This is a genomic window from Acidovorax bellezanensis (assembly GCF_025421555.1).
In the GTDB taxonomy this organism is placed as follows: domain Bacteria; phylum Pseudomonadota; class Gammaproteobacteria; order Burkholderiales; family Burkholderiaceae_C; genus Comamonas; species Comamonas bellezanensis.
Genome location: NZ_JAODYH010000017.1, coordinates 1 through 57,671, shown reverse-complemented (window position 1 = coordinate 57,671; position 57,671 = coordinate 1). Strand labels below are relative to the sequence as shown.

The following is a 57,671-nucleotide window of genomic DNA, read 5'->3' as shown; positions in this document are numbered from 1 at the left end:
AAATGCCAGACTTCGGTGGTCGTGCCCACCGTGGATTTGCGCCCGCCACGCGACAGCCGCTGCTCGATGGCCACCGTCGGCGGAATGCCGTAGACCGCGTCGACTTCGGGCCGCCCCGCGGGCTGGACGATGGAGCGCGCATAGGCGTTGAGCGATTCCAGGTAGCGGCGCTGGCCTTCGTTGAACAGGATGTCGAAGGCCAGCGTGGACTTGCCCGAGCCGCTGACGCCGGTCACCACATTGAACTTGCCGCGCGGAATGTCCACCGACAGCTGCTGCAGGTTGTGCTCGCGCGCATTGACGATCTGGATCACGTTCTTCGCCGCCAGCGCAGGCACGGCCCGGGCCCGGCTGGGGTAGAGCATGGGCGCGACTTCGGTCACCAGTTGGCCGCCCACGCCCATGGCCAGGTCGTACTCGCGCAAGGCCTGGGCGGTGTGCGAAGTCGGGTGCTGGCGCACGTCTTCGGGCGTGCCCTGGGCGACGATATGGCCGCCGCCTTCACCGCCTTCGGGGCCCAGGTCGATCAGCCAGTCGCTGGCGCGGATCACGTCCAGGTTGTGTTCGATGACGATCAGCGAATTGCCGGCTTCGAGCAGCTTGCGCAGCGCGCGCATCAGCTTGGCGATGTCATCGAAATGCAGGCCCGTGGTGGGCTCGTCGAACAGGAACAAGGTGCCCTTGCGCGCGATGGCCTGGCGCGACTTGGACGCGGTCTTGGCGGCCTCGGCCAGAAAGCCCGCGAGCTTGAGGCGCTGGGATTCGCCGCCGCTGAGCGTGGGCACGGGCTGGCCCAGCTTGACGTATTCCAGCCCCACTTCGACGATGGGCTGCAGCGCGCGCAGCACGTCACGGTCCTGGGCGAACAGCGCCACCGCTTCGCTCACCGTCAGCTCCAGCACATCGGCCACGCTCAATTTGCGCGGCTGCAGCTCGCCCTGGGCGTGGCGCTCGATGTGCACTTCAAGAATTTCCGGACGGTAGCGCAGGCCGTTGCAGTCGGGGCAGCGCAGGTAGACGTCGGACAGAAACTGCATTTCCACATGCTCGAAGCCCGAGCCGCCGCAGGTCGGGCAACGGCCGTCGCCGCTGTTGAAACTGAATTTGGAGGCCGTATAGCCGCGCTGGCGCGACAACGGCACCACGGCGAACAGCTCGCGAATGCTGTCCCAGGCGCCGACATAGCTGACCGGGCTGGAGCGCGCCGTCTTGCCGATCGGTGACTGGTCGACAAACACCACGTCGCTCAGCTGGTCCGCGCCCGTCAGGCGGTCGAAGGCGCCCGCGGCGTCCGTGGGCTTGCCGAAGTGGCGCAACAGCGCCGGCGCCAGCACGTCCTGGATCAGCGTGGACTTGCCCGAGCCGCTGACGCCGGTGACGGTGACCAGGCGCTGCAGCGGAAATTCGAGGTCCAGGTGCTGCAGGTTGTGCTCGCGCGCGCCTTCGAGCACCAGCCGCGGCGTGGTTTCCGTGACCATGCGCTTGAGGCCGAAACCGACCTGCTTGCGTCCGCCCAGATAGGCGCCGGTCAGCGTATCGGCATGGCGCAGTTCTTCGGACGTGCCGTCGAACACGATCTGCCCGCCGCGCGCGCCCGGGCCCGGGCCCATGTCGATCACGCGGTCGGCGGCGAACATCACGGCCGGATCATGCTCGACCACGACCAGCGTATTGCCCGCGTCGCGCAAGCGCTGCATGGCTTCGGTGATGCGCTGCATGTCGCGCGGGTGCAGGCCAATGCTGGGCTCGTCGAGCACGAACAGCGTATTGACCAGCGAAGTGCCCAGCGCCGTCGTCAGGTTGATGCGCTGCACTTCACCGCCGCTGAGCGTGCGGCTTTGCCGGTCCAGCGTCAGGTAGCCAATGCCCACGTCGGCCAGGTATTTGAGCCGGGTGTGGATTTCGGCGTGCAGCATTTTCAGCGCCTGGGCTTCGCCGTCAGAGGCCCGGGTCTGGGCCGGCGGCGCCAGCGACGCAAAAAACTGCTGCAACCGGTTGATGGACAGCTGCATCAAATCGTGCAGGCACAGGCCCGGCAGGGCTTCGAGCTGCTCGCGGCGCCAATCCACGCCTGCGGGCATGAAGCGCTTGCCAGGCGGCAGCACGGCGTCGGCGGCCGGCTTGCTGCCCAGGCGCCACAACAGGCTTTCGGTCTTGAGCCGCGCGCCCCCGCAGGTCGGGCATTCGGTATAGCTGCGGTACTTGGACAAGAGCACGCGGATGTGCATCTTGTAAGCCTTGCTTTCCAGGTACTCGAAGAAGCGCTTGATGCCGTACCAGGTCTGGTTCCATTTGCCGTTCCAGTTCGGCGAGCCGTCGAGCACCCAGGCCTTTTGCTCGGCCGTCATCTTGGCCCAGGCCGTGTCGCGCGGAATGCCTTCGGCCTCGGCGTGGCGCAGCAGATCGTCCTGGATTTCCTTCCACGCCGGCGTCTGTATGGCCTTGACCGCGCCGGTGCGCAGCGTGAGCTTGTCGTTGGGAATCACCAGCCCCCAGTCGACGCCGATCACGCGCCCGAAACCGCGGCAGGCATCGCAGGCGCCCACGGCGGAATTGAAGGAGAACAGCGACGGCATGGGCGTGGTGTAGCCCAGGCCGCTTTCGGGGCAGTGCAGGCCCAGCGCAAAGCGCCACAGCACGGGCTCGCCCTCTTCGGGCAGGCAGTAGACGGTCATGTGGCCGCTGCCGCGCTTGAGCGCCACTTCAACGGCTTCCATGGCCCGCGCGCGCTCGGTGCGGCCCAGGCGGAAACGGTCGGCGATCACGTCCAGCATCTTGACGCGCGTGGGTGCGGCGGCGGCTTTCTTGGATTTTCCCTTGGTGCCTTCCGGCGCAGCTGCCGGGGCGAGCTCGACCTCGCGCTCGGCCTGGACCTTGGTGAAGCCGCTGGCCGACAGCCACTGCTCCACCTCCTCGGCCGACGTATTCGCCGGCAACTCCACGGCAAACGTGATGGCCAGGCGCGGATCGCCGGCGGCGGCGCTGCGGCGCGCAAGCTCGGCATAAATCGATTCGGCCGTGTCGTGCTGCACGGGCAGTGCCGTGACGCGGTCATGCAGATGCGCGGCGCGCGCGAACAACAGCTTGAGGTGGTCGTTGAGCTCGGTCATCGTACCCACCGTGGAGCGCGAATTGCGCACCGGGTTGGTCTGGTCGATGGCAATCGCCGGCGGCACGCCTTCGACCTTGTCCACGGCCGGCTTGTCCATGCGGTCCAGGAACTGGCGTGCGTAAGCACTGAACGTCTCGACGTAGCGGCGCTGGCCTTCGGCATACAAGGTGTCGAACACCAGGCTGGACTTGCCTGAACCGCTGGGGCCGGTCACCACCGTCAACTCGCCGGTGCGGATATCGAGATCAACGTTCTGGAGATTGTGCTGGCGCGCGCCGCGGATGCGGATCAGTCCCTGGGACATACAGGCAGTCTTTCTGAATGGAGGCGGACCATTCTAGAACCTCGCTGCAATCGCCGTAGCCCCCCGCTGTCCATTCACGGGGCATAAAAAAACCTCCCTGCACCGAAGCGCAGGGAGGTGGAGGCTTTTCAGGCGCTGGCCCATGGCCTGGCGCCGGCCTTCAGGCCATCAGAAGTTGTGGCGCACGCCCACGGCGAAGGAGCTGAAATCATCGCCAGCCGCGCCACCGCGGTAGTTGATGTTCGAGCCGTTGTCGAGCTTGGTGTAGTAGCCGTACACCTTGGTGCGCTTGCTCAGGTTGTAGTTGTAACCCAGGGTCCACTGGTTGGCAGCCGTACCGGCCACGTTGCCCACGCCGCTGACCTTGATCTTCTCTGCACGGCCGAAGTTGGCGTGGAATTCGGAAGCACCCATGGTGTACATGGCTGCCAGACGAACGGCGTGACGCTTGGCGTCAGCAGCCGTGCTGTTCAGGTGGTCAGCCTTGACGTACTGGTAGTACGCACCCAAGGTCACAGGACCCATGGCGTAGGAGGCGCGCAGGCCCAGTTGTTGGGCATCGGTAAAGCCGCCGCCACCAAAGACGCCGGTAGCACCAGGATTCTTGGTATAGCCCAGGCCCAGACCCAGAGGACCAGCGCCATAGTTCAAGGCCACGTCGTAGCCGTTGCTGGTACCAGGCACCTTCTCGTGCATGGAAACCGCGCCTTCTGCCGTGAAGCCGCCGAAGGCGGGCAGACGGTAGGCCAGCTTGTTGGTGTCACGCATCACGTACGTGTACAGCATGTCGGCCGACGAACCGGTGTCGTGGTTGTGCATGCTGATGTAGTCAGCCGTGGCGTAGTACGACTCGGAGATGAAGTTACCCAAGCGCAGCATACCGAAGTTGCTGCTCAGGTTCACTTCGCTTTGGCGACCGAAGAAGGGGCCAGCCACGACACCGGTGTCGGAAGCAAAACCGCTTTCCAGCGCGAAACCGGCCTTGAGGCCGCCGCCCAGGTCTTCCGTGCCACGGATGCCCCAACGCGAAGCGTTGTTGAACATACCGGTGACGCTGGCGTCGCCCGACTTCTGGTGTTCCACCGTCGTGTTCACGCGGCCGTAAAGGGTGACGCTGCTTTGGGCCATGGCGGCCGAGGTGCCTGCGAGGGCCAGAGCGGTCAACAATGCGCGTTGGGTCTTGTTCATGGGTTCTCCTAAATGATTTTTCAGTCCAGCCGGTGTAGACAGGGCTGCGGCACTCCGTCTGAGTTGCTCCGCTTGTGACTACTGTAAAAATTCTAGGTGCCTCGGCGCAGAAAAGGTGACATACCCCCCAGATCTGGCCAAGTGTTGATGCTTCTTCACCACACTTTTCAGGATGCAGACCTGTTCTGCACCCTGAAAAACCCCCTGGGCCATGACCCAGGGGCTGCAAGCGGATCAGTCGCCTGCGTAGATGTCGATGTCCTTGGTTTCACGCACGAACAGCGTGCCCACCACGGCCGTCATGCCGGCGATGATGATGGGATACCAGAGGCCGCTGTACATGTTGCCGGTCTGCGCCACGATGGCAAACGACATCGTCGGCAGCAGGCCGCCGAACCAGCCATTGCCGATGTGGTACGGCAGGCTCATCGAGGTGTAGCGGATGCGCGTCGGGAACATCTCGACCAGCATGGCGGCGATGGGACCATAGACCATGGTCACCAGCAACACCAGGTAGGTGAGGATCACGACCATCAGGACCTTGTTCATCTTCTCCGGGTCGGCCTTGGCCGGATAGCCATCCGCCTTGAGCACTTCGGCCACGGCCTTCTTGAACTCCGTATCCTTGACCTTGGCTTCCGCCGGTGGCAGACCCTTGGACGAGAAGCTGGGAATGGACTTCTCGCCGATCTTGATCACCGCGGGTGTGCCAGCGGGCGCATCCACGGCGTCATAGCTGACCGACGCCGAGGCCAGCACCTGCTTGGCCACATCGCAGGAGCTGGTGAACTTGACCGTGCCCGTAGGGTTGAACTGGAACGAACATTCGGCCGGGTCGGCAATGATCACCACCTTGTTCTTGGCCTGGGCCGCTGCCAGATCCGGGTTGGCGGCTTCGGTCAGCGCCTTGAACACCGGGAAGTAGGTCAGCACGGCCAGGATGCAACCCAGCATGATGATGGGCTTGCGTCCGATCTTGTCCGACAGCGTGCCGAACACCACGAAGAATGGGGTCGCGATCAGCAGCGCGGCAGCGATCAGCAGGTTGGCCGTGATCGCATCCACCTTGAGCTGCTGCGTCAGGAAGAACAGCGTATAGAACTGACCCGTGTACCAGACCACGGCCTGGCCGGCCGTCAGGCCGAACAGCGCCAGCAGCACGATCTTGAGGTTCTTCCATTGGCCAAAGGACTCGGCCAGCGGCGCCTTCGACGTCTTGCCTTCAGCCTTCATTTTCTGGAAGGCCGGCGACTCGGACAGCGTCATGCGGATCCAGACCGACACGGCCAGCAGCAAGATGGACACCAGGAAGGGAATGCGCCAGCCCCAGTCCGCGAAGGCGGCTTCGCCCAGCATGGTGCGCACACCCAGAATCACCAGCAGCGACAGGAACAGTCCCAGCGTCGCCGTGGTCTGGATCCACGAAGTGTAGGCACCGCGGCGACCATGCGGCGCATGCTCGGCCACATAGGTTGCGGCACCGCCGTACTCCCCCCCCAGCGCCAGGCCTTGCAGCATGCGCAAAATGATCAGTATCACGGGTGCGGCCACGCCGATCGAGGCATAGGTCGGCAAGATGCCGACGATGAACGTCGACAGGCCCATGATCAGGATGGTGACCAGGAAGGTGTACTTGCGTCCGATCATGTCGCCGAGCCGACCGAACACCAGGGCGCCGAAAGGCCGCACGATGAAGCCGGCAGCAAACGCCAGCAAGGCAAAAATGAAGGCCGAGCCTTCATCCAGGCCGCTGAAGAACTGCTTGGCGATGATGGCTGCGAGCGAGCCATACAGGTAGAAGTCATACCACTCGAAAACCGTTCCGAGGGATGAGGCAAAAATCACTTTGCGCTCTTCTGGCGTCATGGGGCGTGGTGCCACCCCTTTGACACCCACGCCGGGTGAAGCGTTGATGGCCATGCGTTTGTCTCCTGTAAGTTATGGGTACCGCAAATAGCGGTCACCCCCATTCTTGGAGACGGCACTGACCCCTCTCTGACACCAAACCAACCGGAACTTGCACCAAACTGACGCAGTGCTGACATTCCCAGGTCCAACCCGTAGTTGTCTTTTTGGGATGTGGAAAATATAGCCCCCACGCTCCCCACTGCGTGTGGCTCACGCTGGGGGGGAAACCCCCCAGCTGCATTTCATCCCGGGGCGGCCCGGCGATGAAAAATCACGCCCGCAGCGCCCTTCAGTGAGCCAGGCCCGAAGGTGTCTGTGGCAACTGCTCCCAGTGCGCGGCATCAAACCACGGGTCCTGCGCCAGGTAGGCACGCAGCATGGGCAGGCCGTCCAGCCCCCAGAACAGCTTGCCGTCCACTTCCCAGGCCGGCACGCCAAACACGCCGGCCTCGACTGCGGCATCGGTGTTGCCGCGCAGCCAGGCCTTGGCCTGCTCGGCAGCCTGCTCACAGGGGCGCAATTGCTCTGCCAGCAAGGCCTTCAGGGCCTGCAGGCGCGGTGCTTCCAGCGCCCCCTGCCCGCCCTGCCATACATGGCGCAGCACGGCGCCCGCGACAAAGCGGTTGATGCTGCCGTCGTCACTGCATTGCAGCGCCAGCCGCAGCAAAGGCAGGGGGTTGAACGGGTGCTCCGCGGGCATGTCCAGGCCCACGCCCAGCGACTGGCCCAGCCAGTGCACGTGGCGATAAGTCCAGGCGCGCTTGGTCGCAATGCCGGCCGGCCCGGGGTTGCTGTTGCGCTGCAGCAGCGCGCCCAGCAGCACCGGCCGGTACTGCACCGTATAGCTCAGCCCTTCCAGCACTTCAGGCATGCGCTCGAAGGCCAGCCAGGCATAGGGCGAGACAAAATCCAGGTGGAACGTGATGTGTTTCATGCAAGACCTTGGGAATGAACAACTGCCGGCGCCCGGCCGGCCGCGGCGTCAGCCGTGCGCAGCCAGCGCCGGGTGGGGCAGCCCTGCCCGCGCGAGAAGCTCCACCCAGATGGCACGGCGCTGATCGGCATCGGCCTTGCCCCAGGCGCGCAGTTCATCGAGCGTGCGAAAACAGCCCTGGCAATGGCTGCGGTCCGCCGTCATGCGGCACACGCTGATGCAGGGCGACGTGACCACACCGTCGAAGTCCGCGGCAAAACCGCCTTCGGCCGCTACCTGCGCCGCGCGCTGCGCGAGCGCGACAGGAATGTCGATCAGGGGCTTTTCGGCCACGGCGGGGACCGCCACGACCGGAATCTCAGACAGCGTCACAGACACTCGCCTCCCGCTTGGCCAGCAAGGCCTTGGCGACGCGCGACTGCGTGGGGCGGCCGAGGAAATCGCTGATGTACTGGCCGGCATCGATCAATGCATCCAGGTCGATGCCGGTGTCTATGCCCATGCCATGCAGCAGGTAGACCACGTCTTCGGTGGCCACATTGCCGGTCGCGCCCTTGGCGTAGGGGCAGCCGCCCAGGCCCGCCACCGAAGTGTCGTACTGCCACACGCCCATGGAAAGCGCGGCCAGGGTATTGGCCAGCGCCTGCCCGTAGGTGTCGTGGAAATGGCCGGAAATATCGTCCATGGCAAAGTGGGCCAGCGTGGCCTCGATGGCACGCTGCACCTTGAGCGGCGTGCCCACGCCAATCGTGTCGGCCACGCCCACATGCTGCACGCCAATGCCTTTCATCAGCCCGGCCAGATAGCCCACGCGCTCGGGCGCGATCTCGCCTTCATACGGGCAGCCCACGGTGCAGGACATGGCGCCGCGCACGTAGATGCCCGCCGCGCGCGCGGCTTCGACCACGGGCGCAAAACGTTCAATGCTTTCGGCGATGCTGCAATTGATGTTGCGCTGGCTGAAAGCTTCGCTGGCGGCGGCGAAGACCACGATTTCATCGGGACGGCTGGCCAGCGCCGCCTCGAAGCCGCGCAGATTGGGCGTCAGCACCGAGTAGCGCACGCCAGGCTGGCGCGTGATGCCGGCCATGACTTCGCTGTTGTCGGCCATTTGCGGCACCCATTTGGGACTCACAAAGCTCGTGACTTCGATTTCGCGCAGGCCCGCATTCTGCAGGCGGTGCACCAGTTCGATCTTGACGGCGGCCGGCACGGTCTGCTTTTCGTTCTGCAGGCCGTCGCGCGGACCGACGTCCACCAGTTTGACGCGGGAGGGATAGCTCATGGTGTCCATTCCATTGTGTAAATCATTGCAAGCCGCTTCCACCGCGGCCTGCCCCCGATATCCTGTGCCACCGCCCCCTCAAGGACTGCGGCACCGCTGACTCCATTGTCACTGCGGCCGTGCCAGCGTGCTGGCCGCCGCGGCCGAAGGCCATTCCTGGCAGCCCGGCAGCAGTTGCGGCACCACGGCCGCCCAGCCCGTACCGACCGACGCTCCCACGGCCTGCAGCAGCAAGCTGCAGGACAGCATTTGCGGGCGGCCGCCGGACGGCAACGACACGCCGGCCCAGGCCAAGGCCAGACCGGCCGCCGCCGTCAACGCCGAGCGCCCCCAGCGCTGGCGCTGCAGCTGGGTCCAGGCCCACCACAGAGCGCCAGCGGTCGCCAGCGCGCCAGCCGCCATCCACGGCTGCACGCCCCAGTTCGCCAACACCTCCTGCCCCTGCGGCCACAGCGGCAACAGCGCATCCATCGACGGCCGGGCTTCGGGCACGGCCCAGAAATACACCAGGCTGGCCGCCCCCACCAGGGCCAGTACAGCCACCAGCAGCTGCCCCAGGCTGCGCCACAGAAACAGTGGCGCCAGCAGCGCCGCGCCCGCAGCCGCGGCCAGCAGCGAATGCTCGCCCAGCCACATCCAGGCCACGGGGCTGCAGGCCAGCCAACCGCCCAGCAGGGGCCGCAGTTTTCGCCACCTGCGCGACCGTGCTGGGCCTTTACCCGACTTCAACATTCCCGACTTTCCTCACGCACAGCAGCGCCACGCGCTTCCTGCGCACTCCGGACAGACACCCTCAATAGCCGCGCGAGCCTTCCACCAGACCGGTCAGGGGCTCGCCCCGGCCCAGTGCGACCAGCTTGGCCGCGATCTGCGCCAGACTGTCTTCGCGCAGCGTGCGCGCCGAGGTATGCGGCGTGAGCGTGATGCGCGGGTGCGTGCGGAACGCATGGTCCGCGGGCAAGGGCTCGGTGCGAAACACGTCCAGCGTCGCACCCGCGAGATGGCCGGAATCGATCTGGGCAATCAGGTCTTCATCGACCAGATGCGCGCCCCGCGCCACGTTGATCACGTAGCCGCCGGGCTGCAGCCGCGACAAGGTCTTGGCGTTGAGGATGTCGCGCGTGTCGGGCGTGAGCGGCAGCAGGTTGACCAGCACCCGGCTCGCGCCCAGGAAAGCATCAAATTCTTCCGCGCCGCTGTAAGTAGTGACTCCGGGCAGTTGCCGGGGCGAACGGCTCCAGCCGTTGACCGGGAACTCGAAATGCTGGAGCGCCTGGGCCACGCGCTGGCCGAGCACGCCCAGACCCATCACGCCGACCGGAAAATCGCGCCGCACGCGCGGCTTGTAGAAGGTCCATTGGCCACGGGCCATGTCGGACTCATAAACATCCAGCGCGCGGAAATGCCGGACCACGGCCTGGCAGACATATTCGGCCATTTGCACGGCCATGCCCGCATCCTCGATGCGCACCACGGGCACGCCCGGCGGCAGCCGCAGGCGCAGCAGGCCGTCGACGCCCGCGCCGAGGTTGAACATGGCCTTGAGGCCGGCCTGCTCGTCCATGAACTGCTGGGGCGGCGCCCAGACCAGCGCATAGTCGGCCTGGGGGTCGCCCGGCTGCCACACCGACAGCTCAGCGCCAGGGAGGGCAGCACGCAGACCTTCGAGCCAAGGTCCGGGGGTGGTATCGGTACAGCAAAACGTGATTTTCATAGGAGCCAAGCGTACCCCGGGTTTGCCTGCACGCGCAGTAAAAGCCCAGGGTTTTTGCGTCTATGCCAGGGCCAGGCGCAGCAGCTCGGCGCCGTCGCCTACCTGATCGCCGGGCGTGTACAGCAGTTCCTCGACCAGACCGTCGTGCGGTGCCGCGATCGTGTGCTCCATTTTCATGGCCTCCATCACGGCCAGCGCCTGGCCAGCCGTCACGCGGTCGCCGACTTTCACCGCAAACGACACCAGCTTGCCTGGCATGGGCGCCGTCAAGCGTCCGCCTTCGGCGTGGACCTCGCCGGCGTGCGCCAGCTGGTCTATGCAGATCAGCGTCTGCGCGCCGCGCGGCGTGAACACATGGAACTGCTCGCCAAACTGATGCACCTGGGCACGCGTGCGCTGGCCGGCGAACGCCAGATCCAGGCCATCGTCGGCGGCGGAAAACACCAGCGGGCCGCTCACGACGGGCGCATCGCCCTGGGCCGCCAGCGTCAGCGCCAGCGCGCCGCCGGGCAGGTAGCTCAGGCGCGCCTCCACCTGCGCACCGGCGACCAGCCAGGACCAGGGGCGCTGGGTCGTGCCGTGCGACTGCCAGCCGTCGCGTCGGCTGAACGGGTCGGCGCCCTGCTGCGCCTGCTCACGCAGCAGCGCGCTGGCCACGGCCGCGGCCACGGCCAGCGGCAGGCCGACCGGGTCCTGGTGGAACAGGACTGCCTTTTCACGCTCGATCAGCGCCGTGTCCAGCTGGGCCTGGGCAAACGAGGGCGAGCGCAGCACATGGCGCAGGAACTGCACATTGGTCGCCAGGCCCACGATCTGCGTCTGGGCCAGCGCCGCGTCGAGCCGGGCCAGCGCCTGCTCGCGGTTGTCGCCGCGCACGATCAGCTTGGCGATCATCGAGTCGTAGTACGGACTGATGGCATCGCCTTCGCGCACGCCGTCATCGATGCGCACGTCGGCCACGGTGAAGCTGCTGCAGGCCGGCTTGCGGTAGACATGCAGCTTGCCGGTGGCCGGCAGAAACTGGTTGTCGGGGTTTTCGGCGCAGATGCGCGCTTCGATCGCATGGCCGATGATGCGCAGCTCGTCCTGGCGCTTGGGCAGAGGTTCTCCGCTGGCCACGCGCAGCTGCCACTCGACCAGGTCTTCGCCGGTGATGGCTTCGGTGACCGGGTGCTCGACCTGCAGCCGGGTGTTCATCTCCATGAAGAAGAAGTCCATGGCGCCGCCGTCGCGCTGCTCGACGATGAACTCCACCGTGCCCGCACCCACGTAGTTCACGGCGCGCGCCGCGGCCACGGCGGCCGCGCCCATCTCGCTGCGCAAGGCCTCGGTCATGCCCGGAGCCGGCGCTTCTTCCAGCACTTTCTGGTGGCGCCGCTGCACCGAACAGTCGCGCTCGAACAGGTAGACATAGTTGCCCAGCGTGTCGCCAAACACCTGGATTTCGATGTGGCGCGGACGCTGCACGTATTTCTCGATCAGCACGGCGTCATCGCCAAAGCTGTTGATGGCTTCGCGCTTGCAGCTGGCCAGCGCCGCCGCGAAGTCTTCACTCTTGTCCACCGCGCGCATGCCCTTGCCGCCGCCGCCCGCGCTGGCCTTGATCAGCACCGGATAGCCAATGCGGTCGGCTTCGCGCTGCAGATGCTCAGGGGCCTGGTCGACACCGTGGTAGCCCGGCACCAGCGGCACGCCGGCTTGTTCCATCAACTGCTTGGAGCCGGCCTTGAGGCCCATGGACTTGATCGCCGAAGGGGGCGGGCCGATGAACACCAGGCCGGCCTCGGCGCAGGCCTGGGCGAAGTCCTCGTTCTCGCTCAAGAAACCGTAGCCCGGGTGCACGGCCTGGGCGCCCGTGGCCAGGGCCGCGGCCAGAATGCGCTCCCAGCGCAGATAGCTGTCCTTGGGCGCGTTGCCGCCGATGTGCACGGCCTCGTCGCAGGCCGCCACATGCTGGGCATGGGCGTCGGCATCCGAATACACGGCCACCGTGCGAACCCCCATGCGCCGGGCCGTGGCCGCGACGCGGCAGGCGATTTCGCCGCGATTGGCGATCAAAATTTTGCTGAACATGCTGTCTCCTGAATTTCGTTGTATTGCCCCAGTCGCCACCGCCGCGGCGCTGCGGACCTGTTTCTATAGGGGAGCCGCCCCGCCACCCAACCAGCCCCGGATCCTGCGCAGGGCCGCGGCCAGAAAGCGCCACAGCATCCAGGTCAGAACCCACAAGGCGATCACCACGACCACCAGCACCACCGCGAACACCGCCGGGTTGGCCAGCGCCAGCCAGAGCGCGCCCACGGCCGCGCCATCCTCGACCAGGCTTGCGCCGACATTGCTCAAGGGTTCGGGCGAGGTGTTGATCACGGCGCGCGTGGTGGTCTTGGCCACCTGGCTGCTCAAGGCCAGCGTGCCTCCCATCAAGGCGGCCAGCGTGGCCATGGTGGCGCTGTCGGCGCCGAACACGCCCGCGGCCAGCGCCGCGCCCGCCGGCACGCGGATCACGCTGTGCAGCACATCCCAGACCGAATCCACGCCGGGGATCTTGTCGGCGAAGAATTCCACGAACAGCAGGCCGCCGCTGGCGACCAGCAGCACCGGGTGTTCCAGCACATGCAGTCCGCCGGGCAGCGCCACCATGCCGCTCGCGCCCAGCAGACCCACCACGAACACCACGGCGTAGAGGCGAAACCCGCTGGCCCAGCCCAGGGCCGCGGCCAGCGCCATCAGACCGGGCAGGTCCATGCCGCCGGCCACCTGGCCGAACTTGTCCGCGGCCTGGCCCACGGCCTGCCCCACAGGCGCCAGCACCTCGCGGTCGGGGTGCAGGCCCAGGCTGTGCAGCCACTGAGCTATGCTGTTCCAGAAGTTCTGCATGGTCGCTAGGAGATGCGGGACTTCAGTCGCTTACGCCAGCCACGACGGCTTGCGCTTGGCCAGAAAGGCTTGCACGCCTTCCTTGCCTTCGGCGCTGGCGCGGATGTCGGCAATGCTCTCGACCGTCGCCGCGATCAGGTGGGCGTCGATTTCACGCTCGGCCACATCGATCACCAGCCGCTTGCAGGCGCGCACCGCGGCCGGGCCCGCGCGCAGCAGGGGCTGGAGCAGGCGATCCATGCATTCATCGAGCGCGTCGGCCGCCACCACTTCGTGCACCAGGCCGATGCGCCGGGCTTCATGCGCGTCAAAGCGCTCGCCGGTCAGGAAATAGCGGTGGGACGCGCGCGCGCCCATGGCGCGGATCACATAGGGGCTGATGGTCGCGGGAATCAGGCCGATCTTGACTTCGCTGAGGCAAAAGCCGGCCGTATCGACGGCCACCGCCATGTCGCAGGCCGCGACCAGCCCCATGCCGCCCGCATAGACATCGCCCTGCACCCGTGCCAGCGTGGGCTTGGGGCATTCGTAGATCACGCGCAGCATTTCGGCAAGCTTGCCCGCATCGACACGGTTCTCGTCGCGGCTGTAATCGGCCATGCGACGCATCCAGTTCAGATCGGCACCGGCGCAAAACGCCGGGCCTTCGGCCGCCAGCACCACGGCGTGCACATCGGCGCGCGCGCCCACCGTGTGGAAAGCCAGGGTGATGTCGGCAATCGTGGCATCGCTGAACGCGTTGCGGATCTCGGGCTGGGCCAGCGTGATGCGCGCCACGCCGGCGTCATAGGCGATGTGAAGAGAAGTCGGGGTCATGGCAGTTCCTTTGCGTTGACAGGCGATTACATGCGGAACACGCCGAAACGCGTGTCCTCGATGGGCGCATTGCGCGTGGCCGCCAGCCCCAGGGCCAGCACACGGCGCGTGTCGGCCGGATCGATCACGCCATCGTCCCACAGGCGGGCCGAGGCGTAGTAAGGGTGGCCCTGGTCTTCGTACTGCTGGCGGATCGGCGCCTTGAACGCTTCTTCCTCCTCGGCGCTCCACGCTCCGCCCCGGCCTTCGATGCCGTCGCGCTTCACGGTGGCCAGCACGCTCGCAGCCTGCTCGCCGCCCATCACCGAAATGCGCGCGTTCGGCCACATCCACAGGAAACGCGGCGAATAGGCCCGGCCGCACATGCCGTAATTGCCCGCGCCAAAGCTGCCGCCGATGATGATGGTGAACTTGGGCACGGACGCCGTGGCCACGGCCGTCACCAGCTTGGCGCCATGGCGCGCAATGCCTTCGTTCTCGTACTTGCGCCCGACCATGAAGCCGGTGATGTTCTGCAGGAACACCAGCGGGATCTTGCGCTGGCAGCACAGTTCGATGAAATGCGCGCCCTTGATGGCCGACTCGCTGAACAGAATGCCGTTGTTGGCGATGATGCCCACCTGCATGCCTTCGATGCGCGCAAAGCCGCAGACCAGGGTGCTGCCGAAGCGCGCCTTGAACTCGTCGAACTGGCTGTCATCGACGACGCGGGCGATGATTTCGCGCACATCGAAAGGCTTGCGCGTGTCCACGGGAATCACGCCGTAGAGCTCCTCGGCGGCGAAACGCGGCGCCACCGGCGGCGCGTCGGCGGCGTCGGCCGGTTTGCCGCGGTTCAGATGGGACACGGCCGTGCGTGCCAGCGCCAGCGCATGCAAGTCGTTCTGCGCCAGGTGGTCGGCCACGCCCGACAGACGCGTGTGCACGTCGCCGCCGCCCAGGTCTTCGGCACTGACCACTTCACCGGTCGCGGCCTTGACCAGCGGCGGGCCGCCCAGAAAAATCGTGCCCTGGTCCTTGACGATGATGGACTCGTCGCTCATCGCCGGCACATAGGCGCCGCCGGCCGTGCACGAGCCCATGACCACGGCGATCTGCGCAATGCCCTGGGCGCTCATGTTCGCCTGATTGAAGAAGATGCGGCCGAAGTGGTCGCGATCGGGAAAGACTTCGTCCTGGTTGGGCAGGTTGGCGCCGCCCGAGTCCACCAGGTAGATGCAGGGCAGGCGGTTCTGCGCCGCGACTTCCTGGGCACGCAAATGCTTCTTCACCGTCATCGGGTAGTAGGTCCCGCCTTTCACGGTGGCGTCATTGCAGACGATCATGCAGTCCTGGCCGCTGACCCGGCCTATGCCGGCGATCAGGCCCGCGCCCGGGGCCGCGTTGTCGTACATGTTCAGCGCTGCCAGCGGCGCCAGCTCCAGAAACGGCGTGCCCGGATCGAGCAGCATCTGCACCCGGTCGCGGGGCAGCAGCTTGCCGCGGCCCAGATGCTTGGCGCGCGCGGCCTCGCCGCCGCCGGCGAGCACCTTGTCTATCTGGCGGCGCAGGTCCTGCACCACGGTCTGCATGGCGGCCGCATTGGCCAGGAAATCCGCGGAGCGCGGGTTGAGTCGAGTGTCCAGAATGCCCATGGCTTGCCTCTTGTCTGGTTTGCCCTAGCGGCAAACATGGTTTTTATTTCCATCCAACGGTCTGCATCGAATCCGCCTGGGGACAATGCCCGGATGCACACCGTTGAAACCGTCTTGCTGGTACTGATGCTCGGAGCCCTGACCGGCATCGCTGCCAGATATGTCCGCGCCATCCCCCTGCCCCTGATCCAAATTGCCCTCGGTGCCTTGATTGCCTGGCCGCAAAAAGGCCTGCACATCGCTTTCGACCCCGAATTGTTCCTGCTGCTGTTCATCCCGCCCCTGCTGTTCTCCGACGGGGCGCGGATTCCCAAACGCGAATTCTTTGCACTCTTTCAGCCCATTTTGAAGCTGGCCCTGGTACTGGTGCTGTTCACCGTTCTCGGCCTGGGCTATCTGATTCATTGGATGATTCCAGAGATGCCCCTGACGGTGGCCTTCGCGCTTGCCGCCGTGATCTCGCCCACCGATGCCGTGGCCGTATCGGCCATCACGCGCAACCTGGGCATGCCCGAGAAAACCATGTACGTGCTCGAAGGCGAATCGCTGCTCAACGATGCATCGGGCCTGGTGGCGCTGAAGTTCGCCATTGCCGCCACGCTCACCGGCGTGTTCTCGTGGAGCGCGGTGGCCAAGGACTTCACCTGGATGGCCGTGGGCGGTCTGGGTGTGGGCGCGCTGCTGGGCTGGGGCTTCAGCTATGGACGCGACACCATCACCCGCCGCCTGGGCGACGTGGCCGCGACGCAAATGGTGCTGCTGCTGGTCCTGCTGCCGTTTGCCGCCTACATCGTGGGCGAAAAAATCGGCGTCTCGGGCATTCTGGCCGCCGTGGCCGCGGGCGTGGCCACCAACTTCGCCGACCTGGAACGCGGCAACTTCATCACCGAGCGCATGCAAAGCGCAGCCACCTGGTCCATGGTCGAAGCCGCCTTCAACGGCGCCATCTTCCTGCTGCTGGGCCTGCAATTGCCGTCCATCATCGGCAGCACGCTGCTGGCAGCGGGCCATGACTGGTGGATTCTGGTCGGCTATGTGGTCGTGATCTCGGTGGCGCTGCTGCTGATGCGCTGGATCTGGCTGATGCTGGGCGTGCAGCGCAGCCTGCGCCAGGCCCACCGCCTGGGCAAGATGGCCGAAAAGCCTTCTGCCCTGCTGACCCTGGCGACCACCGTGGCCGGCATCCGCGGCGCCGTCACGCTCGCCGGCGCGCTGTCCGTGCCCCTGCTGCTGCCCAACGGCCATGCATTTCCCAGCCGCGATCTGCTGATCTTCCTGGCCACCGGCACCATCTTGTTCACGCTGGTGCTGGCCAGCATCGCCCTGCCGCTGATCCTGCGGCGCATGCCGCCGGCCCCCGAGCCCGAAACCGTGCGCGAAGAACGCCTGGCGCGCATTGCCGCCAGCCAGGCCGCACTGGCCAGCATGGTGCTGACCGAAGAGCAGGCCCAGCAGCATGGCGCGGCCTGGCTGGCGCAGCGCCAGGAAGTCGTCGGCCACCTCACGGTCGAATACCGCAACCGCCTGAACCTGCTGGACGACGGCAGCACGCTGGCCACGTCGGTCGAGGCGCACAGCGAAACGCCCGAACTGGTGATGCAGCGCAAGCTGCGCTACATGATGGAAATCGACATGCGCATCCATTGCCTGCAGCGCGAGCGTGAAGCCCTGTACGCCGAACGCCAGGCCCACCGCATCAACGACGAATCGCTGCGCAGCCTGGTCAACGAACTGGACCTGTCCGAAGTCGCGCTGCGCAAACGGCTGGCCGTGGCCCGCCGCGCCGCCGGCCTGCCTCCGGCCGACACCGCTGCAGCGGACCAGGCCACGCATTGAGCAGCGGGACAGGGCGGGCAAGCCGGTGGCGGGTAGGGTGGGCATGCCTGCCAGCATACGGGTCAGCCCTGTGCCAATCAGGCCACAAAGGTTGCAATAATTGCCAGCACCATGTCCACACCCGTTCTTGTCCGCCCTCCCCTGCCGCTGACGGCCCATGCGGCCGACGGCCACCCGGCACTGACACCCATGGCCTTTGTGCAGGCCATTGTCCAGGCCTACACCGACCGGGGCCTGGCGCCCGACGCCGCACTGCATAAGGCACAAATCACGCCACAGTCCGTAGCCGACAGCCAGGCCCGCATCACCGCCATGCAGATGGAGGCGCTGTCGGATGCCGCCATGCGCGAACTCGATGACGAGGCCCTGGGCTGGTTCGGTCGCCGCCTGCCCTGGGGCAGCTACGGCATGCTGGCGCGCGCCTCCATCAGCAGCGCCACGCTGGGCCTGGCGCTCGCACGCTGGTGCCGCCACCATGGGCTGCTGGCCGACGACATCACGCTGCACCTGCACACCCAGGGCGACATGGCGGAACTCACCATCACCGAACAGCGGCCGCTCGGGCCCATGCGCGAGTTCTGCCTGGTTTCGGTGCTGCGCAACATCCATGGGCTGGCCAGTTGGCTGATCGATGCACGCCTGCCGCTGCTGCAGGCCCGCTTTCCTTTCGCGCCACCGGCCCACGCCGATGTCTACCCGGTGCTGTTCCCCGCCACCGATGCCGATGGCGTGGTGTTCAACGCCGCCCAGGCCTGCCTGCGCCTGGACGCCCGCTGCCTGGCCTTGCCGCTGGCGCGCGACGAGGCCGCATTGCAGCAGATGCTGCAGCGCGCCCTGCCTATCCAGGTGCGCCCCTACCGGCGCGACCGGCTGCTGGTGCAGCGCGTGCGTCGCCTGCTGATCGCCGACGCCCAATGCCTGCACACGGCCGTCACCCTGGCCGAGCAGTTGCACCTGTCGGCGCGCAGCCTGCACCGACAGCTCAAGGACGAAGGGGCTTCGCTGCAAGCCCTCAAGGATGCCGTGCGACGCGAGCGCGCCCTGGCCTTGCTGCACCGCACCAGCCAGCCCATCAAGCGCGTCGCCCTGGCCTGCGGCTTTGTGAGTGAAAAAAGCTTCATGCGGGCTTTTCGCCAATGGACGGGCGACACGCCGGCGCAATACCGCCGCCGCAGCACGGCCGGGCCCGCTTGAGCTGGCGCAATCCGCACCTATTTCGGCGGCCGGCGCAACCCCGTGCTCCCTAGACTGGGATATGCCCGACATCCCCGCCCCCTACCAGCTCCACCACTGCGTCAGTGCCCGGTCCTTTCGACCGCTGTGGATGCTCGAGGAGCTGCAACAGCCCTACCAGTTGCTGATGCTGCCCTTCCCGCCGCGCGTGCTGGCGCGTGACTACCTGGCGCTCAACCCGCTGGGCACGGTGCCGCTGCTGCGCCATGGCGCGGCCCGATTGACCGAGTCGGCCGCGATCTGCGAATACCTGGCCGCGTGCCACCCGCAAGCCGGCCTGTCCATGGCAGCGCACGAGGCCGACTTCGCGGCCTATCTCAACTGGCTGCACATGAGCGACGCCACGCTGGGCTTTCCCCAGACGCTGGTGCTGCGCTACGCCCACTTCGAGCCGCCCGAGCGGCGGCTGCCGCAGGTGGCCCAGGACTATGCGCGCTGGTTCCTCGCCCGGCTGCGGGCCGTGGAAGCCGCGGTCGAACACCAGGAGTGGCTCTGCGCCGCACGCTTCACGGCCGCCGACGTGGCCGTGGGCTATGCGCTGATGCTGGCCGCCCACCTGGAGCTCGATTCCCAGTGGGGGCCGGCCACCCAAGCCTACTGGCAGCGGCTGCAGGCCAGGCCCGCCTTTGCGCGCGCCCTGGCCGCGGAGCACAGCGCCGCGCTGGCGCAAGGCGTGCCGACCACGCCTTCGCCGCTGATCCGTCCTTGATGCGAGTGGCTCAGCCCGCGAGCAGCGCCGGCAGCTCGGCCATCGAGCGCATGACGCGCGCCACGCCTGCGTCCTGCAGCATCTGCGGCGTGGCATGCAGCACGGGCTCGGGGCAGTAGCCCCAGACCGTCGCACCGGCCGCGATACCGGCCTGAATGCCCGGCACCGAATCCTCGATCACCAGGCAGCGCTCGGGCGCCACGCCCAGCGCCGCCGCCGCGGCCAGGTACACATCCGGGAACGGCTTGGAGCGCGGCGTCTCATGCCCGCTGAACACCCGGCCGGTGAAGTACGGCGCCATGCCGACCTGGGTCAGCTGCATCTCCACCTTGAAACGGTCGGCCCCCGAAGCCACGGCGATGCGGCCTTGCAATTGGCCGTGCACGGCCTGCACGGATTCGAGCGCACCATCGATGGCCACCAGGTTCGCGCGCAACTGCACATTGCGGCGTTCGTAGAAATCCGCCATCCAGGCATCGGTCAGCGGCCGGCCGGTATGCGCCTCGATGCGCGCGGTTTCGCTGCGCACCGTCTTGCCGATGAAAGTCTCCAGGCAGTCCGCCGCCGAGATCGGCCAGCCCGATTCGTTGAGCATGGCGCACAGCACCGAATTGGTAATGGTTTCGCTGTCGACCAGCACGCCGTCACAGTCAAACAAGATCGCTTCAAATTGCATTGCGCGCGCCGGCTTCCTGGGAAACCGGCTTTCTCCATAACATCAAAAAAAGGGGGGCCCGCTCAGAACTGGTCGCCGTCCAGGTAATACCAGCGGCCGTTCTCGCGCACGAAGCGGCTGCGTTCATGCAGGCGCACGGCACGGCCGGCGACGCGGTAGCGCGCCACGAACTCGACTTCAGCGCTGTCCTCGCCCGTGGCGCGGAAGTCCTTCACGCTCAGCCCCAGCCAGCGCGCTGCGGGCTCGAAATCCAGCGTCTCGGGGCGCTGACCGGCCTGCCAGGTGGCTTGCAGATAGGCTGCATTTTCCAGCACGAAAGCGCTGTAGCGCGAGCGCATCAAATGCTCGGCATCGGGCGCGGGCGAGGTCTCGAAATGCTCGACATAACGCGCGCAGCAGTCGGCGTAAGCGACGGCCCGGCCCTTCTTGTCGAGCCGCCCGCAGGGACAGGCATCACCCATCAGTGCGCTCCAAACACTTTCTGCAGCAAGGCGCTGCCCGTGCCGACGGGATCCTGGCGGATCTTGCGTTCTTGCTCGCCAATCATCAGGTACAGGCCGTCCAGCGTCTTGCCCGTCACATACTGGGACAGATCGGCGTCCTGCGGCTTGAGCAGGCCCAGGCCCGCGGCCTTGCCGGCAAACTGGTTGTACTGCTGCGCCAGGCCGACCTGGTCCGTGGCCTGCTTGACCACGGGCAGAAAGCGCGTGCCCAGCGGCGCGCGCGTTTTCTCGGCAAAGAACGCGGTCACCGAGTTGTCGCCGCCGGCGAGGATTTTCTTCGCATCCGTCACGCTCATGGTCTGCACGGCATTCACCAGCAAGTCCTTGCCCATGGGCACGGCGGCTTCGGCCGCGCGGTTGATGGAGGTTTCGAGTTCGGTGATGCGCTTGCCCTGGCCGAAGCGCTTCATCAGCTTGGCCGCATCGTCCAGATAGCCGGGCAGCGGAATGCGCACCTGGGGATTGCCCAGAAAGCCGTCGGGCCGCCCGAGCAGCGCCACGGCGGCTTCCGCGCCCCGGCTCAATGCCAGCTTGACGCCGCTGCCCGCATCGGCCGACGACAGATCGGCCAGCGACAGCGCCTGGGCCTGCTGCCAGGCACCGAGCAGCAGCGCGCCCATGGCTGCGCCGCTCCAGCGATGGCACTGGCGCCGCGTGACGCGGAAGGTAGGGGGCTGCGGAGTATGCATGGTCAGGGTTCCTTGAATAAAGCAGGTGCCAGGCCTGGGCCTGGCGGTCGGTACTGCTGGCCCATGGGCTGGTCTGGACCTGGAACGAATTTTAAGCCGTGCAATACCTCAGGAGGGCAAGCCCAGCGTGAGCTGCAGCACGATGGGCTGGCGCAAGTCGCGCGGCGGCAGCACCGGCAGAGGCTCGGACGTGAGCAGGTAGCTCAGGTCGGCATCGGCCTGCGGCCACCCCAGGGAATCGAACTCCAGGCCATCGATCTGCCCCGCGGCCCCCACGCTGACGCGCACCACCAGCACTGGCGCGGGCAAGGGCTTGGACGAATCGTGCATGCGCTCCTGCAGCCAGCCATGCAGGCGCCGCACGGGTTCCTGGCCCGGATCGTTGAGGCGATGCTGGAATGTATTGCTGACGAATTGCGCATAGCGGACCCAGTGGTCCTGCACGGGCGGCTGCGCATGCGCTACGGCGGGCAAGGCCGAGACCGTGAGGCCCAGGCCCAGGCCGCCCAGGGCGCGGCGCAGCAGCGGCCACAGGGATGCGCGACGCAGACGGAAATCTTTCAACATCGTTTACTTTCTTGGCCGCCCTTCAGGCGAGCATGGTCGCACTTTGCCAGCGGGCGCTGCCCAGCGCCCGCTGGCTCAGCGTTCGCCACGGCTTTGCGCCGTGCGCTTGCGGCGTTCCTCGGAGAGTTCGGTGGACGAAATACTGAACTCTTCCATGGACTCAAGCAGCAGGCGCATGAGCACGGCGCGCTGGCGCTCCCAGACCTTGGTCGCGCGCCGCAACCGCTCGCGCTGGCGATGGATCATGGTGCGCTTTTGCTGCCGGTTGAGCGACGCAAACCCCTGTCCCGGTGGTGCCTCCAGGGCTTTGGCCAGCACCGGGAGTTTCTTGCCTGCCGGCACGGGATTCAGGCGGCGACGGGCTCGTCGCTCAGCTGGGCCTGGGCCGCGCTTTCAGCCGCGTCGGCCAGTGGCGCATCCGCGGGCTTGAAGTTGCGCAGGTGCAGGAAAAACTGCCCCATCATCTGGTTCCACAGCTGCAGCATCACGGCCAGATGTTGGGGACTGACGCCGCCCGCGGCCAGCACGTCCATTTCCAGCACCACAAAGTCACCGTGCTGGGCCACGCGCGCAAAGCGCTTGCTGCGATGCCAGTCGGACAGCACGGCTTCGGGCAGCGAGCCGCCCTGCACGCGCAACGGGCAGCTCAAGGTGAAGTCCACGTACTCGCCCGCGGCCAAGGCATTGCCCCAAAGCACTTGAAAGCCAATGCCCTGACTGGCGCTGTGCAGACGCACCACGCCGTCTTGCTCTATGGGCGTGACGGCACAGCCGCTGGCCTGAATGGCCGCGGACACCTGGTCCGGCGTCACGGAAAACAGCAGCTCCGCGGCTTGTGGGGCGACGGTCTGTTCGGGAGTGTTGATGCTCATGGTGTGGTCCTGGGTTGGCAATGGAAAAAATGAAGAAAGGCTCAGGCCTTCAGTGGGCTTTTTGCAGGGCCGCATCCAGGGCGGCGCTGTCGATGCGGATGCTGTCGGCCGGGGCGAGTTGGGCGAAATAGGCATTCACCAGTTCCTGCCGGCGTTGCGCGCGCAAGGCGGCCTGCAAGCGCGGTTTGGACTCCTCGAACGTGGCCGTGCGCGCGGGCTGCTTGGCCAGCAGTTTCAGCACATGAAAGCCCGCGGGCGACTGCACGGGTGCGCTGACCTGGAGGGGCTTCATGCCGGACACGGTCTCGCGCATTTCCGGCAGCAGTTGCGCCAGCGGCAAGGCGCCCACATCGCCGCCGCGGGCCGCGCTGCGTGCATCCTGGGAACGGGCCTTGGCCAGGGCCGCGAAGTCGCCCTTGCGCGCCTGTTCGGCCAGTTGCACGGCCTGGGCGCGCAGCGCGGCAATGGCGGCCGCGTCCGCGCCCGCGGGCAGGGCCAGAAAGATCTGCGCCACCTGGTAGGTCGCGGGCAGCTGGAGCTGGGGCTTGGCCTGCTCGTAGGCCGCCGTCAGCTGCGTGTCGCCGGGAAAGTCCGCGGGCAGTTGCGTGACGGATTCCAGATAGCTGCTGCTGACGATGCGGTCGCGGATCTCGCGCTGCGCGGCATCGATGCGCGCCTTGACGTCGGGGCGCTCTCCCCATTGCTTTTGCTGTGCTTCGCGCAGCAGGGCTTCGCTCGCCAGGCGTTGGCGCAGCCAGCCGTCCAGTCCCGCGCGCTGCTCCTTGAGCTGGGCGCGCTCGGCTGCTGGCATGTCTTGCAGCAGGCGCTCGACTTCGGACTGCGCAATCGACACCGCGCCCATCTGGGCCACGGCCGGTCCGGCAGCGGCCGGCGTTTGCGCCGCCACCGAACCCAGAAGCGTGGCGAGCACCAGTCCCAGTGCGCTGCGGCCGATGTTTTTCATTGGATGCTTGTTCATGGCGAACCTTATTGCGTGCTGCTTGGAGCGATCTGGAAAGCGTCGGGCGATTCGGCCACCTGCGGCGCCTGCACCGCGCGCAGATCGAACTTGCCTTCGTACAGGCGGTCGCCGAACTCCTGGGCGATCTGCTCGAGCTTTACGCGGCTTTGCGCGGCAAACGGCTGGCGCGCCGACAGCACGCTGCCCATGTCCAGCTGCTCGTAGGCGTTCACCACTTCCATGCCCACGGCATGCAACTGCTGGTTCTTGGCCGTGCACTGCGCGATCGCTACCTGGTGCAAGGCCGCGGCCTGGGTCAACTTCTGGCGCTCGCCTTCCGTGGCGCGCGCCATCTTCAGCAATTCGGTATAGGCGCCGCGAAACTGCGCGACCTGGGCGCCGGCCTTGTCCAGCGTTTCCCGGGTCTGCTGCTGGGCCGTGGAGAACTGGGCATCGCGGCGGCTGCGCGCTTCCCGCTCCCGCGCCAGCAGGGCCTGGCTTTGCGCGAGTTCGGCGCGCAGGGCTTCGGCCTCGGCGGGTGCTGCCGCCGGCTTGGCCGCGGTGCCCGCCTTGAACTGCGCGAGCTCGTTTTGCGCCTGCTGCAGCTGGCCGGTGACCGTGCGCAGCTGGGCGCGCAGCCGCGCCTCCATGCTCTGCTCCTGGGCCTGCGCCAGGCTTGCGCAGGCGAGCGCGCCAGCCAGCAGCGCCACGCGCATCCCTGACCATGGGTGATCAAACAATGTCATGGTGGTTCCTTCAGAAGCGGGCATTGAGCTCAAGCTGCAAGGTGTCGATCTGGTAAGGCGCGCCGTAGACCTCCTTGGTCGACATCCAGCGGCCCGTGAGCCAGGTGTTCTTGTCGATCGCGTACGAACCGCCGAGGAAGTAGCCGCGCGCATTCGTGCCGCCCTGATGGAACGAGGGGTCGTTGTAGCCGTCGGGCATGGAGTCCGGCTCTATGCGCTTGTAGCCCGCCAGGACGTTCCAGTCGCCGCGCGCCGACGGGCTGGGCTTGCCGAACGTGGCCTGGAACATGTAGGCGTTGCCGCCGCTGCGGAAGTCCGCCTTCCCGGGCGTCAGCGAGGCATTCGCGCCATAGTTGTTGACGATGCCGCCGCGTGCGCGCTGGAACATCTTGTTCTCGTCATAGGCGAGATTGCGCACGTAGTTCGCGTCCAGGCGCAGGCCGTAGTTGCCCGCGACCTTGGTGTCCCAGCGCAGGTTCATGTCCAGCAGCTGGAATTTCGACGCCAGACCGAAGTACTGGGGCTGGGAAGTGTTGGCCGGGTCGGCGGGATTGAGCGCGATGTCGCGCAGCATCATCAGCGTGTTGCCCTTTTGCATGAAGGCCGGACGCGACCAGTCGGTGTCGCAGGCCTGTGCGCCCGCATACAGAGCGCAGGGCCCCGAGACCTTGCCGGAGACGTTCTTGAAGTCGTAATAGGCGAGCGCGCCGCGCACACGGTTGCGTTCGTTGAGCTTCCAGTCGGCGCCGGCCTGCAGGCCCAGCAGCCATTTGTTCTCGCTCGCGGCCTTGTTCAGGCTGTTGGCGGGAAAGCTGTCGGACGAGTATTCGAGCGGGATGATGCCTATGGTGCCGAACAGCGTCAGGTCCTTGTTGCTCGGCAGAGGCTTGCTGTACTGCAGCGCGACGCCATCGACATTGAGGTCGTTGGAGAACAGCATGTCTGTCGTTACGAAGGGATTGCTGAAGCGCCCGCCGGTCAGCGTCACGCTGTCCATCAGCCGGTGCGACAGCCAGACCTGGTCGAGCCAGATGTTCTTCTTGCCCAGGCCGTTGCCCAGCGTCTGGGTCGTCGAGACCGGGTTGTCGTCACTGCCGCTGGCCAGGCGCACGCCTGCATGCGTGTTGTCGGAAATATCCGCCACCAGGCCGATGCGCGCGCGTGCGCGCCACTGGTTCTTGCGGTCCTGGCGGGTGTTGAGCAGGGGCGGCAGGCCGGCCGTGGTGTTGAGGTTCACGTCGTAGCCGCTGCCGCTGTTGATCGCGGCGTAGTTGACGACTTCGTTGCTGTTGCCGCCCGAGAACAGACGCGACTCGTTGCGCACGCGCAGATCGCCTTCGAAGCGTATGCGCTTGGCCCATTCCGGCGTCTCGTTGGGCGCGGCCCAGCCTTCGGACCGGGCCTGGGCCATGACTTCATTCTTGACCTCGTCACGGATGCCGTCGCGCACGGTCTGCGGTACGTAGGGCACGCGCACATCGCCGGCCTGGGCCTGCAGCGCGCTGGCCGGCGGCGCGGCCGCGCTCGCCTGGCGCTGGGCCTGGCGTTGGGCCATGGCTTCGGTCTGCGCCTGGGCCAGCAGGGCTTCGCCCACGTCCTTGGTCAGGGCGCCGCTTTGCACCAGCCCCTGGATGAGACGCACCATGGCGCTTTCGGTGGGCACCGCGGCGCCGGGAGCCTGGGCGGCAGCGGCCATCGACGTCAGCGCGATCACCGTCGCGATGGCCATGGCTTGCGCCTTGCGTGCCAGCGGCGGACGTTGCCGGGCGAACGAATGGGAGTATGCGAATGGAGTCATGGTTGATTCATGGAGGATTCGAAAGAGGGAGCCGGTCGCCAGCGCCTTCAGGGACGGCGGCCGTTCATGGAAACGCGCACCGGAAAGCGCATGGACTGCGGAGGCCGTTCGTCGATGCGCTCAATCTCGCGCAGCATGGCCAGCACCAGCTCGTCGGTGCGCGCATTGCCGCTGCCCTGGACCAGCTGCAGGCGCGTGCTGCGGCCGTCGCTGGCCAGCCACAGGTCCACGCGCAGGTCGCTGAACACCAGGCTGCGCGTGCGCGGATCGCGCGCCAGCGCCTGCTGCAGCTGGGCGGAGAGGTAGCGCTGGTAGGAGCCGTTGCCCAGGCCGCCACCGCCGCCCGTCGAACCACCGCCGCGACCGACAGCGATGCCGTCGGTGCCGGCCTGGGCGTCGGCGTTCATGGTCAGCGGATCGCCCAGGTCCTGCGATGGACTGGGTGTCGCGTCGTCCATGGGCTTTTCCTGCGACTCGACCGGCGTCGGTTCGACTTCGGTGATCTTGGGCTCGACCTTCTCGGGTTCGGGCTCGGGCAGCTTCTCGGGTTCGGGCGGCGGCGGCGGGGGTGGCGGCAGCATCAGCATGGCCGTGGGCGCGACGGCGCGCTTGGTGCTGGCCGTACCCGCGAGCAGGTACCACAGCAGCGCTGCCAGCCCGACCACCACGATCAGCCCTATGGCCCACCCGCCCCAGCGGCGCCAGAACGACAGCGCGGCCTGCGGCGTCGGTGCGTTGGAGTGTTTCAACTTGCGCTCCTCAGGCGGCCGGCTTGCCGGTCACGAGGCCGATCTGGTTGAGCTCGATGCGGCGCAGCAGATCCAGCACTTCGACCACCTTGGCGTACTGCACGCCCGAGTCGCCGCGCACGATGACCGGAAAGTCGGGCGTCAGCGCCTTCTCGGTGCGCAGGCGCTCCTCGAGTTCGGCCAGCGTGACCGGGTAGGCGTCGAGGAATACGCGGCCGTCGTTGTCGATGGTGACGGCCTTGGTCTTGGGTTTTTCCAGCGCCACCGCCGAGCTGGCCTTGGGCAGATCGACCTTGATGCCAGGAATGCTGGCATTGCTGGTCAGGATGAAGATCACCAGCACCACCAGCAGCACGTCCACGAAAGGCGTGATGTTGATGCCGCCGGTACGTTTTTTCGTACCGAATTTGGCAGCGGCGTTGGCCATGGTTCAGGCACCTCGCACGGTCTGGCCGCGGCCTTCGCCCTGCTCTTCGGCCAGGCGGGTGGAGAACTCGTCGACGAACACGGCCATGTCGGCGCCGATGGCATCCGAGCGCGAAGCCAGCCAGTTGTAGCCGAACAGCGCGGGAATCGCCACGCCCAGACCGGCCGCCGTGCACAGCAGCGCCGCGGCCATGCCGGGAGCGACCGAATTGATGTCCACCGCGCCGGCCATGGCCGCGACGACGAACACCAGCATGATGCCGATCACCGTGCCGAACAGGCCCACGTAAGGCGCGCCTTCAATGGTCGTCGACAGCCAGTTCATGCGCTTGGACATGCTCTCGTTCTCGCGCACCATCACGCCGTCCATGGCCGCGCGGATGGCGCTGATGGTGGCGTTGGAGACCGCGTTCAGGTCGTAGCCGCGGTCCTGGCGGCGGCGCATTTCCTCCACGGCCACGGCATACAGGCGCCACAGCGAGGAATCGGTTCTGATCTCGGCGGGAACGCGGCTGTCCTTGGCCAGCATGTCCAGCGGCGCACCCGCGGTTTCGCGGAAAAAGCCCATGAACTTCGCATTGGCGCGCGAGATGGCGCCGTAGCTGCGGCCCTTGCCGATCATGATCATCCAGGAGAAGGCCATCATCAGGCCCAGCAAGGCCACCACGATCCAGGCGTCCAGCGGCATGGCCGCCAGAATGAAGCCGAAGTGGCTCTTGCCGGCCTGCTGCTCGTCGGCGCCGAAGGCCGTCATGCGCGAATCCGCGCCTTGCGAGACCGCGTCGGCCTGCAGCAGCGCATCGGGACGCGCGACCTTGGAGAAGCGCACTTCATCGATGGCGCCGTTGAACGGCGCGAAGGACTGGCCTTCGGCCGTGCCGCTGTAGGCGCCCAGCGAAGCGGGCGTATTGAGCGCGGGCAGCGCCACGGCCAGCGTCGCCGCGGTACGGCCGCCGACGACCAGCGCCACGGTCTTGCCGTCGGCCTTGACCGCGAGGTGCGACCACTGGCCCGCCTGGATAGGCTGGCCCGGCGCGCTGCGCTGGCCGTTGACCTGCACGAAAGGCACGCCCTGGTCTATGCCCAGCGTGAGTTCGCCCGCACCGTCACGGCGCGAGTAGACCACTTGATTCGCACCCAGCGTCTCGGGACGCACCCAGGCGCTGAACGTGAACGCAGCGCCCGAAGCCAGCGCCAGCGAAGGCGATGCGGGCAGCATCAAGGGCGCATTGCCCAGCATGGCGCCACGGCCGATCACCGTGCCTTCGGCCGTGACGGTCATGGTCTGCGCGTGGTTGCCGTAAGCCGTGGTGTCGCGTGCGGGGGCACCGGTCTCGGCGAAGTGATAGACCAGCGTGTAGTCGGGATCGAAGCTGCGTTGGCCGTTGCCGGACGCCGGCGCCTTGGAGTTGCCGTAGTACATCCAGATCTGCTGCGGCGCGGCCACGGGCAGCGCGGGCATGTCGACCCAGACCAGGGCCATGCCCAGCAGCGGATCGAACTGTTCGATCTGGTGGTTGAGCACGGTCTTGTCGTCGGCGGCGATGAAGCGCAGATCGGCACCCGTGTCACTCACGCCTTCGAAATTGAAATTGCCGGTGTGCAGACGCACCAGCACCGGAGTGCGACCCGCGTCGCCGGCGAGCGCCGCGCCTTGCGGGCCGGCGTCGATGGTGATGGGCTTGCGGTAAGACCAGTCGGCCTGCCACCAGGCGGCTTGCGCCAGATTCGGCAGGAGCGCACTCAGCGCCGTGAACAGTAGAAACAGGATGCGTCGCATGACAGGGGTTCTCCGAAAAATGGGCAGGAATGAAGTGCGCAGCGCCGGCATCAATAGCTGGCGTTGAGGTTGAAAGTCAGACGCGGGTCGTGCCGCTCGGTACGCGGCCCGGTCTTGAGGGGATAGGCCAGGTCGAACCGGGCGCTGATCTGCGGGCCGATGCGGAAATTCGTGCCCAGGCCCACGGAAGCCAGGGTGAAGCGGTGCTGCTGCTCGGGCAGCGGGTCGCGCAGGCGCAGCTGGCCGGCGTCGGCGAAAAGGTAGGCGCGCCAGCCTTCGACACGCTCGCCGAAGTAGCTCAGCGGCTTGGTTCGCCACTCGATGGAGCCGACCATGCCGACGTCGCCCGTAGCTTCGGCCGACAGATAGCCGCGCACGGAGTTGGTACCGCCGGCCGCGATCTGCTCGCCGGAAACCAGCGGCGAGTCGGTCAGCTGGCCGGCAAAGCGCCAGCCCAGCTGCGATTCGTTGGCCAGCGCATAGCTGCCGTTGAAATCCGCCTTGAGCACCAGGAAGCTGGGCGAAGCCTTGTAGCGCTTGTAGCTGAACCGCTGCCAGTCGCTGCCCCAGCCGAGGAAAGTGCGCGTGCCCGCGACCAGCGACAGGCCCAGGCCGGACTGCAGCTTCTCGCCCTGGTAATAGCCCGAATAGGCCAGCGTGATGGGCGCATATTTGAGCGGCACTTCATCGCTGGTCTTGCCGAACTGCAAGGCTTCCTTGTTGTTCTTGAGATCCACGCCCGCGCTGAAGTTGTGCCACCAGGCGCCGCTGTCGGGCACCGTGTAGCCCGCCTTCATGCCCAGCGCATAGCCCTTGCCGATGACGTTGGTGCCGCCCACGGTCGCCACACTGCTGTCGGAGACGTAACCCGAAGCTTCAAGGTTCCAGTGCGTGCCGCGCAGCGGCGCCGAATAAGAGCCCGACCAGACCTTGGTCTGGTTGAAATCCTGCGGTGTGGCGAAGATGCTCATCGATGCGCTGTGGCCCAGCTGCCAGAGGTTGTCGTGGCCTATGGACGCCGTCAGCCGCAAATCCTCGGTGTCGGCGCTGCGGTCGTTGTTCAGGCCCACGCTGGCGCGCCAGGGGCTGCTGTCATCGACCTTGAGGTCCACGTCCATGGTCCCGGGCAGCGCGCCCTGGCGCACCAGGGGCATGACCTGGCGCTTGCCGCCGAGATTGAGCGCCGTGAGTTCGACCTGCGCCTGGTTGAAGTCGGGCACCGCGCCTTCGCGCAGCGCCGGCACCTGTTCGCGCACTTCCACCGGCGATTGGTAGGCGGCACCGACCACGCGCACGCGGCCGACCCGCGTTTCGTTGACCTGCAGCAGCACCAGCCCTTCGGTGACCTGCTGTTCCGGCAGGTCGACATAGACCGACTGGTAGCCTTTGGCCTGGTAGACGGCGAGCAAGGCGTCGCGCGCACCCTCGATGTCCTTGAGGCTGCGGCCCGGCCCCAGAAAGGGCGAAACCGCGCGTTCTATGCTGCGCGCATCCAGTACCGTGTTGCCGCGCACGATGTACTCCAGCACTTCCACTTCGCGCGCCTGCTCGGCGGGGGCCTCGGCGGCGACCTCCGCCCCGGGCTGCGCCCAGCCCGCGCCGCTGCACAAGGCCAACGATGCCAGGCACAGGGCCCGCCATCGCGGCAGGGGTCCGCTCTTCTTCATTGCTTGCATGGGATGAACTCGATTTCCGAAATGTGGTGTCCGAATACGCCGCTCAACCGCCATCGTGAAGTGCTCAGATGACAATAGTCACGTCCTGATACATAGACGTTTGAGGCCGCCGGAAACCGCTGTTTTTCACGAAATCTTCATAAAAGTGCCAGGGCGGCCATGGCCCTGGCCGGCCAGGCGCGGCCGGCCTGGCGCGGCCGGCCTGGCCGGGCGCCATCTGCCTGGCCATTGCCCTCTGGAAGAAGGCGCTGCTCAGCGCCCCGCGGGGGGGCGCGCACCGGGGTCATCGGGAGGCCTTTGCGGGAAGGCCGAACGCCCGAACTGGTCGCCCATGCGGTGGCCGGTGGCGGCGCGGTTGAACAGGCCCAGCTGATTCGACGGCCTTTGCACAATGGCCTCCGCGGCCAGCGCGGCGCCCGCGGGCCTGGCAGCCCCGGCCCGGGGCACGAGCTTTTGCGTCAGACAATCGGCCGAAGGCGGCGCGCGCTGGCCGTCGACTTCCACCTCGATGCAGGCGCTCGCCTCGGCCGCGGCGCCCTGCGCCAGGCCGGCGAGGGACGCCGCCAGCGCGAACCGCCAGGCCCAGCGCGGCAGCGCCTTCATCGCGAGGCCAGCAAGGCCTGGCGCTCGCGTTCCGTCAGCCCCTTGGCCTGCTCCGGCGTCAGCGCGCCATGGCCTATGAGCTGGAACGGGCTGCTCGCGTCATAGCGCGTGTGCTCGGCCGGCATGGGTGCGGCGGCCGACGGGCTGGCCGAAGTCGCGCCTTCCGCGGGCTGGTCGCCAAAGCCCAGCACCCGCACCGTGAACACCGATGGCAGGGCCTGACGCGCCGCGGCCCGCTCGCGCTGCATCACTTCCTGCGCGGCCACCGTGGCCTGGGCCGTGGCGGCGCTGGCGTTGGTCAGCGCGCCGACGTTCACCGCCGCCACCACCGGAATGCCCACGGCCTTGCCCTGCACCTGGATGTTCTCGGCGTTGACCACCTGCATCGCGGCCAGGTTCACATTGCCCGACACCCGGATGCCGGCCTCGCCCGCATCGATGGTGCCCAGCGGCGCGATCAGGTCGATGTCGCCCGGCGGGATCTCGGGAATCGGGTTGAGCGTGGCAATGCCCGCGCCCGTGCTGGGCGTCGACGGCGACAGCGACACATTGCCTATGCTGTCGTAGACCCGGCGCTGCGGCGTCGCCACCACCGTGGTCTTGCTGCCGCGGCCGGCATTGATGTCGCCTTCGGCCGACCAGGCCAGGATGCTGCCGCCGAAGGTGGTGAAGATCCGGCTCTGCCCCATCAGGATGTCGCCCTTGGCATAGAGGTGGATGTCGCCCTCGCCCAGCGTCATCACGCCCGAGCCCGGCCCGGGCACGAAGCCGCCGTCCACACCGACCAGGGTCCGGCCGCCCGGCGTCATGATGCTGATGTCGCCACCGAAGTTGGTATGGATCCCGGCATCGAGCACGTTGTAGAACGACACGCCATAGCCCGGCTGGCCCAGCGCCACCCACTCGGCGTAGGAGAGGTACTTCACGCCCGGCTTGGGCCGCGCCTGGCCCACGGAGTTGTTCACATAGTCGGCGTTGAAGTACAGCGCGCTGCTGAACATGGTCAGATCGCCTTCGTACTTCAGCGCCTTGCCCTGGGCATCCTGCGTGGGCAGCAGCGTGGCGATGGCTTCACGCCCACGCAGATAGCTGCCGTAGCGCTTGCCGGCGACGTCGTTGTACTCCCGGCCCCCGGCCTTGAGTTCGGCGTAGTAGACGCCGCGCAGGAACGCCTGCTGCTGCTCGGCGGGCAGTGCCGCGAAGAAGCTGCGCGCATCCATGCTGGCGGCATCGAAGCGCAGTCCCAACCGGTTGTCACCACCGAAGCGCTCGCTGAGCCAGTTGACCAGATGCAGGCGGCTCTCGACCTTGTATTCGCGTGCCAGCGAGCGGTTGACCGTCGTCCGGCCTTCGGCCAGCGCCGTGGCATGCGCGCTGTCGAACTCGGTCTGGCGCGCGGCCATGAACGCTTCGGGCGTGCCGTGCCGGGTCGCGTCATAGCCCAGCTCGCGTGCCAGCCACTGCGCCAGCGTGAGGTCGCCGCCGTAGCTGTACAGCGCCGAACCCGGCTGGTCGGCAAACGGCAGATCGGACCGGGCCAGACGCGCCGGGTCGAGGTAGCGCGCGGCGAATGCATCCCAGTGCGCGCCCGCTCCCATGCCCGCGGCCACGGCGATGCTCGCGCCATTGCTGCGATCGCCAGGCGCCGCATCGGTGATCGCGCCCAGGCTCTTGAACTCGCCCTTGTCGGCCAGATAGATGTTGCGCCCGGCGCTCACGTCCAGCAGGCCCGGCCCGGTGACATAAAAGCTGCTGTAGCGGATGTCGCGGCCGGCTTCCACCACCGACACATCGTCGTCGAACGCATGCGCGATCAGGTTGCCGCGGGTGTCGGCCACGCTGGTCTTGCGGCCGGTCACGGTGTCCTTGCGGCCGAGCTGCGTGCCCGAATCGGTGATGTCGCGCCCGGCGCGGATCGCCACCGGCATGGACGCTTCATGGCGCGAGCCCGCCGCGCCCGCCGGGTAGCCCAGCAGCACTTCCTGGCCCACGCGCAGGCCGACGATGTCGCCATCCACGGCGTAGTAGCGCGCCGGCTGCTGGCCCACGGTGGCATAGCCCGATGTGGCCGTGCTGCCGAAGGTGAACAACGGTGCCACATTGGCGCGGCCACCGTCGCGGCTGATCCAGCTGTTCCTGTCCGCCATCTCGGCCGCCGTGTTGTGCACCCACAGAGGATCCCAGCCATACTGCCCGCCGCCGGTGTCGGCCACCCGGCCCACGAAGCCGGGCCGGAACACGCTGCTCAACGCAGCCGGATCGGCCGTCGAAGCGCTGAACATGAAGCCGCTGCCGAAGATCGAATCGCCCGCCAGCAGTTGCAGCTCGCCCTTGCCCGTGGCATTGACGAACTGCGCGTCGGTCGGCGAAGGTGCGAGCGTCACGCCGAAGGCCACGCGCAGCGGAGTCTGGCCGAAGCTGTTGGTCAGCGTCGTGGTGCTGACACCGTAGTACAGGCTGCCGTTGGCCGCGGCCGCGCGCAGGATGGACGGATAGAAGTAGCCGTCTTCATTGGCCGACTGGTTGCGGCCATCGACGCTCCAGCGCACGTCTTCATTGCCGCCGCCTTCGGCCCAGGCCGTGGTGGGCGTGAGATTGCCACCCGCGCTCAGTAGATCGATGGCCGTGGCCGGAGTCCACATCGAGAACGAACTCCAGCCATGGCCCGCATGCCGCGTGCCCTGGTAGGTAAACGGCGTCGATTCGAGCGCCAGCGTGCGGCCCGGGTCGGCCACGCCGCCCAGCACCAGGTCGCCACGCGTCTCTATGCGTACCGTGGAGTCGCCCAGCACCAGGATGGGGCCACCACCCGCGAGCGCCGCGCCAGCCGCGAACGGATCGCCGGTGCGCGTGTCGATGTGGTTGAGCACGCCATAGCGCGGCTGCATGCCGCCGATCGCGCCGGCGTCGATGTGCAGCGAACCCCGCATATTGACGAACGTGGAGTTGAGATCGTGCTCATTGCGGCGCAGCGTGGCGTCGGGGTTGAGCGCGCCGCCCAGGCGCAGATCGAGGTCACCGCCGCCGGTCTGCACCAGCGTGCCGTCGGCCGTGACGCGGCCCGTGCTGGCCACCACCAGGTGCAGGCCCTGGCTGCGCGGGCTGTGGCTCGCGCCGTCAGTCAGTTGCCCGGCCGCGTTGCGTTGTCCGCTGCCGCGCATGTCCATCATGCCGGCGTTGCCGCCCGCTTCGACGCGCAGGTTGCCGCCGCCCAGCGTGCCGACGCCGGTGAAACCGACCAGTGACGGATCGTTGCCGAACAGGTAGGTGCCGTAGGGATCCGGGTTGGGGCTGCCCGAACCGGCCACGTAGGTGCCGAAGTTGATCCACCAGGCCGTGGGCACGGCGTCGGCGCCCTGCTCCACCGAGCCCGTGCCCTGGCGCCACAGCCAGTTGCCGACCGCGGTGCTGGCGTGCTGCTGGCGCGTATTGGCGAAGGTGTAGCCGTAGTCGTTCAGGCTGTTGTTGTTGCCGATCAGGTCGCCCTTGAGATCGCCGCCGGCACGCACCAGCACGTTGCCGCCCTGCTCGGGGTACCAGGCCGCATACAGGCTATCGGTACCGCCGTCGACCAGCGCTTCGAATGCCGCACCTTCGGGTTGCAGGATGCTGCTATCGGCCAGGCGTGCACGCGCCTGGTTGTAGGCCGCGCCCAGCGAGGCCGAGCGCGTGCCCGCCGTATAGACACCAAAAGGCGTGCGCATGTCGAGGTCGCCGGCGGAAATCAGGTCGAGGTCGCCCGTGCCGGTGCGCAGCACGCTGAACAGCTGCTGGCGCGCGGGCTTCATCACCGTCTCGGCGCTCAGGAAATCGGCGACGTTGCCGAAGCCGTACTGGTTGAGCTCGTCCATGCTCTGCGAGATCAGATAAAGGTCCTTGAGCTGCTGCTCAATGGCCGGCGTGAGCAACATCCCGGGCTGCCAGTCGAAGCCGTTGTAGCCCATCATCTCGATGAATCCCGGGTCCACATCCAGCGGAATCTGGTAGGTCTTCTCGAGCACCGATCCCAGGCCGAAGTGGGTATCGGCCAGTTGCAGCCGCGCCGTACTGCCCGGCAGGGTCGCGCGCGAATCGGCCGCGGCCAGGTCCGCGCCGGCCACCAGGCGCAGGTCGCTCGATTGAAAGCCCGCGGGCAGCATGGGCGCCAGCGCCCAGGTGCGGCCCTGGCTGCCCTGCGCGTCGGCGGGGCGCAGATTGACCATCACCGCGCCGCCGGGCAAGACCACGTCGGTTTCCGAGGGCACGATCGCGCCCTTGGCCAGCGCCAGCGGCTGCGACAGCGTGAGGTTCATCGGCAGCGCGACGCCCGCGGGCCAGAAAGTGGCCGCGAGCTGGGTTCTCGCCGTGAGGCGGAAGCCCGCGCCCAATTGCTGGCCGGCGGCCAGTTGCAGCGGCGCGCGCAGCATGCTGCCCGCCGCATGCAGCAGCGTGCCGTCGGCCGCGCGCACATCCGCGGTCAACACCGTGCCCGCGGCAAGCAGCAAGTCCTGGCCCAGCGGCATGGCAACGGGCAGCGCCGTTCCCTCAGGCAAGGTCAGGCCCGCCACCGGCAGGTCGTAATTGAGCGTGCGGCCGCTCTTGAACACCGTGCCCGCGTCCAGCGTGGCCAGGCCCGCATGGGGAATGATCAGATCGCCGCCGAAAGGCATGCGGCCCGCGGGCAGTATCCAGCCCTTGTCGTCGGGCGATGCGCCCAGCAGCGAGCCGTCGAAGCCGTCGCTGACGCTGCCGAAGATCTCAAGGTTGCCCGCGGCGCGCAGCACCAGCGCGCCGGCTTCGCCCGAGCCATGCTGGCCCGTGCGCTGCGCATGCGGGTTGACGCTCGCATAGCGGTGGCCCGACAGGTCGATGTCGCCATCGACATGCAGATCTCCCGTGGTCGCCACTTCGACGCCGGGCCGCAGGTGGAACTGGTCCGTGTAGCTGCGCAGACCCGCGAGCTTGCCGTTCATCAGCGCGCCATTGGCCAGCGCATGGCCCATGAAGACCGCGCTCTCGGCGTGGCGATCATTGAGCCAGTCCTGGTCTATGTACTGGTAGGGGCGGCCGTCGGCCGTGGTCTCCGTGCCCGTGGGCGCGTTCTCGTAACGGTGGAAAGCGTTGACCGCGATGGACCGCGCGCCGGTGATGCTCACCGCACCGCTGGCGTCTATGTCCACGTCGTTGCCCATGGCGCCGCCCAGGCGTGGCGCATTCAAAGCCACCGTGCCGTAGTTCGCGCCGGCCCCGGCGACATCGAGATGCATGGTCGCGCCCGGCGCGAGCACCAGGCGGCCGTCGCCCGCATCGATTTCGATCACGGCGCGGTTGGGCGCCTCGATGACCTGACCGTAGCTGTCGCGGCGCAGCACGCTGGCGCGGGCGTCGAGCACCGCGCCGCCGGCGATGGTCACGCCGGCGTTGGCGGCCAGGCGTATGCTGCCGGCCTGCTCGCCGCTGGCGTCGATGCGGCCGTTCACGGTGAGGCTGCCATGGTCCACCGAGATGTTGATCTCGCGCGCCTTGAGCTCGTCGCCGACCACCAGATTGCCCTGCTTCAGCTGGAAGCTGCGCCCGCCGAACACGCCGCCTGCGGTCAGGCGCTGGTTGAGGCCCACGAAATCGGTGATGCCCAGGCCGCGCAAGTCCACCGTGCCGGCGGCGAACGGCACCTGCGTGCCGCCCGCGTCGTAATGGCCGCTGGTGCTGCCGTCAATGGCACCGCCCAGGTCCAGCGTGCCGTCCAGCGCGATGGCCGTCAGCCGGCCCGCGCGGTTCTTCTCGGCCGAAATATCGATGCGCGAGGCCGCGCCCTGCGTCACGTTGCCCGCGCGGCTGTCCAGCGTGACCTCGCCGCCCCAGCTGTACTGGTTCACGTCGAAGAAGGCGATCTTGCGGCCCGCGAGATCGAGCTGCGCGCCATCGGCGAGCAACACGTTGTCCGTGGCCGAGAGCGTGAGCTTGCCGCTGGGCAGCAGCACGGCCGTGTCCACGGTGAGCTGGCGGCCCGCGTCCAGCGACAGCGTCGCACCCAGCGCATCGGCCAGCGTGGCGTTGTCGGCCAGCGGCGATGCCGCACCCGCGGGCGCCGTGGCGGTGATCGCACCGCCGGCCTTGATCGCGTTGACCGAACCGGCCTGGCCGGTCAGCAGCGGCGTGCGCAGGTGCAGATCGCCCCCGCTGTAACTGAACGTCTTCGCATCGGCGTCCCAGGCGCCTTGCTGCTGGTAGACCGACAGGCTGCCCTTGTGGTTGGCCGTGATGCGCTCGCTGGCGTTGAGATCGACGCTGGCAAAGCCCAGCACCAGACGGTCGTGACTGTTCACGCTGTCGGGCTGGCTGCGCGGCCCCCAGCCGAATTCAATCTGGCGCGCATCGACTTCGAAACGGCCGCTGCCCGTGCCCGCGCCGCCGGTCATCACCGCACCCGCTGGCGTGAGCGCCCCGTTCCAGACCAGCGTATCGGTCGCTATGCGCGCCACATCGCTCGCACCGCCATGACCGTAGATCGCCGGCGCGCCCAGCACCAGGCGTTCGAGCGCCGATTTGCCGGTGGTCGCGTTCACGGTCGACAAATTGACCGTGCCGAAGAAATTGACGGAATCGCGCGCGGTCAGCACCAGGTTCTCCAGCGCCGGGGCGCCGGTGCTGGTATCGCCGCGCAGCAGGTTGTCGAGCACTTGCTGGTTGAGCGTGAGGCCCGAAGGCAGCAGGCCCGCGGCGCCCGCGGCTGCCAGCTGGGCCTGGTTGCCGACGTTGATCGCGCCCACGGCCAGCACCAGATCGCGCGCGCCGTAGCGCACCGAATCGGCGAGCAGGAACGACTGGTCCGTGACCGCGGTGATGCTGCCTTCGGCGTACAGCCGGGTCTCGCCCGAGCACAGCGCACCGACGTCGCATACGCCGATGTGGATATAGCCCGGCCCCGTGCGCGAGCCGGCGTCACCGGCCTTGGGCGCGAGCACGTCGATGCGGCCGTTGCCCAGCGCCAGCATCGAGGTCGCGCCGGGCGCCAGCACATAGCCATCGGCTCCGCTCCAGGCCGCGGCACCGCGGCCCAGCGTATCGATGCCCGCGCCCTGTTCGACGGTGATGCCGCCGTCCATGCGCCCGGTCACCAGCAGCACTTGCGCAGCCGACAGCACCGCGCCCTTGCGCAGCACGATCTCGGAGGCCACCTCCCAGTTATTGCCCAGGCTCACCTGCCAGGCGTTCTGGGTCGAGCCATAGCCCGCGTTGGCGGAGAAGGTCGAGGTCGGCAGGCCGCCGATCGCGATCACGGCCGCGCCGATATTGTTGAGCGTGCCGGCTGCTACCGAAATGCCGCCGTAGCCCTCGGTCGGCGCGGCGCCGTCGGCCAGCACTTCGATGCGCGAAGCCTTGAGCGACACCGTGCCGCCCCGGCCGCCCTCGGCCGCCGCGAAGCGCACCGTGCCCGGAGCGATCTGCAGCTGCTCGCCAGGCAGCAGCGTGAGCACGCGCGCATCGCGTTCGAGCTGTGGGCGCGGCACGTTGTCGCGCATGGCCCAGTCCAGGCCGAACTTGGCATAGCTGGTCTCGTTGTATTGCGAATAGCTGCGCAGCATGTCGGCCGGCGTCAGCACCGCCTGCGTGGTCATCGCATCGACGATGCCGGTATGGGCCATGCCCAGACGCGCCGCCGTGCCGTACGAGCCGTTGGGCATCAGGCTGGTGCCGCCGAACGCGCCCTGGCTGGCAGCCAGGCCGTTGAGCTCGACACGGAACGCGCCCGGCATCAGCGCATAGGTCGAAGGCAGCAGCGTATAAGTGCCCGCGGCCAGGCCGGGAACGCCTTCGCCTATGGAGATCTGGCGACCGACCATGGGATCGCCCGCGCCCTTCTCGGCCGCGACCGGCGCCGCGCCAGGCTGCACGCCGGGCACGATGGCATAGACCGGATTGGTCGCCAGGCCCGGCAGCACGAAGCCGCCTTTGGCGACCTGCACCAGCGGATGCAGGCGCGCATCGGTGGAGCCGCCGCGGCCCGACAGGAAGCCCGCGCCCTTGAGCTCGCCACCACCGCTGAGGTCCAGCGTGGCGCCGGCCTGCACGTCGATATGGGTCGCAGCCAGGCGCACGCTGCCCAGCATGTCGCCCAGGCCGTAGTAGGGCACGTCCAGGCCGTTGTAGTTGTAGGTCAGGTTGTCGACCGTGCCGCCATAGGGCATCACCAGCCCGGCGGCACTCACCGAGGTGATGCTGCCCGGCAGCAGCTGCACGCGGGTAGTCGGCAGGTTCACGCCGCTGCCCGTGCCCACCGTGATCGTGCCCAATGGCGCACGCACCACGCCGCCCTGCGCGACATTGGCCGACAGCAGCTGCAGCGAGCCGAACACCGAATACGGCAGGGGCAACTCGGCCGCGCCGCTGCGCTCGATGCGCAGGCTGCGCTGCGGATCAGCAAGCACCTGGAAGTTGCCCCATTGATCGATCGCGCCCATCTGGCCCGCGATGACCACGCCCCTGGCCCCCGTCGCCGGATAGACCTGGCTCGCGGCCAGCACCAGATCGCCGACCGTGGTCAGCGAAGAATCGAACGCCGCGCCTCGGCTCGATGGCAGGAAACGCAGGTCGCCCTGGCTGCGCAGTTCCACCCTATCGAAGCCGGGGCGTTCGACCAGGGGCTGGCCCGCCGTCGGCTGCACATAGCCACGCGCGCCGAAGCCCACCACATCGAGCACGTCGAGCAGCGAGGAGTCGACTTGCAACTGTGATTGCGCGGCCACTGTCACCAGGCCCGGCGTGCCCTGCGAGGACGCCTTGAGCGTGGGCATGACGTGGAAATCCTTCTGCGCATGCGTGGCTCCGGCCAGGCGCACATAGGGCGCGGCCAGCCTTACCTGGGCGCCAGCGTCCACACCCTGCGGCAGGCTCAGGCTGCCCGAGGTCAGGCGCAGGCTCTGGCCCAGCGCGAGGTCAAGCCCGTTCTCCAGCGTGATCACGCCGTTGACCAGCAGGCCCAGATGATCGAAGCCGCCGGCCTTGACGCGGTCGGCACCCAGGCGCGCATGGCCGTACACCAGTGCCGCATCGGGCTGGCCGGGCTGCAGGCCGGCAGCGAGCGCTTCAGGCGTCTGCTCACGCACCAGCGCCAGTTCGCGGTGCACCAGCACGCGCACGTCGGGGCCGGCGCTGGCGGCGTAATTGGGCGTCTCCAGCGTGAGCGCGAGCGTGCCTCCGCCCGCACCCGCGCCGCCCGCGGCCGCGCGCATGTCGCCGTCGAGGTACAGGCCGTTGAAGCTGCTCAGATGGATCAGACCGCCGTGCGAAGCCACGGCGGTCGCGCCCTGCTGCGGCAGATCGAGCACGGCCGCCGTGCCCGAGGCATCCAGGCGTGCACCGGGGCGCACCACGATGAAGTTGTCGATGGCATCGGCCTGGGTCGCGCCGGCGCGGTAGGTGCCGCCGATCTGAATGCTGCCCCCATCCTGCACCAGGCCGTAACGCCGTCCGCGCGTATCGATGGCGGTGTGGGAAATCCCCGCTACGTCGAGCACGGCCTGCGCGCCAATCCAGACCGAACGGTCGTGGCCCTTGACCGAACCGACTTCGTCGTTGCCATAGCCCAGGCTCTGCACGCCTATGCGGCCGCCGGCCGCATGCAGCGCGCCGTCGAGCGTGATCTGCCCGTTGCCGGCCAAGGCAATGCGCTGGCCCGGATCCACCGAGATGCGCGCCCCCGCGGCCACCGTGAGCGTAGGCGCCAGGGCCTGGCCCACCCGACCGGATTGCAAGGTCAGGCTGGCGCCCGCGCGCTGAGTGAGGCTGGCGGTGCGCGCGTTTTCAGCGAACAGCGGCAACTCCTCCACCGCAAGCGCCGCGGACAGATCCGCGCCCGTGGCCAGATCCTGGGCCACGCGCTTATCCAGTCGCAACTGGGGCATGCGCACGGCCAGATCAGCGCCCTCGGCCACCGTCAGGCCGCCCACCCCCACTACCTCGTACTGCGCGAAGCCCTGGCGGAACAGATCGGCCCCCAGATGCAGCAGCGGCGCCACGGCCACCGCCTGCGGCAACACCGTGCCCGCACGCAGCAACGTGCCGGCGGAGAAAGTCACATCGCTGGGCGCGACCGTGCCTGCCGCCATCACGCCAGCCGTGGGCGTAATGCCTATGCCGTTCGGAAAGGCATCGACCGGCACGACATAGCTCGTCGGAAAGCCCGTCGCGTTGCTGATCGCGCGTATCGTGGTCCCGGCGGGAATCAGCGTCGGCTGCAGCCAGGGGTACATATTGATCTGCGAACCGTTGTCCCGCACGATCGTATAAGAGCCGTTGCCCGTGGGCACGGGCGCATACCAGTCCGCGGCCAGCGTGATCCAGCTGCCGGGCTGGTTCAGGTCCACCAGCGGCGCGCCGCCTATGGCCTCGCCGGGCTTGGCAAGCGAGCGCATGTAGTGGTAGTCGGCCGGCAGCACCGCGCCTTGTTCAATGGTGAATGCGCCCTGCGTGACCAGGTCGGACAGCGAGGCCTGGCCCGCCGGCAGCGTGCCGTCGCTGCCGACCACCTGGCCGCCGATGACGATGGCCTCGCCGGTCTGCAGGTGCAGCCTGCCGCCGCCTTTGACGCCATGGCCGCGCAGCTCACCTTCGAGCACCAGGCGGCCGAGCGTGACATCGTCCACACCCGGAAATCCGTCGGCGATCAGCGTGATGTTGCCGCCCTTGCCGCCGCGCTGGCTGCCATTGGCCATCAGCGCCGCGCCCGACGACACGTCGAGCAACGCGCCCGCCGCGATCTTCACATCGCCGCTGCTGCGCAGCTCGATGCGACCGCCGTTGAGATAAGGCAGCGCGCTGCTGTCCGCGTCGCCCCATTCCAGATTGCTCCAGACACCGCGCGCGTCGAGCGTAGCGCCACCAGCCACCGTGGTCTGCGGCGTGAAGCCCGTCGGCACGGTCGGCGCGATCAGACCGCTCTGCCAGCCCTGGCTCGCGCTCGTGAAACGCTCGACCAGATTGCCCAATGCAATGCTGCCGCCGCGCGCCGTGAGATCCGCATTCACGTCCACCTGCGTGGCATGCAGCGCGATGCTGCCGCCCTGCGCCACGGTGACAGCCTCGTTGACCGTGATGCCGCCGAGCGCGTAGGCGTGCAGCGCGCCCAGCTGCTGCGCGCCCAGCCAGCCGGCATCGAGCACGATGCGCCCCTCGGCCGCCTGCGCCGCGCCGATGACGATCTCATTGACCACGGCGCCCGGGCTGTAGCGCAGATTGCCGCTGTCGGCGTCATAGATCGGCAGCCACTGGCCGACGATCAACTGCCCGCGCTGGGCCACGGCCGTCTGCGCCTGCTGATAGCCATCGAGCGCCGTGTCGCGCGCCTTGGTCTGGCGCGGGCCCTGGTATACCGTCGTGTCCAGCCGGCCTTCCAGCGTTGCGCTCTGCGTCGCGACCACCAGTTTTCCCGCGTCGCGGCCCACGGTATAGCCGTTTTCGAGCTGACGTCCCGGGGCGATCAGCGGGTTGGCGAAGGTCTCGGTCACCCCCCAGCGCGCATGCGCCGACTCGAAGCCCTGGTAGAGGCCGGTGTAGCGCAGGTCTCCGGGCGCATTCGACGCGTTGTAGATGCGCCCGTCCGCGCCCCTGAGATAGGTCTGGTTCACATAGCCGGTCTGCACGTCCAGCGCGCCGCCAGCCAGGTTGATCAGGCTGCCCGCGTGCGTGACCACATCGCCGCCCGCGAACTGCACCGTCCCCCCCTGCGCCATCCACTCGCCCACGCCGTGGCCGGTGGTCCCCAGATAGCCGCCGACTTCGAGCAGACCGCCCGCGGTGTACCAGCGGTCGGTGGCGTAGCCGTTGGTGCCGGCCGGCACGAACACCAGGCTGCGCCGGTCGACCCAGATGTTCTTGCTGTTGAGGCTCTTGTCGTCGCGGTTCACCGGTGCGTCGCGCTGCTCATTGCCTTGCGCGTTGATCAGCACATTGTTGCTCTCCATCGCCACGCGCACGCCCACCGAGCCCGAGACGTCGAGGATCGCGCCGCCGGCCACGTCGCTGCGCGCGGCCTTGACCAGCACCTGGCCGCCCGTGGCCAGGGTCAGCGAGTCGCCGCGGAAGTCGACCTGGCCGGCGCTGTCGATCAGCACCAGCGACTGGTCGCGCCGGTGGGTCACGCCGTCGCCCGCCTTGTCCGAATCCTTGATCAGCGCCGCGCGCTGCGCATCCAGCGCGGTCGCGGCCGTTTCGTCGAGCAGCACGGCCGTGATGCTGGCCGCATCGAGCGCCACGCGGCCTTCGGCATCGCCCGCGGGGTTGGTCAGATGCACGGTGCCGCGCGCATGCACGGAGGTCGTGGCCACAGCCACGCCCTGCTGGCGCACATCGTGGCCCGTGAGCGTGACATCGCCCGTGGTGGCCTGGATCAGGCCGGTATTGACGGCCAGGCCCGCGGCCGAGCTGGTCTGGCGCAGCGCGCTGACCAGGTTGCCGCGGGTGCTGGAATTCTGGTTGCCATCCGAGGCCTGGCCGCGGCGGATGACGAAGGCATCGCCCGCACCCAGCACGGTCTGGCCGGACGGCGTGATGATCTCGCCCGCGTTGCGCGCTTCGCGCCCCAGCAGCAGCACGTAGCCGCCGCCTTCGGTCACGCTCACGGGCTTGCGCGTCTGCAGGCGCGCACCGGCTTCGACCACTACGTCGCCCGTGGCCGCGCCATGGCTGAAGCTGCTGGCCGTGGTGGCCAGGTCGTTGGCGAAGGTCGGTATCTGGGCCGTGCCCTGGGCCTCGCTGTACAGCCCCTTCTTGAATTGCGCATCCGACATGCCCACGGCCGTAGCGACCAGGTTGCGCGTCTGCACCTGGCTGCTGCCGCTGAAGATGATGCCGTTGCGGTTGACGACCAGCACCGTGCCGTCGGCCTTGATCTGGCCCTGGATCTGGCTGGGCCGGGCTTGCGGGTCGTTCACGCGGTTGAGCATCGACCAGTGGGTCTGCTGGTTCACATCGAGCGTGGTGTTCTTGCCCACGTTGAAGGTTTCCCAGTTGAGAATGGCCTTGTCCGCGGTCTGCTGGACGTTGACCGTGGTCTGGCCGTTGGCCACGTTCTGCGTCGGTGCGTTGGCGTTGATCCAGCCCGCGGTCAGGCTGTTGGTATCGACCTTCAGGCCGCCTTCGCCCAGGCCGTCGGGAATGCCCGAGGCCGCGGCCAGCGCGGCGGCGCGCGCACTGGCCTGGGCGGCCTGCAGCGCGGCAATGCCCTGGGCCGTGCGGCCCAGGTTGGCCAGCGACTGGGCCAGCTCGGCGCGTGCCGCTGCGCTCTGGCCCTGGGGCGTGAGCAAGGGGTTGGCGGGCAGGCCGTTGGGCAGCTTGCCCGTCAGCGCGGCACTGGCCTGCACTCCGCTCTTGGCCGCAAACCAGCCGGGGCTGAAAGCCTGCTGGGCCTGCGCGGCACCGGCCGTGGTGGCCAGCAGCAAGGCCACGGCATGTGCCAGTGGCGAGAAAAGCGAAGGTGCGCAGGAGTCGAGAAAGCGTTGGCGGTCGCGCGGCGATTTGGTCATCTGATCCCCAGCAATGGTTCGATTGAATGCACAGGCGTCGGCGCGCAGCCTCCATGCTGCTGCTACCTCTTCCTCTTGCTGAGAAGACGGATCCGCGAACCCAAACCCACTAGTCTTTCTTTCGTCATTTCTGTCATAAACGGCGCACTGCGGCGCGCCCGCATCAGCGCAGGATGAGCACGCCGCCGGGCAGGCTGCGCGCCTGCAGGGAGTAGGAGCGTTCGATCTGCAGCAGCACCGTGTCCAGCGATGCCAGCGTGAAACGGCCGCTGACTTCGCGCTCACGCAGGTGCGTGGCCCACAGCAGCACCTTGCCGGGACGGTAGCGGTTGATTTCCGCGATGACCTGCGCCAGCGGCGTATGCCGGAAGATCAGCAGGCCTGTGCGCCACGCCGACCACTGCGCCGTGTCCACGGTCCTGACCGGCTCGAAGCCCTGATCGCCATAGCGCAACTGCTGGCCCGCGAGCAGCTCGCGCGTGCCAGCGGCATGCGCCACCTGCAGCCGGCCCGTGATGCAGGTCACGCAGCTGCCGTCGTCCAGATGCCGGACTTCGAACTGCGCATCCTGCGCCAGCACGCGCCCCGGACCGGCCACCAGCGCGAACGGCGCGCGCGCCTGCCGCAGATCGACCGCGACTTCGCCGCGCACCAGGCGCATGCCGGGCTCGGGCCCGTCGTCCAGCCGGCTCATCGCGGTCTGGGTATTGAGTTGCAGCGCAACGCCCGAGGCCAGCGCCAGCGTGCGCTGCTCGCCAGTGGCGGTGCGGTAGTCGGCCTGCAGCTCGCCTATCGACGGCCACAGCGCCAGCGGCGGATGCACAGCCACGGCGGCTGCGGCCGCACCGGCCGCGCTCACGGCCGTGCCGAGCAGGAACACGCGCCGCGGCAGACTGCGTTGCGGCACACGCGCCACGGCCATTTCACGCTCGGGGCGGGCGGCCATGGCCTCGGGCATCAGATTCCACTGGTGGCGTACCCTGGCAAAGGCTTCGCCATGCGCAGGGTGGGCGGCGCGCCAGCGTCTGAAGCCCTGCAGGTCCAACTCCGTCGCGGCGCCCGACTGCAGCCGGCGCAGCCAGGCGCCCGCCTCGCGCTGTGCGCGCGCTGCGTCCCTGGATGGCATAGAACCGTCTCGGCCCATAGTGGCAACCCCCATGATCATTCAATACGGGCGCAGGTCTTGCACTGGCCCTCTGAATACAAGACGGATGGGGCGGCGCAAAACCGCAATCTCGCGCTCATGGCGGGTTCCTGTCAGTGGCGCTGCCGCGCTGCATGCGTGCCATGCAGAAATCGTGCGCCTTCTTCAAATCCTGTTCGACGGTGCGCAGCGACACACCCAGGCGGTCGGCCACTTCGCGCTGCGGCATCTGCTCCCAGCGCACCAGCATCAGAATGCGCCGTCTGCGCTCGGGCAGCAGGTCCAGCGCGGCCTGCAAGGCCGCGAGCTCGGACCGGTCCTCGGCCTGCTGTGCCGGCCCGGGCATCGGGTCCATGGCTTCATCGAAAAGATCCTCGATTTCACTGGCACTCACCAGCCGGCTCTGGCTGCGCTGCTGGTCATAGGCCACGTTCACGGCGGTGCGCAGCAGATAGGAAAACGGGTCGCGCACCCCATCGATGTCTTCACGGCTTTCCAGGCGCAGCCAGGTGTCCTGCAAGGCCTCGCTCGCCAGGTCCGAGCTCCCCAGCCGCCGCGCCAAGGTGCGCCGCAGATCGGCATAGCGCGTGACGAGGAAGTCGCGCAGGGCAGGAATGGCGGTCTCTGGCACGGCGTTTTTCCTTGACCTGTCAGGGCGCGCTGGCGCACAGGCTCGCGCCTCGGGGCTTAATCAGCAGGGTCACCGGCTGGGCCATGGTTGAAGGCGGCGCCCAGTCCAGACGCAGGCCGGCCAGCGCTTCGGTGATCGCGGCATCGCGGCTGCGATCGCCGCTGCTGTCCAGCAGGCGTGCCCCCTGGACATGCCCTGCCGCGTCGATATTGAATTGCACCGCGGCCCGCCAGGCGCCGCGCGCGAGCAGCGGCCGGGCGCAGAACGTCTCGCGAATGCGCGTCTGCACCAGGCCGTCGTAGCGGCGGTGCACCAGCCCCGCGGGCGCGGGCGCCGGCGCTGCAACCGCCTCCGGCTCCCGTGCTGCGGGCGCGGGCAGCACGACCACGGCATCGGTACGGCCGGGGCGTGCGTATTGCGCCACCAGACCGGTGCCGGAAAGCATGGTTTGCAAGGCCTGCATGGGCCTTTGCTCGCCGAGGACCGCCGTCGATCGCCGCCCTTCCATCAGGGCCGCATCGAAAATCACCGGCAATCCGGTGCGCACGCCGAATTGTTCCAGCGCATCGGCCAATGGCTGTGCCGGAATATCGAGATGAACGGCGAAATGCACGGGATGATTCACGGTGGCAGCAGAAGGTGTGGGCAGTGGGGGCGGATCGTCGATCTCCGCCGCTGTCGCGGGACTACCTGCCACACCGACCGCCAGCGCGAGGAATACGCCCATAGCCAGTATTTGGTGCCCCATGGATGGTGATGTCTCAGTGCCCTGCCGCCAGCATGGCTGCAGGCTTTCTGGAACTGATGCTATGCAGCTCCCGTGACGACTCCATGACATCGGCCGTGACAAGCCGCCCGGCTGCCGGCATAGTGGACGGCACTACAAGGAGTGCGACATGCTGGTGTTATCGGTGCCCTGGTGGGAGTTCGTGTTGCGCGGAGTGGTGGTCTACCTGTTCCTGCTGGTCTTTCTGCGCCTCACGGGCAAGCGCCAGACCGCCCAGTACGCGCCCTTCGACCTGATCCTGCTGCTGATCCTGTCGAACGCCGTGCAGAACGCGATGAACGCCGGCGACAACTCACTGCTGGGGGGGCTGATCCTGGCCACCACCTTGATCGTCTGCCACATGCTGCTGTCGCGGCTGAGCTTTCACTTTCCACGCCTGGGGCGCCTCATCGACGGCGAGGCACAGGTATTGATCGACCGCGGTCAGGTCAACCGGCCGCTGATGCGCCAGGAGTTGATCACCCACGACGACCTCACCGCCGCCTTGCGCGCCGGTGGCTGCCTGGCGCTGCACGAAGTCGAGCGCGCCACGCTGGAGACCGACGGCCACATCACCATCGTGTTGCGCCGTACGGTCCCCTGATCACGCCAGCGCGCGCTGGATGATGATTTTCTGCACGTCGCTCGTGCCTTCGTAGATCTGGCACACGCGCACATCGCGGTAGATGCGCTCGACCGGGAAGTCGCTGACCACGCCATAGCCGCCCAGCGTCTGGATGGCCGCGCTGCACACCCGCTCGGCCATCTCGCTGGCAAACAGCTTGGCCATCGCCGCTTCCTGCAGGCAGGGACGGCCCGCGTCGCGCAGACTGGCCGCATGCCAGATCAGCTGGCGCGCCGCTTCCAGTTGCGTCGCGCACTCAGCCAGCCTAAAGCCCACGGCCTGGTGCTGGAAGATGGGCTGGCCGAAGCTTTCGCGCTCCTTGGCGTACTGCACGGCCACTTCGAACGCACTGCGCGCCATGCCCAGGCTTTGCGCGGCGATGCCTATGCGCCCGCCTTCCAGCGCCGACAGCGCAATCTTGTAGCCTTCGCCCTCTTCGCCCAGCCGATTCGCGGCCGGAATCCGGCAGCCTTCCAGGCGGATCTGGGCCGTGTCGCTGCTGTGCTGGCCCAGCTTGTCTTCCAGGCGCGCGACCACATAGCCGGGCGCGCTGGTCGGCACGATGAACGCACTCATGCCTTTCTTGCCGGCCGCCGCATCGGTCACGGCGATGACGATCGCCAGGTCGCCATGCTTGCCGCTGGTGATGAACTGCTTGTCGCCATCGATCACATAGTCGTCGCCTACCTTGCGCGCCATGGTGCGCAGCGACGAAGCGTCCGAGCCCGCATGCGGCTCGGTCAGGCAGAACGCGCCCAGCATCTCGCCACGCGCCAGCGGCACCAGCCACTGCTGCTTTTGCGCTTCGCTGCCGTAACGCATCAAGATGGCGTTCACCGGGCAGTTGGTGACGCTGATCGTGGTGCTGACGCCGCCGTCACCAGCCGCGATTTCCTCCAGCACCAGCGCCAGGCTCAGCGTATCCAGCCCCGCGCCGCCATAGGCCTCGGGCACGCAGATGCCATAGGCGCCCAGCGCGGCCAGGCCGCGGTGCACGTCCTTGGGAAAGTGGTGCTCCTTGTCCCAGCGCGCGGCATGGGGCCAGATTTCCTGGCGTGCGAAATCGCGCACCGCATCGCGGATCATTTCCTGGTCGGGGGTCAGCAGCATGTTGTTTGTCTCCGTTTGTTTTTTATCCAGAGGCCCTGGGCCTCCATTCCTGCAGTCACCAGCTGTCGGCCCGGCGCCCGTCGTGGTGCAGCAAGCAGCCACGGTCGGCGGCACTGGCACCGGCCAGCGTGGCGCGCATGCCTTGCACGCTTTCCTCCACCGACAGCGGCGCATCGCTGCCGCCCATCGTGGTGCGCACCCAGCCTGGGTCCATGGTCAGCAGCAGGACGCCAGGCCAGCCATGGCTGGCTGCGGCCACGGCCATGTTGAGCGCCGCCTTGCTGCAGCGATACAGCCAGGAATGGTCGTCGTCCACATGGCCGATCTGCGCCATGCTGCTAGAAATAAAGGCGAACTTGCCACCCGCCGCTTCCACCATCGGCGCCACCTGGGGCAGCACCTGCATCGCGCCCAGCACATTGGTGTGCATGACGCGGTCAAACTCCGGCTGCGTGGGCGGATTGGTCGAGCGCTGATGGTCCAGCACCCCGGCCACATACCAGGCGTAGTCGATCTTCTCGCCGTCGAGCATCCAGGCCAGGCCGCTGACCGACTGCGGCAAGCCCACGTCGACCAGATGCACCGCGGCCGCGCCCAGCGCCAGCAGTTCCTCCTTGTCCTCGGCCCGGCGCACCGTCGCAATCACGCGGTCGCCGTTGTCTATGTACTGCTGCGCCAGTTCGCGGCCAATGCCGCGCGACGCTCCGATCACCAATACCTGCGCCATAACGCGCTCCTTTGCTCGTCCAAAAATCGATTACCGCGCTCAGCCCAGCAGCTCGCTGCCCTGCTCCTGCGCAATCTGGTGGGCATAGCGCGCGCGCATCACTTCCTGTGGCTCGGCCGGTTCCGCCAAGCCCACTTGCGCGTGCACCATCTGGTTCATGCCCGGCATGGCCGTACGCGGGACCTGCGCCTCTGGCGTCCACAGACGCGCGCGCATCAGCGCCTTGGCGCAGTGCAGATAGGCTTCCTGCACCGTCACTTCGATCACCAGCCGCGTGCGCGCGGCCTCGCTGCGAAACAGCGCCGTGTAATGCGGCTCGTCACGCAACCGCGCCGTGCCGTTGACGCGCAGCGTTTCATCAAAGCCCGGCACCATGAACAGCAGGCCTATGCGCGGGTCCTGCAGCAGATTGCTCAGGCTGTCGAGCCGGTTGTTGCCGCCCGCATCGGGCAGCAGCAACCGGTGCTTGTCGGGAGCCTTGACGAAGCCCGGGCGCCCGCCGCGCGGCGAAGCGTCGAGCAGCATCCCGGCACCGCCGCCGGTGGACAGAATGCACAGCGGCGACAGCGCGATGAAGCGCAGGCAATAGCGGTCCAGCTCGACCTGCTGCTTGAGCAAGGCCCTTTCCGCTGGCGCGTTGTAAAGCGCCCGCAATTGCTCCTGGGAAGTGATCACAATCCGGGCTTCAGATCAGTTCGATGGCCATGGCCGTGGCTTCACCACCGCCAATGCACAGCGTGGCCAGGCCGCGCTTCTTGCCGCGGGCCTGCAAGGCATGCAGCAGCGTGACCAGAATGCGCGCACCGCTGGCGCCAATCGGGTGACCCAGAGCGCAAGCTCCGCCGTTGACGTTGACGATGTCATGCGACACGCCCATCTCCGCCATCAGCGCCATGGGCACCACGGCAAACGCTTCGTTGATTTCCCACAGGTCCACATCAGCCGCGGTCCAGCCGGCCTTTTTCAGAGCCTTCTGCGTGGCACCGACCGGCGCCGTGGTGAACCATTCAGGCGCCTGCGCAAAGCTCGCATGCGAGACGATGCGCGCCAGCGGCTTGCAGCCCAGTTCCTTGGCCGTGGATTCGCGCATCAGCACCAGCGCGGCCGCGCCGTCATTGATGCTCGAGCTCGACGCCGCCGTGATGGTGCCGTCCTTCTTGAACGCCGGCTTGAGGCTGGAGATCTTGTCCAGTCGTGCCTTGGCCGGGCCTTCGTCCACGCTCACCACCACGTCGCCCTTGCGCGTGGAGACGGTGACCGGCGTGATTTCGGCCGTGAAAGCCCCGCTTTGCGTGGCCGCCTGGGCACGCTGCACGCTGGCCGTGGCAAAAGCATCCTGCTGCTCGCGCGTGAACTGGTACTTGGCGGCGCAGTCTTCGCCAAACGTGCCCATGGAGCGGCCTGCCTCGTAAGCGTCTTCCAGACCGTCGAGCATCATGTGGTCGAAAATCTTGTCGTGGCCCATGCGGTAACCGCCGCGGCCCTTCTTCAGCAGGTAGGGCGCGTTGGTCATGCTCTCCATGCCGCCAGCGACCATCACATCGCGGCTGCCGGCCACCAGCTGGTCATGCGCCAGCAGCGTGGCTTCCATGCCCGCGCCGCACATCTTGGACAGCGTCACGGCGCCGGTGCTTTGCGGCAGTCCGCCCTTGAAACCGGCCTGGCGCGCGGGCGCCTGACCCTGACCGGCCATCAGGCAGTTGCCGAACAGCACTTCATCCACCTTCTCGGGCGCGATGCCCGCGCGCGCGACAGCGGCACGGATGGCTGCGCCACCCAGATCGTGGGCCGCGAGTTCGGAAAAGTCGCCCTGGAAGGCGCCCATGGGGGTGCGGGCAGCGCCCACGATCACAATGGCTTCGGTCATTTTTGTCTCCTAGGATGGGGTTGGAAAAGAATCAGGGGGAATCGGCATTCAGGACGACGGACGGCGCCGGCACATTCCAGGCCAGACGGCGCTCGCGCTCGTAAGGAAAGACATCGTGCACATAGCCTTGGCGTATGCGCTGCTGGTAGGCCTGCCAGAACGCGGGATCCAGCAGATCCGCATGGTGCTGCAGGAACACTTCGCGCACCGCCGGGTGGCCCAGCAGAAACGGCGCGAAACTTTGCGGGAACACATCGCGCGGGCCGACCGCATACCAGATCTCGCCGCTCATCTCGTCTTCCTCGTTGCGCGGCGTCGGCAGCTCGCGGAAGTTGCAGTCCGTCAGGTACTCGATCTCGTCGTAATCGTAGAACACTACCTTGCCGTGGCGCGTGACACCGAAGTTCTTCCAGAGCATGTCCCCCGGGAAGATATTCGCCGCCACCAGGTCCTTGATGGCATTGCCGTACTCGATCACACTGTGCGCCAGCTGGGCCTGTGCCCGCTCATCCAGCGGTCCGGCGTCCAGCGCTTCCTGCAGGTACAGATTGAGCGGCACCATGCGCCGCTCTATGTACAGGTGGCGGATGATCACCTCCGTGCGCCCGTCGCCATCGCGATCGCTGATCTCCAGCTGGCTGGGCGCGAATTTCTCGATTTCAGCGATCAAGGCGTCCTCGAAGCGCTCGCGCGGAAACGCCACCAGGCTGTACTCCATCGTATCGGCCATGCGCCCGACCCGGTCGTGCTGCTTGACCAACTGGTACTTGCCCTTGACCTGCTCGCGCGTCGTGTCCTTTTGCGGCGGGTAATAGTCCTTGATCAGCTTGAACACATAGGGAAAGCTCGGCAGGTCGAACACCAGCATGACCATGCCCTTGATGCCCGGTGCCATGCGAAACTTGTCACTGGAATAGCGCAGGTGGTGCAGAAAATCGCGGTAGAACAGCGTCTTGCCCTGCTTGGCCAGGCCCAGCGCGGTATAGAGCTCGGCGCGCGGCTTGCCCGGCATCAGACTGCGCAGGAACTGCACATAGGCGCTGGGGATTTCCATGTCCACCATGAAATAGGCCCGGGCAAAGCTGAACAGCGCCTGCACATCGTCTTCCCCGGTCAGCACGGCATCGATCACCAGCCCGCCCCGGGGGCCGTGCAGCAGCGGCAACACCAAGGGCAGCTGGGCATAGCCATTGATCACCTTGGCCACCAGATAGGCTGCCTTGTTGCGGTAGAACAGACTGGACAGCACCTGGATCTGGAAATTCGAGCGCAGCTTGCTGAGCATCCCCTGGCCGACAATCACCTGGTAGACGCCGTCCAGGTCGCGCGGCAAATCCTCGAACGCCCGCAGCAGGCCGAAATCCTCGACCATATGCCGCAGCGCCTCGGGCAGCGTCTGCTGCGCCGGGTAATAGGCACGGTAGGTCGGCCGTGCACCGGCGTCCTCGTTCTCTATGTACTCCGTGCTCACCACAGGCCGCACGAAAATGAAATCGTTGTGGAAATGCGTGCGGTGCAGGATCTTGGTCGTCACCGAGTTGAAGAAGGTCTCGGCCAGCTCGGGCTGGAAATGGTTCACCAGCTGGCCGATGTAATGCAGCTTGACCTGCTGCCACACGGCCATGGGCAGGTCTTGGGCCGCGAACTCCTTTTCCAGACGGCGCGTGCACTCCTTGACGCGCAAGTCATAGAACTCGATGCGCTCGCGCTGCGCGCGCTGCTGACCATGCCAGTCCGCCGTCTCGAACCGGTGCTTGGCCCGCGCCGACTCGGAGCGAAACAGGCGGTAATGGCGGTTGAAGCCATCCATCATCGCCTTCGCGATGTCATACGCCTGCGGAGCATCGAGTCGCTGGGGAAACATCGGACCGGACCTGTTCGGCGGTTACGCCAGCATCAGCCGCGCTCGCGGCTCGCGACCAGTTGCACCGCCTGCTGGTAGACCTGCTCGGCGCCGTCGACACCTGGCAAAGTCATCTGCAAGTTGGTGATCAGGCCGTCCTTGAGCCCATAGCACCAGCCATGCAGGTTGACCTTCTGGCCGCTGGCCCAGGCATCCTGCATCACCGTGCTCTGCGAGACATTCATCACCTGCTCGATGGCATTGAGCTCGCACAGCGCATCATGGCGCCAGGCCTTGGGCAAGGCGGCCAGCAGTTCACGGTGCTTGTCGCGCACATCCTTCACATGGCGGATCCAGTTGTCCACCAGCCCCATGCGCAGGTCATCGAGCGCGGCCAGAACGCCGCCGCAGCCGTAGTGCCCCACCACCATCAAATGCTCGACATGCAACTGGTCCACGGCGTACTGGATGGTCGACAGGCAATTCAGATCGCTGGATGCGACCACGTTCGCCACATTGCGGTGCACGAAGATTTCGCCCGGCTCCAGACCCGTGATCTGGTTGGCCGGCACGCGGCTGTCCGAGCAACCTATCCACATGTAGCGCGGTTTTTGCTGCGACATCAGGCCGGTGAAAAAGCCAGGCCGCTCATGCTCCACTTGGGCTGCCCATGCGCGGTTATGGGCGAAAAGTTCATCGATGGAGGTCGTTGTCATGTGCAGTTCCTAATGGTCAATATCCAAGCGCGCAGGGCCCCCGCTCAACAGGTTTCGGAGAACAGTTCGCGACCGATGAGCATGCGGCGGATTTCGCTGGTGCCCGCGCCAATTTCATAGAGTTTCGCATCCCGCCACAGCCGGCCCAACGGGTAATCGTTGATATACCCATTGCCACCATAGATTTGCACCCCTTCGCCAGCCATCCAGGTGGCCTTTTCGGCGCACCACAGAATGACGCTGGCGCAATCCTTGCGCACCTGGCGCACATGGTCAGTTCCCAGAAGATCAAGGTTTTTAGCGACCGTATAGGCAAAAGAACGGCCTGCTTGCAGCACCGTGTACATGTCCGCGACCTTGCCCTGGATCAGCTGGAATTCGCCAATGCTCTGGCCGAACTGCTTGCGATCATGGATGTAGGGCACGACCGAATCCATCACCGACTGCATGATGCCCAGAGGGCCTCCGGTCAGCACGGCGCGTTCGTAGTCCAGCCCGCTCATCAGCACCTTGGCGCCGTTGTTCAGGCCGCCCAGCACGTTCTCCGCAGGCACTTCGACGTTCTCGAACACCAGCTCGCCCGTATGGCTGCCGCGCATGCCCAGCTTGTCGAGCTTTTGCGCCACGGAAAACCCGGCCATGCCTTTTTCAATCAGGAACGCCGTCACGCCCCGCGCGCCCATTTGCGGCTCGGTCTTGGCATAGACCACCAGCGTGTCGGCATCCGGGCCGTTGGTGATCCACATCTTGCTGCCATTGAGCAGGTAATAGCCGCCTTTGTCCTCGGCCTTGAGCTTCATGCTGATCACGTCCGAGCCGGCACCCGGCTCGCTCATGGCCAGCGCACCCACATGCTCACCACTGATGAGCTTGGGCAGGTACTTGTTCTTTTGCGCTTCGCTGCCATTGCGGTTGATCTGGTTCACGCACAGGTTGCTGTGCGCGCCATACGACAGGCCGACCGAGGCGCTGGCCCGCGAAATCTCTTCCATGGCCACCATGTGCGCCAGATAACCCATCTGGGCACCACCCCAGGCTTCGGGCACGGTGATGCCCAGCACGCCCAGATCGCCCATCTTGCGCCACAGGTCCATGGGGAACTGGTCGTTGCGGTCGATCTCCGCGGCACGCGGAGCGATCTCGCTCTGGGCAAATTCCCGCACCGCATCACGCAGTGCATCGATGTCTTCACCCAGCTGGAAATTGAGTCCTGGAAGGTTGGCAGTCATGGCTTGTCTCCTGTTGGAATATCTTGATTGTCTGGAGTCGGCCGGCAGCGACCGAATGCCAGCAGCGTACCCTAAACATTACGTTTACGTAAACGTCAATTATGAATTATTTTTCGCTTCGATCTGCGCCAACAACAGACGGGCTTCGTTTTCATGCTCGCGCACCTCGTCCAGGTTCATCTGCAGGTCAGACATGCGGTCTTCGAGCTGCTGCCTGTGGCCTCCCAGCACCTCCAGGAATTTGCGCAATTGCGCTCCCGTATCCCGTGGGCTGTCATAGACATCGATGATGTCCTTGGCTTCGCTGAGCGACAGGCCCAGGCGCTTGGCACGCAGCGTCAGGCGCAGCCGGGTGCGGTCGCGTGCGCTGTAGAGGCGGTTGCGCCCGCCCGGCCCGGTGCGCTCGGGCTGCAACAGCCCCATGTCCTCGTAGAAACGCATGGCGCGCGTCGTCAGGTCGAACTCTTTGGCAAGATCGCTGATGGTGTAAGTGGTCGGCATAGAACAAGGCGTGGCGGGAGCCGCTGAAGTGACAGGTCTTGGCACAGGAATCCCTAGAATGCATGGAATGACGTTTACGTTAACGTAAATTGCAACCATCATCCCACACCATGAACCTGCTTGAACACGAAATCCATTACCCGCTTGGCGACGCCCTGCCCGAAGAAGGCTCCTGCCTGAACGTCGCTCCCGGCGTCAAATGGATTCGCATGGGCCTGCCGTTCGCGCTGAATCACATCAATCTGTGGCTGCTGCGCGACCGCTTCGACGATGGTGCAGGCCCACGCGAAGGCTGGACCGTCGTCGACTGCTGCCTCGACAGTGACGTCAGCCGCGCCCAGTGGGAGCAGATCTTCGCCCAGCATCTCGAAGGCCTGCCCATCCTGCGGGTGATAGTCACCCACATGCATCCCGACCACATCGGATTGGCGCACTGGCTTTGCAGTCGCTGGCAAGCGCCCTTGTGGATCAGCGCCACCGACTACAGCACGGCCTTGATCGCCAGCAAGCCCCCCGCCAGCCACAACCTCGAAGGCGGGATCCGAAACGCCGCCTTCTACGAACAGCACGGGCTCTGCGACCCCGAATTCCTGCAGCACGTACTGCAACGCACGGCCTACTATCCCCGGCTCGTACCGGACATCCCCGACAGCTATCGCCGTCTGATGGACCATGACCAGCTGAGCATCGGCGCCCATACCTGGCAATGCATTGCCGGCTACGGACACGCGCCCGAACACATGGCGCTGTACTGCGCGGAGTTGAATCTGTTGATCAGCGGCGACATGGTGCTGCCGCGCATTTCCACCAATGTGAGCGTGCACGCCAACGAGCCCGAAGGCGATCCGCTGGGCTGGTTTCTCGACTCCTTGACGCGCTACCTGGTGCTGCCCGAGGACACGCTGGTGCTGCCGTCCCACGGCAAGCCATTCCAGGGCCTGCACACGCGCATACGGCAATTGCAGGACCACCATGCCGAGCGACTGGCCGAAGTGCGCACCGCCTGTGCCCTGGGGCCCACCAGTGCCGCGGACGTCATGCACACCATGTTCCGGCGCCCGCTGAACCCGCATGAGCAGACGTTTGCCCTGGGCGAAGCCCTGGCCCACCTGAACTACCTGTGGCGCCGCGGTGAGATCAGCCGCCACCAGCCTCGAGGAGGTCGGTGCCTGTTTCAGGCAGTGGCCCAGCCCTGAAACAAAAAAAAGAGCGCGTAGCGCTCTTTTTTTATCTGGCTGTTTCGGCGCTAGCTTAAAGCGCGGCCTCTGCAACTGGCGTGCCCCAACAAGGGGACACCGAGCAAGGGCCGCCCCGCAGCGATGGTGTCGTCCCCCTCCACCGTAGGATGAGAGGGGGAAGCGGCGCAGCCGCTCAGGGGGTGTTTACATTCCACCAATAAGAAAACCCCCAGGCC

Annotated in this window: 43 protein-coding genes (1 of these 43 running past the window's edge); 5 read left to right on the top strand and 38 right to left on the bottom strand. The window is 67.1% G+C overall.

What is annotated here, in order from left to right; genetic code table 11:
- The 12 genes from uvrA to N0K08_RS21220 form a co-directional block, all read right to left on the bottom strand.
- Positions 1-3,416: the 5' portion of an excinuclease ABC subunit UvrA gene (gene uvrA / locus N0K08_RS21275; protein WP_261502421.1), read on the bottom strand. Its footprint begins 2,518 nt before the window's first position; the window shows 3,416 of its 5,934 coding nt (coding positions 1-3,416); the start codon lies at positions 3,414-3,416; its stop codon lies beyond the left edge, outside the window.
- Between the two features lie 168 nt (positions 3,417-3,584).
- The gene (locus tag N0K08_RS21270; RefSeq protein ID WP_261502420.1) at positions 3,585-4,604 is read right to left on the bottom strand and encodes a porin; all 1,020 of its coding nucleotides are present in this window, start codon (positions 4,602-4,604) and stop codon (positions 3,585-3,587) included.
- Between the two features lie 234 nt (positions 4,605-4,838).
- Complete coding sequence (locus tag N0K08_RS21265; protein ID WP_261502419.1) at positions 4,839-6,524, bottom strand: MFS transporter; 1,686 nt, start codon at positions 6,522-6,524, stop codon at positions 4,839-4,841.
- Between the two features lie 277 nt (positions 6,525-6,801).
- Positions 6,802-7,446, bottom strand: coding sequence for a 2-hydroxychromene-2-carboxylate isomerase (locus tag N0K08_RS21260; protein WP_261502418.1), 645 nt, complete (start codon positions 7,444-7,446; stop codon positions 6,802-6,804).
- A 48-nt stretch (positions 7,447-7,494) separates the two neighbouring features.
- Positions 7,495-7,761 (bottom strand): DUF1289 domain-containing protein, encoded by a 267-nt coding sequence (locus N0K08_RS21255; RefSeq protein ID WP_261502709.1) that lies wholly within the window; start codon positions 7,759-7,761, stop codon positions 7,495-7,497.
- Positions 7,762-7,804: 43 nt separating this feature from the next.
- Positions 7,805-8,731, bottom strand: a complete 927-nt coding sequence (locus N0K08_RS21250) for a hydroxymethylglutaryl-CoA lyase (RefSeq protein ID WP_261502417.1) — start codon at positions 8,729-8,731, stop codon at positions 7,805-7,807.
- A 108-nt stretch (positions 8,732-8,839) separates the two neighbouring features.
- Positions 8,840-9,376 carry a hypothetical protein gene (locus tag N0K08_RS21245; RefSeq protein ID WP_261502416.1) on the bottom strand — a complete coding sequence of 179 codons (537 nt, stop codon included), beginning with the start codon at positions 9,374-9,376 and terminating at the stop codon, positions 8,840-8,842.
- Positions 9,377-9,524: 148 nt separating this feature from the next.
- Positions 9,525-10,445, bottom strand: a complete 921-nt coding sequence (locus tag N0K08_RS21240; protein ID WP_261502415.1) for a 2-hydroxyacid dehydrogenase — start codon at positions 10,443-10,445, stop codon at positions 9,525-9,527.
- A 60-nt stretch (positions 10,446-10,505) separates the two neighbouring features.
- Complete coding sequence (locus tag N0K08_RS21235; RefSeq protein ID WP_261502414.1) at positions 10,506-12,518, bottom strand: acetyl/propionyl/methylcrotonyl-CoA carboxylase subunit alpha; 2,013 nt, start codon at positions 12,516-12,518, stop codon at positions 10,506-10,508.
- 63 nt (positions 12,519-12,581) lie between these two features.
- Positions 12,582-13,322 (bottom strand): DUF4126 domain-containing protein, encoded by a 741-nt coding sequence (locus tag N0K08_RS21230; RefSeq protein ID WP_261502413.1) that lies wholly within the window; start codon positions 13,320-13,322, stop codon positions 12,582-12,584.
- A 30-nt stretch (positions 13,323-13,352) separates the two neighbouring features.
- Positions 13,353-14,138, bottom strand: a complete 786-nt coding sequence (locus N0K08_RS21225) for an enoyl-CoA hydratase/isomerase family protein (protein WP_261502412.1) — start codon at positions 14,136-14,138, stop codon at positions 13,353-13,355.
- A gap of 26 nt (positions 14,139-14,164) precedes the next feature.
- On the bottom strand, positions 14,165-15,772 hold the full coding sequence (locus N0K08_RS21220; protein WP_261502411.1) for a carboxyl transferase domain-containing protein: 1,608 nt from the start codon (positions 15,770-15,772) through the stop codon (positions 14,165-14,167).
- Between the two features lie 93 nt (positions 15,773-15,865).
- Between N0K08_RS21220 and N0K08_RS21215 the strand changes: the two genes are divergently transcribed.
- The 3 genes from N0K08_RS21215 (at position 15,866) to N0K08_RS21205 (ending at position 19,550) form a co-directional block, all read left to right on the top strand.
- The gene (locus N0K08_RS21215) at positions 15,866-17,608 is read left to right on the top strand and encodes a Na+/H+ antiporter (protein WP_261502410.1); all 1,743 of its coding nucleotides are present in this window, start codon (positions 15,866-15,868) and stop codon (positions 17,606-17,608) included.
- Positions 17,609-17,719: 111 nt separating this feature from the next.
- Positions 17,720-18,802: an AraC family transcriptional regulator gene (locus N0K08_RS21210; protein WP_261502409.1), complete on the top strand. Its 1,083-nt coding sequence runs from the start codon at positions 17,720-17,722 to the stop codon at positions 18,800-18,802.
- A gap of 61 nt (positions 18,803-18,863) precedes the next feature.
- A complete protein-coding gene (locus N0K08_RS21205; protein ID WP_261502408.1) occupies positions 18,864-19,550 on the top strand; it encodes a glutathione S-transferase family protein in 687 nt (228 codons plus the stop codon).
- A 10-nt stretch (positions 19,551-19,560) separates the two neighbouring features.
- Here N0K08_RS21205 and N0K08_RS21200 read toward each other — a convergent pair whose 3' ends face one another.
- From N0K08_RS21200 to N0K08_RS21115, 18 genes are all read right to left on the bottom strand, one after another.
- A complete protein-coding gene (locus tag N0K08_RS21200) occupies positions 19,561-20,226 on the bottom strand; it encodes an HAD family hydrolase (protein ID WP_261502407.1) in 666 nt (221 codons plus the stop codon).
- Between the two features lie 62 nt (positions 20,227-20,288).
- Positions 20,289-20,687 carry a YchJ family protein gene (locus N0K08_RS21195; RefSeq protein ID WP_261502406.1) on the bottom strand — a complete coding sequence of 133 codons (399 nt, stop codon included), beginning with the start codon at positions 20,685-20,687 and terminating at the stop codon, positions 20,289-20,291.
- Positions 20,687-21,349, bottom strand: a complete 663-nt coding sequence (locus N0K08_RS21190) for a DUF4197 domain-containing protein (protein WP_261502708.1) — start codon at positions 21,347-21,349, stop codon at positions 20,687-20,689. The genes N0K08_RS21195 and N0K08_RS21190 overlap by 1 nt, the downstream gene beginning before the upstream one ends.
- A gap of 177 nt (positions 21,350-21,526) precedes the next feature.
- Positions 21,527-21,985, bottom strand: coding sequence for a YbaB/EbfC family DNA-binding protein (locus N0K08_RS21185; protein ID WP_261502405.1), 459 nt, complete (start codon positions 21,983-21,985; stop codon positions 21,527-21,529).
- Between the two features lie 75 nt (positions 21,986-22,060).
- Complete coding sequence (locus N0K08_RS21180; protein WP_261502404.1) at positions 22,061-22,231, bottom strand: hypothetical protein; 171 nt, start codon at positions 22,229-22,231, stop codon at positions 22,061-22,063.
- Between the two features lie 101 nt (positions 22,232-22,332).
- Positions 22,333-22,857, bottom strand: coding sequence for a YbjN domain-containing protein (locus N0K08_RS21175; protein ID WP_261502403.1), 525 nt, complete (start codon positions 22,855-22,857; stop codon positions 22,333-22,335).
- 49 nt (positions 22,858-22,906) lie between these two features.
- Entirely contained in the window at positions 22,907-23,836 is a 930-nt protein-coding gene (locus tag N0K08_RS21170; protein WP_261502402.1) for a peptidylprolyl isomerase, read from the bottom strand.
- 8 nt (positions 23,837-23,844) lie between these two features.
- Positions 23,845-24,564 (bottom strand): hypothetical protein, encoded by a 720-nt coding sequence (locus N0K08_RS21165; protein WP_261502401.1) that lies wholly within the window; start codon positions 24,562-24,564, stop codon positions 23,845-23,847.
- Between the two features lie 10 nt (positions 24,565-24,574).
- Entirely contained in the window at positions 24,575-26,362 is a 1,788-nt protein-coding gene (locus N0K08_RS21160) for a putative porin (RefSeq protein ID WP_261502400.1), read from the bottom strand.
- Positions 26,363-26,409: 47 nt separating this feature from the next.
- A complete protein-coding gene (locus N0K08_RS21155; protein WP_261502399.1) occupies positions 26,410-27,111 on the bottom strand; it encodes a hypothetical protein in 702 nt (233 codons plus the stop codon).
- A gap of 10 nt (positions 27,112-27,121) precedes the next feature.
- The gene (locus N0K08_RS21150; RefSeq protein WP_261502398.1) at positions 27,122-27,538 is read right to left on the bottom strand and encodes an ExbD/TolR family protein; all 417 of its coding nucleotides are present in this window, start codon (positions 27,536-27,538) and stop codon (positions 27,122-27,124) included.
- A gap of 3 nt (positions 27,539-27,541) precedes the next feature.
- The gene (locus tag N0K08_RS21145; RefSeq protein WP_261502397.1) at positions 27,542-29,317 is read right to left on the bottom strand and encodes a DUF2341 domain-containing protein; all 1,776 of its coding nucleotides are present in this window, start codon (positions 29,315-29,317) and stop codon (positions 27,542-27,544) included.
- A gap of 50 nt (positions 29,318-29,367) precedes the next feature.
- Complete coding sequence (locus tag N0K08_RS21140) at positions 29,368-30,984, bottom strand: ShlB/FhaC/HecB family hemolysin secretion/activation protein (RefSeq protein WP_261502396.1); 1,617 nt, start codon at positions 30,982-30,984, stop codon at positions 29,368-29,370.
- A 261-nt stretch (positions 30,985-31,245) separates the two neighbouring features.
- Positions 31,246-31,596, bottom strand: a complete 351-nt coding sequence (locus N0K08_RS21135) for a hypothetical protein (RefSeq protein WP_261502395.1) — start codon at positions 31,594-31,596, stop codon at positions 31,246-31,248.
- A complete protein-coding gene (locus N0K08_RS21130) occupies positions 31,593-45,098 on the bottom strand; it encodes a filamentous haemagglutinin family protein (RefSeq protein WP_261502394.1) in 13,506 nt (4,501 codons plus the stop codon). Before N0K08_RS21130 ends, N0K08_RS21135 begins: the two co-directional genes overlap by 4 nt.
- Positions 45,099-45,261: 163 nt before the next feature.
- A complete protein-coding gene (locus tag N0K08_RS21125; RefSeq protein ID WP_261502393.1) occupies positions 45,262-46,224 on the bottom strand; it encodes a FecR family protein in 963 nt (320 codons plus the stop codon).
- Positions 46,225-46,339: 115 nt separating this feature from the next.
- Positions 46,340-46,873: an RNA polymerase sigma factor gene (locus tag N0K08_RS21120; RefSeq protein WP_261502392.1), complete on the bottom strand. Its 534-nt coding sequence runs from the start codon at positions 46,871-46,873 to the stop codon at positions 46,340-46,342.
- 19 nt (positions 46,874-46,892) lie between these two features.
- The gene (locus N0K08_RS21115) at positions 46,893-47,621 is read right to left on the bottom strand and encodes a TonB C-terminal domain-containing protein (RefSeq protein ID WP_261502391.1); all 729 of its coding nucleotides are present in this window, start codon (positions 47,619-47,621) and stop codon (positions 46,893-46,895) included.
- 148 nt (positions 47,622-47,769) lie between these two features.
- Between N0K08_RS21115 and N0K08_RS21110 the strand changes: the two genes are divergently transcribed.
- Positions 47,770-48,243, top strand: a complete 474-nt coding sequence (locus tag N0K08_RS21110; protein ID WP_261502390.1) for a DUF421 domain-containing protein — start codon at positions 47,770-47,772, stop codon at positions 48,241-48,243.
- Here the strand turns inward: N0K08_RS21110 and N0K08_RS21105 are convergent, their stop codons facing one another.
- From N0K08_RS21105 to N0K08_RS21070, 8 genes are all read right to left on the bottom strand, one after another.
- The gene (locus N0K08_RS21105) at positions 48,244-49,374 is read right to left on the bottom strand and encodes an acyl-CoA dehydrogenase family protein (protein WP_261502389.1); all 1,131 of its coding nucleotides are present in this window, start codon (positions 49,372-49,374) and stop codon (positions 48,244-48,246) included.
- A 55-nt stretch (positions 49,375-49,429) separates the two neighbouring features.
- The gene (locus tag N0K08_RS21100; protein WP_261502388.1) at positions 49,430-50,101 is read right to left on the bottom strand and encodes an SDR family oxidoreductase; all 672 of its coding nucleotides are present in this window, start codon (positions 50,099-50,101) and stop codon (positions 49,430-49,432) included.
- 39 nt (positions 50,102-50,140) lie between these two features.
- Positions 50,141-50,776 carry an MSMEG_1061 family FMN-dependent PPOX-type flavoprotein gene (locus N0K08_RS21095; protein WP_261502387.1) on the bottom strand — a complete coding sequence of 212 codons (636 nt, stop codon included), beginning with the start codon at positions 50,774-50,776 and terminating at the stop codon, positions 50,141-50,143.
- A gap of 10 nt (positions 50,777-50,786) precedes the next feature.
- Positions 50,787-51,968: an acetyl-CoA C-acyltransferase gene (locus N0K08_RS21090; protein WP_261502386.1), complete on the bottom strand. Its 1,182-nt coding sequence runs from the start codon at positions 51,966-51,968 to the stop codon at positions 50,787-50,789.
- Between the two features lie 31 nt (positions 51,969-51,999).
- Complete coding sequence (aceK, locus tag N0K08_RS21085) at positions 52,000-53,832, bottom strand: bifunctional isocitrate dehydrogenase kinase/phosphatase (RefSeq protein ID WP_261502385.1); 1,833 nt, start codon at positions 53,830-53,832, stop codon at positions 52,000-52,002.
- Between the two features lie 32 nt (positions 53,833-53,864).
- On the bottom strand, positions 53,865-54,527 hold the full coding sequence (gene can / locus N0K08_RS21080; protein ID WP_261502384.1) for a carbonate dehydratase: 663 nt from the start codon (positions 54,525-54,527) through the stop codon (positions 53,865-53,867).
- Between the two features lie 44 nt (positions 54,528-54,571).
- Positions 54,572-55,756 (bottom strand): isovaleryl-CoA dehydrogenase, encoded by a 1,185-nt coding sequence (locus N0K08_RS21075; protein ID WP_261502382.1) that lies wholly within the window; start codon positions 55,754-55,756, stop codon positions 54,572-54,574.
- 99 nt (positions 55,757-55,855) lie between these two features.
- A complete protein-coding gene (locus tag N0K08_RS21070; RefSeq protein ID WP_261502381.1) occupies positions 55,856-56,257 on the bottom strand; it encodes a MerR family transcriptional regulator in 402 nt (133 codons plus the stop codon).
- Positions 56,258-56,367: 110 nt separating this feature from the next.
- Between N0K08_RS21070 and N0K08_RS21065 the strand changes: the two genes are divergently transcribed.
- On the top strand, positions 56,368-57,453 hold the full coding sequence (locus tag N0K08_RS21065; protein WP_261502380.1) for an MBL fold metallo-hydrolase: 1,086 nt from the start codon (positions 56,368-56,370) through the stop codon (positions 57,451-57,453).
- Positions 57,454-57,671: the final 218 nt, after the last annotated feature.

What these genes read in the sequence shown, in the direction of transcription:
- N0K08_RS21235 (WP_261502414.1), bottom strand. Translation starts at nt 12,518, where the DNA reads ATGTTCAGCAAAATTTTGATCGCCAATCGCGGCGAAATCGCCTGCCGC.
- N0K08_RS21150 (WP_261502398.1), bottom strand. Translation starts at nt 27,538, where the DNA reads ATGGCCAACGCCGCTGCCAAATTCGGTACGAAAAAACGTACCGGCGGC.
- can (WP_261502384.1), bottom strand. Translation starts at nt 54,527, where the DNA reads ATGACAACGACCTCCATCGATGAACTTTTCGCCCATAACCGCGCATGG.
- N0K08_RS21240 (WP_261502415.1), bottom strand. Translation starts at nt 10,445, where the DNA reads ATGAAAATCACGTTTTGCTGTACCGATACCACCCCCGGACCTTGGCTC.
- N0K08_RS21170 (WP_261502402.1), bottom strand. Translation starts at nt 23,836, where the DNA reads ATGAACAAGCATCCAATGAAAAACATCGGCCGCAGCGCACTGGGACTG.
- N0K08_RS21215 (WP_261502410.1), top strand. Translation starts at nt 15,866, where the DNA reads ATGCACACCGTTGAAACCGTCTTGCTGGTACTGATGCTCGGAGCCCTG.
- N0K08_RS21270 (WP_261502420.1), bottom strand. Translation starts at nt 4,604, where the DNA reads ATGAACAAGACCCAACGCGCATTGTTGACCGCTCTGGCCCTCGCAGGC.
- N0K08_RS21130 (WP_261502394.1), bottom strand. Translation starts at nt 45,098, where the DNA reads ATGACCAAATCGCCGCGCGACCGCCAACGCTTTCTCGACTCCTGCGCA.
- N0K08_RS21210 (WP_261502409.1), top strand. Translation starts at nt 17,720, where the DNA reads ATGTCCACACCCGTTCTTGTCCGCCCTCCCCTGCCGCTGACGGCCCAT.
- N0K08_RS21185 (WP_261502405.1), bottom strand. Translation starts at nt 21,985, where the DNA reads ATGTTGAAAGATTTCCGTCTGCGTCGCGCATCCCTGTGGCCGCTGCTG.
- N0K08_RS21110 (WP_261502390.1), top strand. Translation starts at nt 47,770, where the DNA reads ATGCTGGTGTTATCGGTGCCCTGGTGGGAGTTCGTGTTGCGCGGAGTG.
- N0K08_RS21145 (WP_261502397.1), bottom strand. Translation starts at nt 29,317, where the DNA reads ATGCGACGCATCCTGTTTCTACTGTTCACGGCGCTGAGTGCGCTCCTG.
- N0K08_RS21265 (WP_261502419.1), bottom strand. Translation starts at nt 6,524, where the DNA reads ATGGCCATCAACGCTTCACCCGGCGTGGGTGTCAAAGGGGTGGCACCA.
- N0K08_RS21220 (WP_261502411.1), bottom strand. Translation starts at nt 15,772, where the DNA reads ATGGGCATTCTGGACACTCGACTCAACCCGCGCTCCGCGGATTTCCTG.
- N0K08_RS21205 (WP_261502408.1), top strand. Translation starts at nt 18,864, where the DNA reads ATGCCCGACATCCCCGCCCCCTACCAGCTCCACCACTGCGTCAGTGCC.
- N0K08_RS21065 (WP_261502380.1), top strand. Translation starts at nt 56,368, where the DNA reads ATGAACCTGCTTGAACACGAAATCCATTACCCGCTTGGCGACGCCCTG.
- N0K08_RS21230 (WP_261502413.1), bottom strand. Translation starts at nt 13,322, where the DNA reads ATGCAGAACTTCTGGAACAGCATAGCTCAGTGGCTGCACAGCCTGGGC.
- N0K08_RS21125 (WP_261502393.1), bottom strand. Translation starts at nt 46,224, where the DNA reads ATGCCATCCAGGGACGCAGCGCGCGCACAGCGCGAGGCGGGCGCCTGG.
- N0K08_RS21105 (WP_261502389.1), bottom strand. Translation starts at nt 49,374, where the DNA reads ATGCTGCTGACCCCCGACCAGGAAATGATCCGCGATGCGGTGCGCGAT.
- N0K08_RS21100 (WP_261502388.1), bottom strand. Translation starts at nt 50,101, where the DNA reads ATGGCGCAGGTATTGGTGATCGGAGCGTCGCGCGGCATTGGCCGCGAA.
- N0K08_RS21180 (WP_261502404.1), bottom strand. Translation starts at nt 22,231, where the DNA reads ATGATCCATCGCCAGCGCGAGCGGTTGCGGCGCGCGACCAAGGTCTGG.
- N0K08_RS21190 (WP_261502708.1), bottom strand. Translation starts at nt 21,349, where the DNA reads ATGGGCGCGCTGCTGCTCGGTGCCTGGCAGCAGGCCCAGGCGCTGTCG.
- aceK (WP_261502385.1), bottom strand. Translation starts at nt 53,832, where the DNA reads ATGTTTCCCCAGCGACTCGATGCTCCGCAGGCGTATGACATCGCGAAG.
- N0K08_RS21140 (WP_261502396.1), bottom strand. Translation starts at nt 30,984, where the DNA reads ATGAAGAAGAGCGGACCCCTGCCGCGATGGCGGGCCCTGTGCCTGGCA.
- N0K08_RS21160 (WP_261502400.1), bottom strand. Translation starts at nt 26,362, where the DNA reads ATGACTCCATTCGCATACTCCCATTCGTTCGCCCGGCAACGTCCGCCG.
- N0K08_RS21075 (WP_261502382.1), bottom strand. Translation starts at nt 55,756, where the DNA reads ATGACTGCCAACCTTCCAGGACTCAATTTCCAGCTGGGTGAAGACATC.
- N0K08_RS21225 (WP_261502412.1), bottom strand. Translation starts at nt 14,138, where the DNA reads ATGACCCCGACTTCTCTTCACATCGCCTATGACGCCGGCGTGGCGCGC.
- N0K08_RS21165 (WP_261502401.1), bottom strand. Translation starts at nt 24,564, where the DNA reads ATGACATTGTTTGATCACCCATGGTCAGGGATGCGCGTGGCGCTGCTG.
- N0K08_RS21135 (WP_261502395.1), bottom strand. Translation starts at nt 31,596, where the DNA reads ATGAAGGCGCTGCCGCGCTGGGCCTGGCGGTTCGCGCTGGCGGCGTCC.
- N0K08_RS21195 (WP_261502406.1), bottom strand. Translation starts at nt 20,687, where the DNA reads ATGGGTGATGCCTGTCCCTGCGGGCGGCTCGACAAGAAGGGCCGGGCC.
- N0K08_RS21070 (WP_261502381.1), bottom strand. Translation starts at nt 56,257, where the DNA reads ATGCCGACCACTTACACCATCAGCGATCTTGCCAAAGAGTTCGACCTG.
- N0K08_RS21200 (WP_261502407.1), bottom strand. Translation starts at nt 20,226, where the DNA reads ATGCAATTTGAAGCGATCTTGTTTGACTGTGACGGCGTGCTGGTCGAC.
- N0K08_RS21090 (WP_261502386.1), bottom strand. Translation starts at nt 51,968, where the DNA reads ATGACCGAAGCCATTGTGATCGTGGGCGCTGCCCGCACCCCCATGGGC.
- N0K08_RS21260 (WP_261502418.1), bottom strand. Translation starts at nt 7,446, where the DNA reads ATGAAACACATCACGTTCCACCTGGATTTTGTCTCGCCCTATGCCTGG.
- N0K08_RS21115 (WP_261502391.1), bottom strand. Translation starts at nt 47,621, where the DNA reads ATGGGGCACCAAATACTGGCTATGGGCGTATTCCTCGCGCTGGCGGTC.
- N0K08_RS21250 (WP_261502417.1), bottom strand. Translation starts at nt 8,731, where the DNA reads ATGAGCTATCCCTCCCGCGTCAAACTGGTGGACGTCGGTCCGCGCGAC.
- N0K08_RS21175 (WP_261502403.1), bottom strand. Translation starts at nt 22,857, where the DNA reads ATGAGCATCAACACTCCCGAACAGACCGTCGCCCCACAAGCCGCGGAG.